Annotated in this window: 37 protein-coding genes; 16 read left to right on the top strand and 21 right to left on the bottom strand. The window is 68.4% G+C overall.

What is annotated here, in order from left to right:
• Positions 1–38 precede the first annotated feature (38 nt).
• Positions 39–1,205, top strand: a complete 1,167-nt coding sequence (locus ACFOWZ_RS32370) for an MFS transporter (RefSeq protein ID WP_382377748.1) — start codon at positions 39–41, stop codon at positions 1,203–1,205.
• Here the strand turns inward: ACFOWZ_RS32370 and ACFOWZ_RS32365 are convergent.
• Positions 1,177–2,019 (bottom strand): glycosyltransferase, encoded by an 843-nt coding sequence (locus tag ACFOWZ_RS32365; RefSeq protein ID WP_382377743.1) that lies wholly within the window; start codon positions 2,017–2,019, stop codon positions 1,177–1,179. The two genes, ACFOWZ_RS32370 and ACFOWZ_RS32365, sit on opposite strands and share 29 nt — an antisense overlap.
• Positions 2,020–2,128: 109 nt before the next feature.
• Here ACFOWZ_RS32365 and ACFOWZ_RS32360 point away from each other — a divergent pair, with 109 nt between their 5' ends.
• The 3 genes from ACFOWZ_RS32360 to ACFOWZ_RS32350 are packed head-to-tail and all read left to right on the top strand — an operon-like array spanning position 2,129 to position 5,831.
• Positions 2,129–3,154, top strand: coding sequence for a glycosyltransferase (locus ACFOWZ_RS32360; protein ID WP_382377742.1), 1,026 nt, complete (start codon positions 2,129–2,131; stop codon positions 3,152–3,154).
• Positions 3,112–4,641 carry a lipopolysaccharide biosynthesis protein gene (locus ACFOWZ_RS32355; protein ID WP_382377741.1) on the top strand — a complete coding sequence of 510 codons (1,530 nt, stop codon included), beginning with the start codon at positions 3,112–3,114 and terminating at the stop codon, positions 4,639–4,641. Before ACFOWZ_RS32360 ends, ACFOWZ_RS32355 begins: the two co-directional genes overlap by 43 nt.
• A complete protein-coding gene (locus tag ACFOWZ_RS32350) occupies positions 4,638–5,831 on the top strand; it encodes a rhamnosyltransferase WsaF family glycosyltransferase (RefSeq protein WP_382377740.1) in 1,194 nt (397 codons plus the stop codon). The genes ACFOWZ_RS32355 and ACFOWZ_RS32350 overlap by 4 nt, the downstream gene beginning before the upstream one ends.
• A gap of 16 nt (positions 5,832–5,847) precedes the next feature.
• On the opposite strand, the gene ACFOWZ_RS32345 is transcribed toward ACFOWZ_RS32350, so the two are convergent.
• Positions 5,848–6,816: a hypothetical protein gene (locus ACFOWZ_RS32345; protein ID WP_382377739.1), complete on the bottom strand. Its 969-nt coding sequence runs from the start codon at positions 6,814–6,816 to the stop codon at positions 5,848–5,850.
• Positions 6,817–6,953: 137 nt separating this feature from the next.
• On the opposite strand from ACFOWZ_RS32345, the gene ACFOWZ_RS32340 reads away from it, so the two are divergent.
• Positions 6,954–7,835, top strand: a complete 882-nt coding sequence (locus ACFOWZ_RS32340; protein ID WP_382377738.1) for a hypothetical protein — start codon at positions 6,954–6,956, stop codon at positions 7,833–7,835.
• Positions 7,814–9,154 (top strand): O-antigen ligase family protein, encoded by a 1,341-nt coding sequence (locus tag ACFOWZ_RS32335; protein WP_382377736.1) that lies wholly within the window; start codon positions 7,814–7,816, stop codon positions 9,152–9,154. The genes ACFOWZ_RS32340 and ACFOWZ_RS32335 overlap by 22 nt, the downstream gene beginning before the upstream one ends.
• Here ACFOWZ_RS32335 and ACFOWZ_RS32330 read toward each other — a convergent pair.
• Both ACFOWZ_RS32330 and ACFOWZ_RS32325 read right to left on the bottom strand, forming a co-directional pair.
• The gene (locus ACFOWZ_RS32330) at positions 9,107–9,289 is read right to left on the bottom strand and encodes a DUF397 domain-containing protein (protein WP_382377734.1); all 183 of its coding nucleotides are present in this window, start codon (positions 9,287–9,289) and stop codon (positions 9,107–9,109) included. The two genes, ACFOWZ_RS32335 and ACFOWZ_RS32330, sit on opposite strands and share 48 nt — an antisense overlap.
• On the bottom strand, positions 9,264–10,115 hold the full coding sequence (locus ACFOWZ_RS32325) for a helix-turn-helix domain-containing protein (protein ID WP_382377732.1): 852 nt from the start codon (positions 10,113–10,115) through the stop codon (positions 9,264–9,266). Before ACFOWZ_RS32325 ends, ACFOWZ_RS32330 begins: the two co-directional genes overlap by 26 nt.
• 118 nt (positions 10,116–10,233) lie before the next feature.
• Between ACFOWZ_RS32325 and ACFOWZ_RS32320 the strand changes: the two genes are divergently transcribed.
• Positions 10,234–11,553 carry an HNH endonuclease signature motif containing protein gene (locus ACFOWZ_RS32320; protein ID WP_382377731.1) on the top strand — a complete coding sequence of 440 codons (1,320 nt, stop codon included), beginning with the start codon at positions 10,234–10,236 and terminating at the stop codon, positions 11,551–11,553.
• An 81-nt stretch (positions 11,554–11,634) separates the two neighbouring features.
• Here the strand turns inward: ACFOWZ_RS32320 and ACFOWZ_RS32315 are convergent, their stop codons facing one another.
• The 10 genes from ACFOWZ_RS32315 to ACFOWZ_RS32270 all read right to left on the bottom strand — a co-directional run bounded on the left by ACFOWZ_RS32315 (position 11,635) and on the right by ACFOWZ_RS32270 (position 25,015).
• Complete coding sequence (locus ACFOWZ_RS32315) at positions 11,635–11,904, bottom strand: winged helix-turn-helix transcriptional regulator (RefSeq protein ID WP_382377729.1); 270 nt, start codon at positions 11,902–11,904, stop codon at positions 11,635–11,637.
• Between the two features lie 447 nt (positions 11,905–12,351).
• Positions 12,352–12,912: an acyltransferase gene (locus ACFOWZ_RS32310; protein ID WP_382377727.1), complete on the bottom strand. Its 561-nt coding sequence runs from the start codon at positions 12,910–12,912 to the stop codon at positions 12,352–12,354.
• Positions 12,909–13,991: a DegT/DnrJ/EryC1/StrS family aminotransferase gene (locus tag ACFOWZ_RS32305; RefSeq protein WP_382377726.1), complete on the bottom strand. Its 1,083-nt coding sequence runs from the start codon at positions 13,989–13,991 to the stop codon at positions 12,909–12,911. Before ACFOWZ_RS32305 ends, ACFOWZ_RS32310 begins: the two co-directional genes overlap by 4 nt.
• Complete coding sequence (locus ACFOWZ_RS32300; RefSeq protein WP_382377724.1) at positions 13,988–14,635, bottom strand: NeuD/PglB/VioB family sugar acetyltransferase; 648 nt, start codon at positions 14,633–14,635, stop codon at positions 13,988–13,990. Before ACFOWZ_RS32300 ends, ACFOWZ_RS32305 begins: the two co-directional genes overlap by 4 nt.
• 7 nt (positions 14,636–14,642) lie before the next feature.
• Positions 14,643–19,424, bottom strand: a complete 4,782-nt coding sequence (locus ACFOWZ_RS32295) for a DUF4082 domain-containing protein (RefSeq protein ID WP_382377723.1) — start codon at positions 19,422–19,424, stop codon at positions 14,643–14,645.
• A gap of 148 nt (positions 19,425–19,572) precedes the next feature.
• Positions 19,573–20,715 (bottom strand): DegT/DnrJ/EryC1/StrS family aminotransferase, encoded by a 1,143-nt coding sequence (locus tag ACFOWZ_RS32290; protein WP_382377722.1) that lies wholly within the window; start codon positions 20,713–20,715, stop codon positions 19,573–19,575.
• A gap of 196 nt (positions 20,716–20,911) precedes the next feature.
• Positions 20,912–21,892 (bottom strand): NAD-dependent epimerase/dehydratase family protein, encoded by a 981-nt coding sequence (locus tag ACFOWZ_RS32285; RefSeq protein WP_382377721.1) that lies wholly within the window; start codon positions 21,890–21,892, stop codon positions 20,912–20,914.
• Positions 21,892–22,914, bottom strand: a complete 1,023-nt coding sequence (locus tag ACFOWZ_RS32280; RefSeq protein WP_382377720.1) for a Gfo/Idh/MocA family protein — start codon at positions 22,912–22,914, stop codon at positions 21,892–21,894. The genes ACFOWZ_RS32285 and ACFOWZ_RS32280 overlap by 1 nt, the downstream gene beginning before the upstream one ends.
• A gap of 14 nt (positions 22,915–22,928) precedes the next feature.
• Positions 22,929–24,422: a sugar transferase gene (locus ACFOWZ_RS32275; RefSeq protein WP_382377719.1), complete on the bottom strand. Its 1,494-nt coding sequence runs from the start codon at positions 24,420–24,422 to the stop codon at positions 22,929–22,931.
• A 377-nt stretch (positions 24,423–24,799) separates the two neighbouring features.
• The gene (locus ACFOWZ_RS32270) at positions 24,800–25,015 is read right to left on the bottom strand and encodes an RNA-binding S4 domain-containing protein (RefSeq protein WP_030472749.1); all 216 of its coding nucleotides are present in this window, start codon (positions 25,013–25,015) and stop codon (positions 24,800–24,802) included.
• A gap of 90 nt (positions 25,016–25,105) precedes the next feature.
• On the opposite strand from ACFOWZ_RS32270, the gene ACFOWZ_RS32265 reads away from it, so the two are divergent.
• Positions 25,106–25,798, top strand: a complete 693-nt coding sequence (locus ACFOWZ_RS32265; protein WP_382377718.1) for a DUF2306 domain-containing protein — start codon at positions 25,106–25,108, stop codon at positions 25,796–25,798.
• Between the two features lie 272 nt (positions 25,799–26,070).
• On the opposite strand, the gene ACFOWZ_RS32260 is transcribed toward ACFOWZ_RS32265, so the two are convergent.
• The 4 genes from ACFOWZ_RS32260 to ACFOWZ_RS32245 are packed head-to-tail and all read right to left on the bottom strand — an operon-like array spanning position 26,071 to position 28,604.
• A complete protein-coding gene (locus ACFOWZ_RS32260) occupies positions 26,071–26,487 on the bottom strand; it encodes an SLATT domain-containing protein (protein WP_030472751.1) in 417 nt (138 codons plus the stop codon).
• Positions 26,484–27,686, bottom strand: a complete 1,203-nt coding sequence (locus ACFOWZ_RS32255) for a hypothetical protein (RefSeq protein ID WP_382377717.1) — start codon at positions 27,684–27,686, stop codon at positions 26,484–26,486. Before ACFOWZ_RS32255 ends, ACFOWZ_RS32260 begins: the two co-directional genes overlap by 4 nt.
• Positions 27,687–27,729: 43 nt before the next feature.
• A complete protein-coding gene (locus ACFOWZ_RS32250) occupies positions 27,730–27,888 on the bottom strand; it encodes a hypothetical protein (RefSeq protein WP_382377716.1) in 159 nt (52 codons plus the stop codon).
• Positions 27,885–28,604: an HAD family hydrolase gene (locus tag ACFOWZ_RS32245; RefSeq protein WP_382377715.1), complete on the bottom strand. Its 720-nt coding sequence runs from the start codon at positions 28,602–28,604 to the stop codon at positions 27,885–27,887. Before ACFOWZ_RS32245 ends, ACFOWZ_RS32250 begins: the two co-directional genes overlap by 4 nt.
• 36 nt (positions 28,605–28,640) lie before the next feature.
• Here ACFOWZ_RS32245 and ACFOWZ_RS32240 point away from each other — a divergent pair, with 36 nt between their 5' ends.
• From ACFOWZ_RS32240 to ACFOWZ_RS32225, 4 genes are all read left to right on the top strand, one after another.
• Positions 28,641–30,026: an SDR family NAD(P)-dependent oxidoreductase gene (locus ACFOWZ_RS32240; RefSeq protein WP_382377714.1), complete on the top strand. Its 1,386-nt coding sequence runs from the start codon at positions 28,641–28,643 to the stop codon at positions 30,024–30,026.
• A gap of 162 nt (positions 30,027–30,188) precedes the next feature.
• Positions 30,189–30,851 carry a non-homologous end joining protein Ku gene (gene ku, locus ACFOWZ_RS32235; RefSeq protein WP_382377713.1) on the top strand — a complete coding sequence of 221 codons (663 nt, stop codon included), beginning with the start codon at positions 30,189–30,191 and terminating at the stop codon, positions 30,849–30,851.
• Positions 30,852–30,956: 105 nt separating this feature from the next.
• Positions 30,957–33,821, top strand: a complete 2,865-nt coding sequence (locus ACFOWZ_RS32230) for a bifunctional RecB family nuclease/DEAD/DEAH box helicase (RefSeq protein WP_382377712.1) — start codon at positions 30,957–30,959, stop codon at positions 33,819–33,821.
• 132 nt (positions 33,822–33,953) lie between these two features.
• The gene (locus ACFOWZ_RS32225; protein WP_382377711.1) at positions 33,954–34,571 is read left to right on the top strand and encodes an LPXTG cell wall anchor domain-containing protein; all 618 of its coding nucleotides are present in this window, start codon (positions 33,954–33,956) and stop codon (positions 34,569–34,571) included.
• A gap of 71 nt (positions 34,572–34,642) precedes the next feature.
• Here ACFOWZ_RS32225 and ACFOWZ_RS32220 read toward each other — a convergent pair whose 3' ends face one another.
• Complete coding sequence (locus tag ACFOWZ_RS32220; protein WP_382377710.1) at positions 34,643–35,392, bottom strand: PIG-L family deacetylase; 750 nt, start codon at positions 35,390–35,392, stop codon at positions 34,643–34,645.
• A gap of 114 nt (positions 35,393–35,506) precedes the next feature.
• Positions 35,507–37,297, bottom strand: a complete 1,791-nt coding sequence (locus ACFOWZ_RS32215; RefSeq protein ID WP_382377709.1) for a S8 family serine peptidase — start codon at positions 37,295–37,297, stop codon at positions 35,507–35,509.
• Positions 37,298–37,482: 185 nt separating this feature from the next.
• Between ACFOWZ_RS32215 and ACFOWZ_RS32210 the strand changes: the two genes are divergently transcribed.
• The 3 genes from ACFOWZ_RS32210 (at position 37,483) to ACFOWZ_RS32200 (ending at position 39,721) form a co-directional block, all read left to right on the top strand.
• Positions 37,483–38,409, top strand: coding sequence for a LuxR C-terminal-related transcriptional regulator (locus tag ACFOWZ_RS32210; RefSeq protein WP_382377708.1), 927 nt, complete (start codon positions 37,483–37,485; stop codon positions 38,407–38,409).
• An 83-nt stretch (positions 38,410–38,492) separates the two neighbouring features.
• A complete protein-coding gene (locus ACFOWZ_RS32205; protein ID WP_382377706.1) occupies positions 38,493–39,068 on the top strand; it encodes a hypothetical protein in 576 nt (191 codons plus the stop codon).
• A gap of 77 nt (positions 39,069–39,145) precedes the next feature.
• Complete coding sequence (locus ACFOWZ_RS32200) at positions 39,146–39,721, top strand: hypothetical protein (protein WP_382377705.1); 576 nt, start codon at positions 39,146–39,148, stop codon at positions 39,719–39,721.
• A 53-nt stretch (positions 39,722–39,774) separates the two neighbouring features.
• Here the strand turns inward: ACFOWZ_RS32200 and ACFOWZ_RS32195 are convergent, their stop codons facing one another.
• Positions 39,775–41,652, bottom strand: a complete 1,878-nt coding sequence (locus ACFOWZ_RS32195) for a S41 family peptidase (RefSeq protein WP_382377704.1) — start codon at positions 41,650–41,652, stop codon at positions 39,775–39,777.
• Positions 41,653–41,771: 119 nt separating this feature from the next.
• Here ACFOWZ_RS32195 and ACFOWZ_RS32190 point away from each other — a divergent pair, with 119 nt between their 5' ends.
• A complete protein-coding gene (locus ACFOWZ_RS32190; RefSeq protein WP_382377703.1) occupies positions 41,772–44,117 on the top strand; it encodes a hypothetical protein in 2,346 nt (781 codons plus the stop codon).
• Positions 44,118–44,211: the final 94 nt, after the last annotated feature.

Genomic DNA, 44,211 nt, shown 5'->3' with positions numbered 1-44,211 from the left:
CAGGCAAGACGGACTTCCGCAAACGGTTGCCGGGCACCGTGTTCGCGCTGGGCACGGTCAGCCTGCTCACCGACATCTCGGCAGAGATGATCACCGCGTTCCTGCCGGTGTACCTGCTCTTCACGCTGCAGCTGGGCTACGCGCAGTTCGGTCTGCTGGACGGCATCTACACGGGCGCCACGGCGGTGCTGCGGCTGGTCGGCGGTGCCGTGTCCGACAAGTTCCGCAGGCCCAAGGCCGTCGCGGCGGCCGGGTACGGTTTGTCGGCCGCCACCAAGGTGTTCTTCCCGCTGGTCGGCGCCTCCCCGTTCGGCATCGGCGCGCTGATGGCCGCCGACCGGGCGGGCAAGGGCATCCGGACCGCGCCGCGCGACGCGATGATCTCGCTCGCCACGCCCGAGGACCGGCTGGGCGCGGCGTTCGGCGTGCACCGGAGCATGGACACGTTCGGCGCGCTGCTCGGCCCGCTGGTGACGTTCCTCCTGCTCGCCCAGATCGGCATGGTGCCGGGGCCGATCTTCGCGGTGTCCGCGGCGTTCGCGGTCATCGGCCTGATCGTGCTGGTCTCCTTCGTGCGCGAGAGGCCTTTGGACAAGAAGGTGGAAGGACCGCGACCGTCGTTCAAGGCGGGACTCGGCCTGCTCACCGACCGGCCGTTCCGCCGGACCACCATCTCCGCCGGCCTGCTGGGGCTCGCGACGATCTCGGACGCGTTCGTCTACGTGCTGGTGCAGAAGGCCACGAACATCTCGCTCGGCTTCCTGCCCCTGCTCCCGCTCGGCACGGCGGTCGTCTTCCTCACGGCCGCCGCGCCGCTCGGGAAGCTGTCGGACCGGATGGGCCGCTGGCGGATGTTCCTCGTCGGCCACGGGCTGCTGCTGGGCGTGTACGCGCTGCTGTTCATCCCGGAGGGCGGGAAGGGCGTCGCGATCGCGGCGCTGCTGCTGCACGGGTTGTTCTACGCGGCCACGGACGGTGTGCTGTCGGCCAAGGTGAGCGAGTCGGCACCGGAGTCGCTGCGGGCGTCGGGACTGTCGGTCGTGCAGACCGGTCAGGCGCTGGGCCGTCTCGTTTCGTCCGTCGCTTTTGGACTGCTGTTGCAGTACTCGAGTCTGGAGACGGGCGTCACGGTGGCGCTCGCAGCACTCACCGTGACGCTCGTCATCAGTTACGGAATCAACCGCGAGCGGCCAGCTTCTGTTTGATGGCCTCGAAGCCACCCTTGCCGAGCACCTTCATGGCCGCGTTCTTCGCCGCCACACGTCCGGAGTCGCGCACGAACCGCACCGGCTGCGACACCAGACGGTCCTGCGCCACCGCTCTGGCACCGGGCGCGGTGACGTCGTCGAGCGAGTTGCCGAACGAAGCCTTGTACGGCTCGGGAGACACCAACCGGCCGCGTGTGCGGTTCGACACGTTGCCACCGTGCACGACCTGCAGCCAGCCCGGCGCGCCACCCAGCTCGACGACCGGGAAGTGCAGGTGCATGTGGTTGTGCCAGTGCGCCCAGCACGTCACCGGCTCGTCCCAGGTCTCGCGGACCGAGACGAACGCGTTGTGCCGGTCCACCCGGTGGTACAACCCGCCCGGCGACTTGATCAGGCCGTTGACCAGGTAGTACGCCGCCGTGGTGGTCGGTCGGGGAGCCGCGCAGAGACGTTCGACGAAGTCCGTGGCGAGGCCGTCGTCGTTGTCGAGGTTCGTGGTGATGAGCTCGTCACCGGTCTCGGAGTACAGCGACCGGATGTCCGACCTCAGCTCTTCGCGCGAGACCTCCGCGCGGAAAACGGGCGTGTACGCGTCACCGTGTTCGGCGATTTTGTCCTTGAGCCAACTCGGTGATTCGGGGTCGAAGTAGATGAGCCACCGCGTCCGTTTGTCCGTCTGGGCAACGACAGATGGCAGGCAGTAGCGCTCGAACAGAGCAACGCGCTCGGTCAGCCATCCTTCCTTTGCCCGGACGTAACTTTCGGCGCCCTTCGACGGCAGGTTGAAGCGCGTCAGGATGACGTGGTCCATGACTCCCCTTACTCCGGTCACCACTACATCGTCCGACGGGCCCAAAACGTTGCGGGGCTAACGAAAGCGGGACAGAAACGATAACCAGGTTGTGCCAACGCTTCCCACAGTGGACGTCGTGATCCCCTGTTACAACTACGCCCACTTCCTGCCCGCCTGTGTCCGCAGCGTCCTAGACCAGCCCGGCGTGGACGTGCGGGTGCTTGTGATCGACGACACGTCCTCGGACAACACACCCGAGGTGATGGCCGAACTGATGGCCGCCGACAAGCGCGTCGAGGGCCGCCGGCACGAGGTGAACAAGGGGCACATCGCCACCTACAACGAGGGTCTGCTGGAATGGGCGAGCGCCGACTACACGGTGCTGCTGTCCGCCGACGACCTGCTGGCGCCCGGAGCGTTGCAGCGCGCGGCCTCGGTGTTCGAGCAGAACCCGGACGTGGGCATGGTGTACGGCCGAGTCGTGTACTACAACGACCACAACGCGTTGCCCCGCGTGTTCGAGCTGCCGACGACATCCCGCGTCTGGCGCGGCGACGAGTGGATCGAGAACCGCTTCCGCAGCAGCCGCAACGTGATCTCCTCGCCGGAGGTCGTCGTGCGCACCAAGATCCAGCAGAAGGTGGGCGGCTACCGGGCCGACCTGCCGCACGCGGGCGACCTGGAGATGTGGCTGCGGATCGCGGCCGTGTCGGACATCGGGTACGTGAGCGGCAAGCCCGGCGCGTACTACCGGGTGCACGAGAACTCCATGATGCGCACGACGTTCAAGTCGGTGTTCGCCGATCTGGAGCAGCGTCGGGACGTGTTCGACCTGGTGCTGGCCGAGAACCCCGGGCTGCCGGCGCGGTTGGGGACGTTGGCGCGCAAGGCGATCGCCGGGGATGCGTTGTGGCGTGCCGTTCGGTTGCACGACCGGGACCAGTTGGACGGCACGGAGAAGGAGCTGCTGGACTTCGCCCGGGAGACTTACTCCGCGTTGGAGGAGCTGCCGGAGTACCGGGCTTTGGTGCGGAGGCAGCGGTTCAGCCCGGCGTTGTTGAACCGGACTCAGTTGTTCTTGGCGCCGCACGCGGTGAAGAGGGCGAAGTTGTGGGTGGGCACGCAGCGCTGGAAGTGGCGGGGCGAGTGGTGACGGCGGGCAGCAGCTCTTCGGACGAGCCCGGCCAGGTGGCAACCGCCCCCGCGCCACCAGGACCAGGCCTGGAAGGCAAGGTCTCCAGCGCCATCCGCTGGAGCGCCATCAACTCCCTCCTCCAACGCCTCGCCGCCGTAGGCATCAGCGTCCTGCTGGCCCGCCTGATCGCCCCCGAGCAGTTCGGCGTCTTCGCGGTGGCCCTGGTCGTCCTCAACATCGTCCTGAGCGTCTCCGAACTCGGTGTCAGCGCCGCCCTGGTCCGCACCAACGACCCGGTCGAGGAGATGGCGCCGACCGTCACGACCCTGTCGCTGGCGTCCGGCACCCTCCTGGCGTTGATCTGCGTCGTCGGCGCGCCTTGGTTCTCCAACGCGATGGACGCCCCGGAAGCCACCGGCGTCATCCAGCTGATGTCCGTCGCCCTCGTCATCGCGGGCGCGACGGCGGTGCCGGGCGCGATGATGCAGCGCAACTTCCGGCAGGACCACAAGTTCTACGCCGACACGGCAGCCTTCCTCGCAGGCACCGCAGTCGCCGTCGTGCTGGCGATCATGGGCTTCGGCGCGTGGAGCCTCGCGTGGCAGCGGATCGCGCAGAACCTCAGTGCGGCCGTCATCATGTTCTGGCTCACCAAGGACAGGTTCCGGCCGGGCTGGAATCAAAAGCAGGCCAAGGAACTCCTCGCCTTCGGCCTGCCGCTCGCCGGGTCGAGCCTGCTGATCTTCGGCGTGATGAACGTCGACTACATCGTGGCCGGCGCGATGCTCGGCACGGTCCAGCTCGGCTTCTACCTGCTGGCGTTCAACCTCGCGAGCTGGCCCGTGGCGGCGTTCTCCGCACCAGTGCGCAGCGTCTCCCTCGCAGCCTTCTCGAAGGTTCGTGAAGATCCCGAGCTGTTCCAGAAGTCGTTCGGGCGCGCACTCGGACTGCTGGCGCTCGTCACGGTGCCCGCGTGCGTGCTGCTGGCCGCGCTGGCCGAGCCGCTGATCCGGGTCGTCTACGGCGAGCGCTGGGCTCCCGCGGCGGCCGCGCTGGCGTTGCTGGTCCTCCTGGGCGCGGTCAGGGTGGCGCTCGAACTCGGGTACGACTTCCTCGCGTCCGCCGGCAGGTCGCGGGCCATCCTGTGGATCCACCTGGTCTGGCTTGCCGCATTGGTGCCGTTGCTGGCGTTGGGCGCGAAACTCGACGGCATCAGAGGGGTCGCGGCGGCGCACGTGATCGTCGCTGTGCTGGTCATCACGCCCGCGTACCTGTTGGCGTTCAAGCCTTACGGCGTCAAGGCGGGCGCTCTGGGCGCGCGGCTGCTCAGGCCGTTCCTCGGGGGCGTGCTGATGGTCGCGGTCGTGCTCGGAATCAGAAACGTGATCGACAGCGAACTCCTCCAGATCCTCGTGGGCGGCACGCTGTCGTGCCTCGCCTACGCGCTCGTGGTGTTCCCGATGAGACACGAAATCCTTGGCGTGCTGCGGAGGAAGGCGTCATGAGGCGGCTCAGACAGGTCACGAAGATCGTCCGCGAGCAAGGGGCGAAGCAGCTCGGCGTGCGGTTGCTCACGGCGGCGACGAGGAGGCTCGGGGCCGAGGGCGAAGAGCTGCCGGTGCGGCTGGAGGACGTGCGCAAGGCCGACGTCGAAAACCACCGACCGGTCGTGATCCCGCCGATCCCCGACACAGGCCGGCTCACGATCAACTGGGTCACCACTCCCCCGTCCAAGGGGTCGGGTGGGCACACCACGATGTTCCGGCTCATCCGTCACCTCGAGTCGCTCGGCCACGAGTGCCGGCTGTACCTGTACGAGACGTTCGGCAACGCCGTCGCCGACCTCGAACCCGGCATCCGGGAAGCGTTCCCGTTCTTCAAGGGCTCGATCCACGACGTCACGGACGGCATGGCGGACGCGCACGCGGTGTTCGCCACGGCGTGGATCACCGCGTACCCGGCGTTCAACGACCCGTGTGCGGGCAAGAGGTTCTACCTCGTGCAGGACTACGAGCCGTGGTTCTACCCGTCCGGCGGGCTCCACGCGCTGGCGGAGAACACGTATCGGATGGGCATGCACGGCTTCACCGCCGGACGGTTCCTCGCCGACAAGGTCCGCGACGAGCACGGCATGCCCGCCGACCACTTCGACTTCGGCTGTGACGCGGACAGGTACAAGCTCGGCGACGAGAAGCGCGACGGCATCGTCTTCTACGCGCGGCGCAAGGCACCGCGCCGGGCGTTCGAGCTCGGCGTGCTCGCGTTGGAGGTGTTCGCCGAGAAGCACCCCGACATCAAGATCCACGTCTACGGCGAGAAGATCGGACAGCTCGGGCCGCAGTTCCACGACCACGGCCTCGTCACGCCCGACGACCTCAACGCCATCTACAACCGGTGCTTCGCCGGGTTGTCGCTGTCGATGACGAACGTTTCTCTGGTGCCGCACGAGATGCTCGCCGCCGGATGCATCCCGGTGGTGAACGACGCGCACTTCAACCGCGTAGTCCTGGACAACGACCACGTCCGGTACGCGGCACCCACCCCGCACTCGCTGGCACGTGCTTTGTCCGAAGTGGTCACTACGCCGGACTTCGACGCGACCGCACGCGCGGCCGCGTCCAGTGTGGAGGGACGTTCCTGGGATGCGGCAGGACACGAGCTGGAGAAGGTGCTCCGCCGCGAGCTCTCCACGTGACTCGCGGGGGCGTTCCTCACGTCACGGGAGAGGGCGAAGTGGCGTCGGGGATCAGGACCTTCGCGGGCTGCGAACCGTCCGAGGGAACGACGTGAACCGCGGGCAGCTTGGCGTCCTTGGGCACCGCGGCGAACGCGAGCTCGGACTCGCCCAGCCACGTCGCCTGGTCGTCGACGCCCGCCGTGCCGGGCAGCCGCTTCTCCTCGTTGGTCGCGAGGTCGAGCACCGCGAGATCCCACGGGCCGAGGCGGCCGATGCGCTTCTTGTAGGCGACCTTCGTGCCGTCCGGCGACAGCGACGGGCACTCGGCGTCGCGGCGCAGCGACGTGACGGTCTTGGCGGCGAGATCGCCCTTCACGAGCCACGTGAAGCCACCGCTCGCGAGGGTCGCGTAGAAGGTGCGGTCGTCCGAACCGACGGTCAGACCCCAGTAGTTGATGTCACGCGCTGTGAGCACGGAACCCTCGACAGTGGCGGTGAAGTGTTCGAGCGACTCGACGGTCTCGCCGGTCCGCACGTCGTAGAAACCCGTCCGGGTGGAGAACCCGCCGGGCACCGAGTACGAGTCGCCCGTGACGAAACTCGTCCACGAGACCACGTTCCCGGACCGGGACACCTTCGCCCTGCTCGGGATGCCGGGCAGCGCCACGGACCTGACCTGCTTGCCGTCCCGGCGGACCTCGGCCGAGTAGGACGGGCCGGGACCGGACAGCCGCAGGCACACGCTCGTGCTCACGGAGGTGAAGAACCGCTGGCAGGCGAGGTCGGTCTGGGTGCGCGCACCGCCCTCGGCGAGCTTCTCGACCCGGTTCTGACCACCGGCGAGATCGACGAACAGAAGATCGCCGGTCTGGGCCTGCGACACCTGCTCGGCGGTGCCCGCCGGCGGGTTCGCGTCGCCGGCCGCCGAGACGACGTAAGCCGCTGTCCCGCCGACGACCACGAGAATGGCCGCGACGGTCACGGTCAGTCGTCCTGCACGCATGCTGCCTCCTGGATTCCCTTCCTTCATCGCCGCATTGCTACCGGCTGTAACAGTTGGCGGCTCACTCCGATTTTCCAGGCAGGCGATACCCTACGAACATTGGGTTCGCAAGACCGAGCCGCAGAGCGGGGATTTTGATGGACTTCTGGGGAACCGTACGAGTGCTGCGGCGGCGGTGGTACATCGCCCTGCCCGCAGTGCTGCTCACCGGTGTCCTCGCCCTGTACGTCTACATCACGGTGCCGACCCGCTACGAGTCGAGCGGCGTGCTGGTCCTCACCTCCCCCGCGGCCGGTGGCAAGTACTCGGAGAAGACCAAGCCGGAGGACGTCGTCAGGGTCAACCCGCTGTTGCAGTTCGACGGCAGCCTCACGACCACGGCGCAGATCCTCACCCAGGTGCTGGGCGACCCGAAGACGGCGGAAGAGCTGGCGGGCAAGAAGTCCACGGCGACCTACACCGCGAACACCGGCCCGGTCGGCGGCCCGCTGCTGTTCATCTCCACGGAGGCGGACTCTCCCGAGGCGGCGGAGGGTCTGGTCGGCAAGGTGCTCGACAAGACGGTGGCCGAGCTCGCGTCGCAGCAGAAGGCGCTGAACGCTCCTGAGCAGACGTTCATCACGGCGCAGATCCTGGTGAAGCCGACCACCGCGTCGGCCAAGATCGGCGGCAAGGTCCGGTACGTCGGCGCGGCCACTGTCGTGTTGCTGCTGTTGACGATCGCCTCGACGTTCGCGGCCGACTCGATCATGCTGAAGGCCAAACGCCGCAAGGACAAGGAGTCCGGCGCGGCACCGTCCGAGAAGGACGCTGCCCCGCCGCCCCCGCCCTCTGCCGCTCCCCCGGCCCGGCCCGGCCCGCAGAGCAACGGCAACGGCGCCCCGCCGCAGCCGGTTCAGCACCCGCAGCACCCGCAACGGCCACCGACGAACCACGGCATCCCCAACGCGCACCAGAAGACCGTCATCATCCAAGCGCCCAAGCCACCGAACCCGGCATGGCCGACCAAGGAAGACTGACCCAGCAGCGTGCCGACGGCGCCACGCTGCTGATCTTCTACATCCTGGCGCTGCTCGTCGTCCCTGCCAGGTTCACGATCGCGTTCGTCCCGATCACGCTGCCGCCCGCGTTGTTCGTGGCGCTGTGCCTCGCGGTGCTGTGGCTCGCCGCGCACCTCGTCGACCACCTGTCGATGGCCAAGGGCCGCAACGCCGTGCGCACCCTGCTCGCGGTCTACGTGATCCTGCACCTGACGACGTACGCCATCGCCACCCGCCGCTACCTGCCCGCCGACGAACTGTCGGTGTCGGACTCGGCGCTGATCCGGATCGTGGCGATGTCCGCGCTCGCCGTGTTCGTGTGCGACGCGGTCCGCAGCGGCGAACGCCTGAGCCGCGTGCTCAAGGTCATGGTGGGCTGCCTGACGTTCGGCGCGTTCATCGGCCTGATCCAGTTCGGTCTGGGCCTCGACCTCGCGTCGTACGTGACGCTGCCGGGCCTGCGCGTGCAGGACAACGGCTACTCGGCGCTGGAGTCGCGGTCGATCTTCTTCCGCCCGGCCGGCACGGTGAACCACCCGATCGAGTTCGGCCTGGTCTGCGTGCTGGGCGTGCCGTTCGCCGCGCACTTCGTGTTCCAGGCGAAGGACCGCGGTGAGCCCGTCGGCCGCTGGTGGACCGCGCTGTCGCTGCTGAGCCTGATGGCGATCCTGTCGTTGTCCCGCACGGCGATCATCGGCCTGGTGGTGACGGGCATCGTGCTCGGCGTGCTGCTCCCCCGCCGCCGCGGCCTGCCGCTGCTGGGTGTGGGCGCGGTGTTCCTGGGCGGTGCGTCGGCCGTCGTGCCCGGGCTTTTCGGCACCGTGACGTCGATGTTCTCCAACATCGAGGACGACCCGTCGTTCCAGGGCCGCACCAAGGACTACGACGGCGCGTGGCTGGAGATCGCCAAACACCCGTGGCTCGGCCGCGGCTTCGGCACGTTCCTGCCGTCCAAGTACACGATCCTCGACAACCAGTACCTGCTGACGATGATCGAGAACGGCTACCTGGGCCTGCTGGCGTACGTGCTGCTGTTCCTCGGCGGCATCTACGCGGCGCTGCGGGCCCGGTCGCTGTCGAAGGACGAGAGCGTTCGCGGCATCGCCGTGTGCCTGGTGGGCGCGATGCTGACGTCCGCGCTGGGCGCCGCGACGTTCGACCAGCTCAGCTTCAGCGTGGCGACCGGGATGTCGTTCCTGCTGATCGGCGTGTCCGGTGCGTTGCTGCGGATCGCCAAGCAGGAGGCCGAATCACGGCGAAACGAGCCAACCGACCAGGTTGCGCCAGGCAGGGGCTGAGAACGCGAGGACGTCGCCGCTCGCGTTCTTCGAGTCCCGGACCAAGGCGTTGTGGGCCAGCGAGACCTCCACGCACTCGCCGTTGCCATCACCGTTGCTGTGGCTGCTCTTACGCCAAGTCCGTTCGCGGGTCATCGTCGTCCTCTCGAAGTCCGCTGACGTACTCCGCCAGCTTCCTCCGAGATTGTTCCTCATCCAACGCGATCGCATCCAAATGCTCGAAGAGCTTCCTGCTTCGCGTGATGGCAGCGGTGTCCTGCGCAAAAACGTTGGCCAGGTCGGACTCGGTGTAGGCGACCGGCGAGACCTTGTCGAACTCGAACAACGTGCACTTCGAGTGGAAAGCGGCACCTTTGGCCTCCGCCGGCACGATCCGCAGGGCGTGGGAGCGGAGGAGCAGGCGCCGACACTGCTCCGCCATGATCCGCGGAGTGCCCAGGCGCATCTGGAGGGCGAGTTCGTGCACGTAGAAGGTGCATTCCGGTGGGTACGGACGCCGCAGGACCGCCTGTCGCTCCATCCTTAGCCTGACGAACTCTTCGATCTCCTCCGCAGCATTGCGCCCGCTCTCCGTGAGCAACGCACGCGCGTAGGACTCCGTCTGCGCGAGGCCGTGCACGGTGAGGATGTCGTACGAGGTGATCTTCGTTGCCGCCGACTCGGCCATGGCGATGGTGCGGAGGTTGTCCGATACCTGCGCGAAGTACGTGTCGAAGGCGTGGCGGTACCGGTTGCCGAAGTCCTGGAGGTAGTCGAGGTCCTTGCCGCACGTCGCCAGGTACTGGGCCAGGTCGACGTCGCTCGCACGGGCTTTGCCGGTCTCGATGTTCGACACCTTGCTCGGGTCCCACCCGAGCTGGGCGGCCATCGCGCGGCCGCCGAAACTGGTGCAGGCCTCTCGTATCCTGCGCAGTTCGTCGCCCAGATCCCGGCTGTACGCGGTGGAGATGATCGCGGTCATGCTCTTGCACGCTAACCGTTGAAGTAACTCCAATGAACGGCTCGTTAGGGTGAAGCCTTCCCGCGTTCCCCCGATCGTGTAATGGCATTCGAACGCGTGTTCACGCCACAGTGGAGACATGCCGGCCCTCGAACTTTCCTCCCCGCTCGAGCTCCTCGACGAGCTCAAGCGGAAAGTCCGTGCGCTGCAACGACTCCAGTTCCAGGTACTGCAGATCGTCGGCGCGCTCGACCAGCAGGGCGCGGCGGTGACGTTGGGATACAAGGACCTCGTCGAGGTCTTCAAACACGCGCTGCGCTGGGATCCCAAGGTCTCCCGCCGCAAACTCGCCCAGGCCAAGGCCTTGTGCCCCACCACCACACCCACCGGTTCCAGGATCGAACCCGCACTACCCGTGACAGCGGCCGCGATGGCCGACGGCGCACTGTCCGAAGACCACGTCGACGTGGTGGTCGCCGCGATGGCCGAACTGCCCGCTGTGGTCGAAGACCACGTCGTCGAGTACGCGCTCCTGCACGAACCCCGCTCGGCGAAGGAGTTCTGCAAGGATCTCGCCTACCGCCTCGACCAGGACGGTCCCGAACCCAAAGATCCGGAACCGGTGGCGCCGCGCAACGTGCTGCGGCGGCAGTGGAAAGGCGGCCGGTACCACCTCTCCGCCGACGTCGACGCGGAAACCGGCGCGAAGCTGGACGCGCTGATCGACCCGCTCGCCAAGCCCGAGCCCGGTGACGTGCGGTTCGCGCCGGAACGGGAAGGCGACGCGTTCTGCGAGGTCGTCAGCCTCGCCCTGCGCGCGGACCACCACCGCGTCCAGGGCGGCGAGCGCGTCCAGCTCACCATCACCGTCGACTACGACAACCTCCGCACCGCCATCGGCACCGGCCGCCTCGACAACGGCGAACACGTCCCGATGAACCAGATCCGCAAAATCGCCTGCGACAGCGGCGTCATTCCGATGGTGCTCGGCAGCCGCTCCCAGATCTACGACGTGGGCCACAAGACCAGAACCATCAATGCCGGCCTGCGCCGCATCCTCATCGCCCGCGACAAGGGCTGCACCTTCCCCGGCTGCACCAGACCACCCTCACACTGCGAAGCCCACCACATCGAACACTGGAGCAACGGCGGCCAAACCAATCTGGGCAACCTCGCCCTGCTCTGTCGCCGCCATCACGACCTCGTCCACCATTCCGACTGGCAGCTCCGCATGACCAACGGCCTGCCGCACTTCCACCCGCCCACCTTCATCGACCCGCAACGCCGACCACGAACCAACCAACTGCACGCCGCCCACACCTCACCGCGGCCGGTCCCAGCACCGCGACCCCTTCTGGTGGAGTTGTCCCGTTCACCGCGTGACCGTCTGCGGCCAGTACGTGGCGCTGCCGTCGCCGGGACCGACAACCAGAGATGTCGCGCCGCCCCTCGCAGGTGACCGCGAGGGCGGCGTAGATCGGCCGGGTGGCGAGCAGCTGCGCGACGAGCTGCTCGTCAGGACGTGCGAGCGTCGTAGTTCTCACGGTGTGCGGAGACCTCGTCCATGTTGGTCTGCGCCCAGCCCCTGATCCCGCGCGTCAGTTCGTGCAGCGAGAGTCCGGGGGTCGGTCAGCTCGTAGGTGACCGTCACCGGAACTGTCGGCGTCACGGTGCGGGCGAGCAGGCCGTCGCGTTCCAGCGACCGCAGCGTCTGGGTGAGCATCTTCTGGCTGACCCCGGCCAGCAGGCGGGCAAGCTCGGAGTACCGCATCGCCTTCGGCGGGCCGTCGTCACCGCCCAGCGCGCACAAGATCAGGACGACCCAACGGCACCTGGGCCCTCGGCGACCTGACGGTCACCCGGTTCGGCTACGGCACCGTGCAGCTGGCCGGGCCCTGGGTCATGGGTCCGCCGGCCGACCGCGACGGCGCTCAGGCCGTTCTGCGGGAGGTCGTTGCACCCCCTATCCCGAGTCGCTGCACATCGCGACCAAGGTCGGCGCGACCCGGGACAACCCGGGCGGCTGGCCTCTCGCCCGCCGCCCGGAAGATCTGCGCCGCCAGGTCCACGACAACCCATCCTGCTCATTCCCAGCACGTCGTCAACGACGCACCTGCGCGAGTACCTCGCGGGCGCTGGGCTTTCCCTGTCCCAGGAGGATTTGGACGCGTTGGACGACATGAGCCGCTGAAGCGCGAAGGCCGCCGGAGCCACGAACCGGGCTCCGGCGGCCGCAAGCCAAAAAGGCCAAAGCGCGTTACAGCGCCTTCAGGCCGTCCGGGGTCTCCTCGTGCCGCGTACCGCACTCCTGGCACGCCAGGTCGCCGGCGAGCCGGGCGCCGCACGCACAGACCCAGCCCTTCACCACGGCCGGGTTGCCCGCCACGAACGCGTGCGCAGGCACCGACTTCGTGATCACCGAACCGGCCGCGGCGAACGCGTGCTCGCCGATCTCCGTGCCGCACACCACGACCGTGCCGGCGCCCAAGGTCGCCCCGCGCCGGACCAGCGTGGTCTCCAGGGCGTCGCCGGTCTTCTTGACGTGCGCGCGGGGGCGCAGGTCGTTGGTGAACAACACGTTCGGGCCGAGGAACACGTCGTCCTCGCACGTCACGCCGTCGAAGACCAATGTGCTGTTCTTGACCGTCACGTTGTTGCCCAGCACCGCGCGTGACTCGACGAACGCGCCGTCGCAGATGTTGCAGTCACGACCGATGCGCGCGCCTGGCAGCACGTGCGCGAACGCCCACACGCGCGTGCCCTCGCCTACGTCGTCGGACTCGCACAGTCCCTGGGGGTGCACCCGCACGCCGCTCATCGCAATGCCTCCGTCAGCGCTTCGACGACCCGAGCCTGCTGCGACTCGGTGATCTCCGGGAACAACGGTAGCGACAACAGCTCCGCGGCCGACGACTCGGCGACCGGGAACGAGCCGTCCAACGACGCGAACGCGCCGGTCTTGTGCAGGGGCGTCGGGTAGTGGATGCCCGCGCCGATCCCGGCGGCGTGCAACGACGACAGCACGCGGTCGCGGTCCGGCACGCGCACGACGTACAGGTGCCACACCGGGAGGTTGCCGTCCAGCACGACCGGAACCCGCACGCGCTCGACGTCGGCGAGCATCTCGCTGTAGCGCTGGGCGGCGGCGCGGCGGGCCTGGTTCCAGCCCTCCAGCCGGCGCAGCTTCGCGGACAGCACCACGGCCTGGAGCGTGTCGAGGCGGCTGTTGAACCCGAGCACCGGGTGCTCGTACTTGCGCGGCGAACCGTGCTCGCGCAGCAGCTTCACCGACTCGGCGATCGCGTCCGACGTGGTGAGCACCGCGCCGCCGTCGCCGTACGCGCCGAGGTTCTTGCCGGGGTAGAACGAGGTGGCGGCGGCGACGCCGAGGCCGCCGACGGCGACACCGTTGCGGCGCGCGCCCTGGGCCTGGGCGGCGTCCTCGACGACCGGGAGGCCGGTGGGCAGCAGCTCGACCGGCGCGGCCTGGCCGTACAGGTGCACGGGCACAACGGCCTTCGTGCGGGAAGTGACCACAGAGGACACTTGCGAGTGGTCGATCAGCAGCGTGTCGTCGACGCAGTCCACGAGCACCGGCGTCGCGCCGCAGCGGGCGACGGCCTCGGCCGTCGCGATGAACGTGTTGGCGGGCAGGACGACCTCGTCACCGTGGCCGACGCCCAGCGCACGCAGCGCGAGCTCGATCGCGTCGGTGCCGTTGCCGACACCGATGGCGTGCGGAACTTCCTGGTAGGCAGCGAATTCCGACTCGAAGCGGGCGACCTGCGGGCCGTTGATGAAGGCTGTCGTCTTGAGCACCTCTGCCCAGCCGTCGGCCACCTCGTCGGCCACCTGTTCGTGCTGGGCACGCAGGTCCACCAGCGGAATCTCGATCACGCGCTCTCCCCACGCAACGGGCGGGCCGGTACACCGGCCCACGTCTCTCCTGCCGGAACGTCCTGCAGGACAACGGCTCCCATGCCAACCACCGCACCGGAGCCGATCTTCACACCCTCGCGCACCATGGCTCCCTGTCCCAGGTACGCGGATTCCCCGACGTGCACCGAACCCCCGAGCGAGGCACGGCCGGCGAAAGTAACGCCGTCGGAGACGACGTCGTCGTGAGTGATCAGCACGTGGGGCATGGCCACCACGTGCCGTCCAACGGAAAGCGGGGTCGTGATCACGACACCCGCGAGAAGAACCGTGCCGCAGCCCAGGGTCGCGCCGGAGGTCACGGCCGCCGGGTGCACGATCGTCGCCCACCGAGAGTCCGGCAGGCCGAGTCGTGACACCAGCGAGAGGCGGGACAACGGCCGCCGCGCGTTGGCGATGCACGCCACGACGGCCGCGTCCGGATGATCATTCAAGGAGGCGAGCCCGCCCAGCACGGGCACCCCGTCGATCAGGGTGCCGTGCAGGGCGGTGGAGTCGTCCAGAGCCCCGACGGGGTTCCAGAGCTCCGGGAGGAGGCGGACCGCCGCGATCACCTCGCGAGCGAGTCCACCTGCCCCGATGAACAGCAGTGGTCGTGCCGTCACTGACGTGTCACTGGAACACCACGTCCACCCAGTAGTTGCCACCGTTGTAGGTCGAGGTCGGGAACCCGGACCCGCCGGTGAACACACCGGCCGACGGCGAGGCGGCGAGCGGCGGCGAGGTCACCGAACCGAAGTAGCCGGCGTTCACCGCGTAGCGACCCGTGGTGGTCGTGTACGAGGCCACGTAAGTGGTTCCCGCCGTGATCGACACCGGCGACGAGAACGTCAGCGTCTGCCAGCCCGACTCGGTCTCGTTCGAGAACGTGCCGGTCGCCAGACGGGTGCCGTCCGCGGACCAGAGCGATCCGGTGTGGGTGCCGGTGTTGCCGGCGCCCTTGTAGAACTTCACACCGGTGATCTGGCCGTTGGCCGTGGACGTGAACTTCACGCCCAGCTCGTACGCGCCGGTGTCGTCAGCGGAGGTGACGGAAGGCACCGTCGCCGCGCTGAACAACGAACACGGACAGGTCTGCGTCGTCGCCGAGGTGAACGACCACGTGACCGGGTTCGCCATCATGTTGCCGAACGTGTCCGCGATCTTCGCGCTCACCGAGTACACAGTGGACGCCGCGAACCTGGCGGCAGGTGTGAACGTGACCATCCTGCCGTCCGGCGAGAGCGCCAGCGTGCCGCCGATCTTCGCGCCACCGGGGTCCGTGACCGAGAACTGCGCCGTGCTCAGGTCGACCGCTTCGTCGAACGACACCGTGATCGGCGACGTCAGGTCCACCTGGGACGCACCGGACAGCGGCGTGTGCGACTGCGCGACCGGTGCCGTGTTGTCCGCGTTCGGCTGGTAGACGACGTCGACCCAGTAGTTGCCGGAGCCGTACGTCATCGTCGGGAACCCGGAACCCGGCACGAAGACACCGTTCTGGTCCTGCGGTGCCGTCAGCGGCGGCGAGTTCACCCCACCGGTCGAGAAGTACCCGCCGTTCACCGCGTAGTGGCCGGTGGTGGTCGTGTACGACGCGGTGTAGGTCTGCCCGGCGCTGACGATCACCGGCTGCGAGAACGTCAGCGTCTGCCAACCGGTCGCGGTCTCGTTGCCGAACGTGCCGGTCGCGAGACGCTGACCGGAAGCGCTCCACAGCGAGCCCGTGTGCGTGCCGGTGTTGCCCGCGCCCTTGTAGAAGCGGACACCGGTGATCTGGCCGGACTGCGACGGGCTGAACCGCACGCCGAGCTCGTACGCCCCGGCGTCGTCAGCCGAAGTCACCGCCGGCACCGTCGCCGTGCTGAACAGCGAGCACGGGCAGGTCGGCGTGGTCGTGGTGGTGAAGCCCCACTCCGCGGGCGTCGGCATGGCGATGCCGTTGACGTCCGCGATGCCCACGCGCGCCTGGTACCGCGTGCCGGCGACGAGCTTGCCGGACGGTGTCCACGTGACCGTCTTCTGGTCACCGGACAGCGAGATCGAGCCGGAGAGCTTGCCACCCTTGGGATCGGTCAGCCAGATCTGTGCCGACGCCGGGTCGACCGGTTCGTTGAACGTCGCCGTCAGGGTGGTCTGCAGGCCCACGTTCGTCGCGTCGACGGCCGGCGTGCGGTTCGTCAGCGACGGCGGCGTGGTGTCGCCGTTGAGACCGTTGCGGTAGATGACGTCGACCCAGTAGTTCGTGGCGTTGTACGACGAGTTCGGGAACCCGCCTCCGCTGCCGTAGCGGTAGACGCCGTTGCCGCCGTCCTGGCCGTTCTGCAGCGCGTGCAGCGACTGGTAGTCCGCGCCCTGACCGTTGAAGTAGCCGGAGCTGACGGAGTACCGGCCGTTCGGGGCGTAGTACGACACGACGTAGGTCGTGTTCGCCTGCACCGCCACCGGCGAGTTGAACATCAGCTTCTGCCAGCCGGACGTGGTCTCACCGGTGAACGTGCCCTGGGCCAGCAGCTGACCGGAGGAGGTCCACAGCGAGCCGGTGTGCGTGCCGGTGTTGCCGGTGCCCTTGTAGAAGCGGACGCCGAGCACCTCGCCCTTGCCGTCGAAGCGGACCTTGGTGCCGACCTCGACCTGGTTCGTGTCACCGGCGTCGATCACCGCCGGTGCCGCGAAGTCGTCCCAGATCGTGCACGGGCAGGCCGCAGGGCGCGGCGAGCCGGTCGTGAACGTCCAGTTCGACTGCGACGACATGTTGTTCGACGCGTCCGCGGCCTTCATCGTGACCGTGTAGGACGTGGCGGCCGCCAGCGGTGCCGACGGCGTGAACGTCACCGTGCGAGCGTCGGCCGACAGCGACTTCGTGCCGGTGACCGCACCGGACGGGCCGGTCACCGTGACGACGGCCGAGTTCAGCGTGACGTTCTCGTCGAACGTGCCGGACACCGTGGTGTTGAGCGCGACCGAACCGGCGTTGGACACCGGGGACATCGCGGTCTGGATCGGCGCGCGGGTGTCGGGACCGGGGTCCGGCGCCCACACCACGTCTACCCAGTAGTTGGTGTTGTCGAACGTGCTGTTCGGGAAGCCGGCGCCGAAGCGGAACACGCCGTTCGGTCCGTCCACACCGGACTTCAGGCCGGTGACGGGTTCCATGTACGCCTGCTGGTTGTAGAACCCGCCGGAGTCGTACGCGAAGTGCCCTGTCGGCGTGAAGTACGACACGATGTAGGTCGTGTTGCCGGTCACCGCGATCGGCGACGGGAAGAGCAGCGTCTGCCAGCCCGTCGGCGACTCGTTGGTGAACGTGCCGGTGGCGAGCAGGTCACCGTTGGCGGACCAGAGCGAACCGGTGTGCGTGCCGGTGTTGCCCGTGCCCTTGTAGAACTTCACACCGCGGACGTAGCCGTTGCTCGCGGCGCGGAACTTCACGCCGAGCTCCAGCTGCGAGGCGTCGTCGGCGGAGGTGACCTTCGGGACCTCCTGGCCGGAGAACATGCCGCACGGACAGGTGCGGGCGGCCACGTTCGGCGAGGCCTGCACCGGGGTGGACAGGTTCAGCGAGTCGTCCACCGCGCGGACCCTCAGCCCCGCGGCACCGGACTGCGACGGCGTGTAGGTGTAGCTCCACGTCGTCTGGCCGGCCTGCCAGTTGGCGTAGTGCCAGCGGTTGCCGCCGTCGGTCGAGACCTCGACGCCCGCCACGCGGCCGGACGCGTCGATCACCGTGCCGCTGAACGTGTAGGGCTGACCGACCGTCGACTGCGACGGCAGGTCCGTGATCTGCACGCCGGGCGCGGCGTTGTCGTTGATGGCACCGGAGATGACGAGCTGGTCCGCTCCCCACAGCTGGTAGGGCTGCACGCCCATGTCCGCGAGGAAGTTGACCGTCGCCTGCTTGATCCGCTTGTCCGAGGTCGGCGTGTTGGTGAGGAACGCGTGTTCGTCGTCCACGCCCCACGCCCACTGCACCGTGCCGGCGCCGAACACCAGCGCACCGGAAGGCGCGCGGTAGTAGGTGATCGCGTGCGTCTCGCTGCTCGAACCGTACTCGTCGCCGTAGTTCTTCAGCGCGTAGTAGCCGTCGAGCTGCACGGTCGTGCGGGACATCTGAGCCACACCGGCGGGCTGGAAGCCGTTGTCGTACACGGTGTTCCACTCGTATCCCAGCGTGCCGGGCTGGAACGTGTACGTCGTGCCGGAGGTCATGTTCTGCAGGTCGGTGTTGCGCCAGAGCCGCATCTTGCCGTACGCCGCCGGCACCTGCAGCGAGTCGTCACGACGGCCGTTGACGGTGAACATGTTGCCCAGCAACGCGTTCTCCGGCCTGCCGCCGTCCTGTGGCGGGCTGTAGCGCGGGTCGCGCCACGTGCCGGTCCAGTCGTTCAGGCCGTCGTTCTGGGTGCCCTTGGTCTCCTTGAAGCAGGCGATGGTGCGCCAGTCCGTCTGCGAGGAGTCGATGCTCTTCTCGTAGCGGGTCTTCCAGAAGATCTCGTTGCCGGTCAGGAACGCCATGTGCACGCCCGCGTCACGGGCGGCCATCACGTTGTTCCACTGCTCGTTCGACCAGTACTCGTCGTGGCCGACCGCCATGAACACCTTGTGGTTCTTGATCAGGTGCCCGCGCCGCGCGGAGTCCACATCGGTCGTGTAGCTCATGTCGTACCCGTTGCGCTCCAGGAACCTCAGCATCGGGTACTCGGCGTTGAAGATGAAGTTCTCGTCGCCGTCGCCGCCGGTGTACGGGCGGTTGTAGCTGACCTTGTACGAGCTGCCGCCCTGGCCGGGGCCGTCACCGAAGTAGAGGCTGTTGCCGCCGTAGCGGTTGTAGGCGACCCAGGTGGCGTCGGAGGTCTGGAAGAAGATCTTCGACTGGGAGCTGTCGTCACGGACGACGAACGCCATCTCGTTCTGCGCGCCGGTGTCGTTGCGCGTCATGCGCACGTAGTAGATGCCGGAGACCGCATTGGACGGGATGTTCCAGGTGAGCGACACGGCCCAGTTGCCGCAGTCGATGAGCGCGGTCGGCCCGTCCCGCAGACATGGTGGCTGGTTCTGCGGGGTGTTCCGGCTGACCGTGCCCATGTACCGGGCGCCCTTGCCGTTGTACCAACCCATCCGGTAGATGTCGAGCTTGTACGACGACGCGGACGTCAGCATCTTGAAGCTGACGGTCTGGCCGACGTTGTAGCTGATGTCCGTCGTGTACCCGAGGATCGCGTCGTCCCGGTACTGCGCCTGCCAGTTGTCCGCGCCGGGCTGCGTGTTCTCACACGCGACCTTGTTCGTGACCGGGAAGTCACACGGAGCGGCGTGGGCGTTCGGGGCGTTGAAGACGCCCAGGACGAACATCGTGGATGCGACTAACGCTGTGATCACAAGCACCCGCACGAGACGCGACTGCTGAGCCACCATTGGTTTTCACCTCTCGGACGGAGTTACCGTGTGTGATCCGCGCACTACGCTGGACAGCACAGGGCTGCTACTCCGAACGTCGGCGATCTCTCGAAAACTGTTACGTGTCAACACAAAAATGTTCCGGTACAACCCGAATCTTTATCTTTCAACCACGCACGGTCAGATGAGGTGTGTGGAGAGTTTCCGACAACGCTGACACGACCTGGTCCTGTTCGGACTCCGTCATGTCGTGGAACAGCGGGAGAATCAGCGTCCGGGCCGTGAAGGCCTCCGTCACCGGCAGTGCAGCGCTGGGGTGACCCTCGTAGGCGGGTTCGAGGTGTGACGCCATGATTCCGCGCCGTGCCGAGACTCCGCGTTCGGCAAGGCCCGCAAGGACTTCCTGACGATCCGGCGCGTCTTCCGGCAGCCAGACCCAGAACGACTGGTAGTTGGTCGTGCCGTACTCCGGGTCACGGACGGCGGTGACGCCCGTGCCTTCCAGCAACTCGTGGTAACGCGCGGCCAACTCACGGCGACGAGCGATGATCGCGTCCAGTTTGGACAGCTGCACCAGGCCGACGGCGGCCTGGATGTCGGTCATCCGGTAGTTGAACGCGGTCTCGAGGTACTGCTCGATGACCGCTGCGCCGCCGTGGTGACGGTCGGCCGCGGACACGCTCATCCCGTGTTCCCGCAACCGCTTGAGCCGAACGGCCCAGTCGGGGTCGTCCGTTGTGACCATGCCGCCCTCACCGGTGGTGAGGAGCTTGCGCGGGTGGAACGACCAGGCGGCGAGGAGTGCGTTGGTGCCGACGGGCTTGCCCTTGTAGGTGGAGCCGGCCGCGCAGGCCGCGTCCTCGATCACCGCGATGCCCTTGGGCTCGCAGAGGGCCTTGAGCTCGTCGACGTCAGCGGGCACGCCGGCCTGGTGCACGACCATGACCGCACGGGTCCTGTCGGTGAGGACCGGTTCCACAGTGGACGCGCTGAGGTTGCCGGTGGTGGCGTCGACGTCGGCGAACACCGGCGTCGCACCGGTGTAGCGCACGGCGTTGGCGGTCGCGATGAACGACAGCGACGGCACGACGACCTCGTCGCCGGGACCGACGCCGAGCAGGTGCACGGCGAGGTGCAGGCCCGTGGTGCAGGAGGAGACGGCGACACCGTGCTGCGCGCCGACCGACGCGGCGAAGGCTTCCTCGAACTCGCGGACCCGCGGGCCCTGCGCCACCCACCCGGACCGCACGGCCTCGGCGGCGGCGAGCGCCTCTTCCTCACCGAGCAACGGCCGCATAACCGGAATCACTGCTACTGCCCTTCTCTGTTCGGCGCGAAAAGCACGTTCGGGCCATCTAGCGGCCCGAACGTGCTTTTCGCGCCAAAGGAAACTGGGGTGCGGCCGCGGCGCCGTCCGGCCTGGGGGTGTCCGGCGGCGCCGCAGCCGCGGCTTCTGGGAGCGATGAACGGAACCTTCATCCACCTGAGGTGGATGAAGGTTCCGTTCATCCTGAAACGGCGTTCTTCTCGGCGCGCCACCACGCGACCAGGTCGCGCAGCCCGCCGTCCATCTCGATCTCGGGCTTCCACCCGAGGTCCTTGGCCGCAGCGCTGATGTCGGCGAGCCGGCGCGTCACGCCGTTCACCTTGCGCTCGGGGCCGTGCTCCAGCGGCAGGTCGGAGTCCATCGCGGCAAGCAGCGCGAGGGCGAGCTCCTTGAGCGAGGTCTCCTTCGAGGACGCGATGTTGTACACCGTGTCCGTGACCGGCGACTGAGCCGCCAGGATGTTCGCGCGGGCGATGTCGTGCACGTGCACGAAGTCCATCGTCTGCGCCCCGTCACCGAAGATCAGCGGCGACTTGCCGTCGACGATGCGTTCCATCCAGCGGATGAGCACCTCGGTGTACAGGCCGTGGACGTCCATCCGCGGGCCGTACACGTTGAAGTAGCGCAGTGCCACGTAGTCGAGGTCGTACATGGCCTTGAAGCTGCGCAGCATTCCCTCGTTGAACGCCTTCGCGGCGCCGTAGAAGGTGTCGTTGTTGTACGGGTGGTGCCGTTCGTTGGTCGGGAACGACTCCGCGAGGCCGTAGACCGAGGCCGACGACGACGCGATGACCTTCTTCACGCCGGCGGCCGCGGCGGCCTCCAGGATCGTGAACGTGCCGTCGACCAGACACTCCAGCGCGAGGCGCGGTTCCTCCGCGCACTGGGTGATGCGGATGGCGGCGAGGTGGAAGACGAGGTCCATGCCCTCGGTCAGTGACGCGACCAGGGCCTTGTCGTTGATGTCGCCTTCGACGATGCGCACGACACCGGACTTCAGGGCAGAAGCCAGGTTCTCGCGGCGGCCACGCACGAAGTTGTCCAGCACGACGACCTCGGCCGCACCGGCCTCGACGAGCTGGTCCACCACCGACGACCCGATCGTGCCCGCGCCACCCGTGACGAGTGCGCGCTGCCCCGAAATGGGCTGTGCCGACATCAAGACACCTTGCTTTCCACTTGTTGAACGGGAACGAACACTCCGCCGGAGCGCAGCGACTCCGACGCCGCCTCCAGCACCGCGAGGACGCGCAGGCCCGCGCGGCCGTCGGTCAGGGGCGGGCGCTTCTCGGTGATGGACGCCGCGAACTCGGCCATCATCGTGCGCAGCGCCTCGCGTTCCACCAGTGCCGGCGCGACCATGTCGCCGGTGCGGTAGGAGATCTTCTGCTGTTCCTCGGAACGGTCGACGCCGCGGTCGTAGATCGACAGCCGCTGCGCCGGGTTGTTGTCGTCCCACACGACCGTGCGCTGCGAACCGCCGATGACCATCGTGCGGATCTTGGTCGGCGACAGCCAGTTCACGTGCACGTGCGTGATTGCCTCGTTGGACAGTCGCACCGTCAGGTGGCCGACGCACGCGACGCCCGCACCGATCGGGTCCGAGCCGTGCGCCGCGACCTCCACCGGGTGGACGTCGTCGGGCAGGATCGCCTCGAAGATCGACAGGTCGTGCGGGGCGAGGTCCCACAGCACGTCCACGTCCGGCTGCACCAGACCGAGGTTGATGCGCACCGAGTCGATGTACTGGATGTCGCCGATCTCGCCGCCGCGAATGATCTTGCGCAGGTGCTGCACGGCGGAGGTGTAGGCGAACGTGTGGTCCAGCATCAGGGTCAGGCCGCGCTGTTCGGCGGTCTCGACGAGCTTGCGGCCGTCTTCGAAGTTCGCCGCGAGCGGCTTCTCGACCAGAACGTGCTTGCCGGCTTCCAGTGCCGCCAGAGCGACGGGCAGGTGCGTGGCGGCCGGGGTGGCGATCGCGACCGCCTGCACCTCGGGGTCGGCGAGCACCTCGTCGAGCGACGCCGTGGCGCGCACCGTCGAGTACTCCCCCAGCACGCGCTGAGCCTTCTCCACGTCGAGGTCGCACAGGTGACGCAGGCGCAACGAGGGCGTGGCCTGCGCGTTGCGGACGAGGTTCGGGCCCCAGTACCCGGCGCCGATGACAGCAATGCCAATCACAGGAGACTTCTCCATCAGTAGGCCCCCTGACCGCCGAAGACGGCGCGGAAGGTCTTCCACAAGATCACGGCGTCGAGCGCGAGCGACCAGTCCTCGACGTAGCGCAGGTCGAGGCGGATCGACTCCTCCCACGACAGGTCGCTGCGTCCGCTCACCTGCCAGAGACCGGTCAGACCGGGCTTCACGAGCAGGCGGCGCCGCACGTCCGAGGAGTACTTCGCGGTCTCCTCCGGCAGCGGCGGGCGTGGACCGACGAGCGACATGCTGCCCGCGAGGACGTTGAACAGCTGGGGCAGCTCGTCGATCGAGTACCGGCGCAGGAACGTGCCGACCCTGGTGATGCGCGGGTCCTTCTTCATCTTGAACAGCAGACCGTGCCCCTCGTTCGCGGCGGCCAGCCTGGTGCGCAAGGCGTCGGCGTTGGTGACCATGGTGCGGAACTTGATGATCGTGAACGGCACCCCGCCCTTGCCGACCCGCTTCTGGCGGTAGAACACGGGTCCACGGCTGTCGATCATCACGAACGCGGCGACGGCGAACATCAGCGGCGCCAGCAGGATCAGCAGGAAGAACGCTCCGACGCGGTCGACGACGTCCTTGACCAGGCGGCGGAACCCGCTCAACGCGGGCTCGCTGACCCGCAGCAGCGGCATGCCGAGGACTGCGCTCATGTGCAACCGAGGGCCCGCGACCTCCATCAGGCCGGGCGAGACGACCATCTCGGCACCGGAACCCTCCAGGGCCCAGGCGAGCTGCTGGAGCCGGCGGGGCGTCCAGTAGGCGTCGGGAGTGACGGCGACGATGCGGTAACCGCCGCGGCGGACGTGGTCGGCGAGCTCGCGCAGCTGACCGACGACGGGCACGCCGTCGACCTCCGTGCCGGAGCGGCCGCGACCGTCGATCGTGCAGATCGCGTCGACGCGCCAGCCCAGGTGGGCGACTCGCTTGGTGCGGTGGATCAGGTCCTCGACGGTGTCCAGGTTGCCGGCGGCGAGGACGGAGAGCAGGAAACGGCCTTCACTGCGGCCGCGGTGCAGCGGGCGGCGCAGCAGATAACGCATGGGGAACGCGACCAGGGCGATCGCGGGTACCACGACGAAGACCCACAGGCGTGCGCCGGGGATGTCGACGGCGAGCGCTCCGAGGCCGAGCGCTACGACGGCACCGAACAAACCCCGGCCCAGTCTTCGGAACTCCTCGGCCCCCTGACCGAGAACGGTCGGCGTCCACACCCGGTTGATCGCGAGCGATCCGGCGACGACGACCACTGTGAGTATGTCCAGCAGGGCAAGAGAAAGCGGCCCGAAGGCCGTGTGACGGATGCTCATGACGGCGCCGGTGGCGATGACGACCAGGGCAACGGTCAGCACATCGGCCGTGATCACGGCGTAGCGGTAGCGACTTTCCCACCGGGCGACAGGTGGGTGAGTCTGTCTGTGTTCGGACAGCGGATTGAGCGTGGAGCGCAGCCCGTCGACATCACGGGCGGCGCGGACCTGCTCACTCATCGTTTCTGACTCCCCGGCTCAGCGGCGATTCCGGACGTGCACGTACGCAGGTCACCCCGAGGACCTTGGAACCTGGATCTGTCGCGATCTCCGGCAACGCCTCTTTCAGGCTCGGCGCCCGAAGCTCGCAACCGGTGATTCGCGCGTCCCGGCATCCGCGTTACAGGCCGCGGAAAAATCTTTCCCGGATGGCCCGAATATGGGAGTGACGCGCGTCTCACCGTCTCGAAACCCTGCCCGCGCAAGACGATTCCTCGTGTCCACATGAGACATAAAGGTTACGTATGCCAAGCGGGAATGGTTCAGAACAAGGTCTTCGGACCCTAGTCGGATCGACTGCGATTGTGCATGTTCTTACCGCTGAACGGAGTAATGTCTTACCTCCGAACGGAAATGCGAACCTCGTCGCCCTCGACGACCACCACGTCGCCGTCGCGCAGCTGGGCACCGCGCCGCAGCTCCACAGAGCCGTTGACGTGGACTTCCCCGTCCTCGATGAGCTCCTTCGCGTGCCCGCCGTCCTCGGCGAGCTGAGCCAGCTTGAGGAACTGTCCTAGCCTGATCGGCTCTTCGGAGATCTCCACCGTCCGCATGAGCCCATCATCCCAGTAGGGCGCACCCCAGTGCTTGCTCGGGGGCACACACCAGCGCGTTCGGGTGAAGTCGTTGACAGGCTTGAACGCATGAAAACTTCGAGGGGACACATCGCCTGGTTGGCGGTGTCCGGAGTGGTCTGCGTCGCGATAACGATCTTCGCCGCGAGCGCGTACGTCACTCTGGACATGGCTCAGGCGCGGCCCGCGTTGCGCGGCCCGGTCCATTACGGCCTGCTCGTCACCCACATCTTCACCGGAACGGTCGCCGTCCTGGCGGGTGTCTCGCAGTTCTGGCCAGGTCTGCGCGCGAAGCATCCGCGCGTGCACCGGGTGCTGGGACGCGTGTACTTCGCCGGCGTGCTGCCGTCGTCGGTGCTCGGTGTCGTCGTCGCTCAGCTCTCGCTGTACGGCCTTGCCACGTCAGGACCGCTGACGGTGCTGTCGGTGCTCTGGTTCGCCAGTGCGGTCCAGGGCCTGCGGACGGCCCGGCGGCGCCAGTTCGGCGAACACCGCATCTGGATGATCCGCGGTTTCGCACTGACCACCGCCGCCGTGACCGGCCGGCTGTGGGGACTGCTGCTCGGCGCACTGCTCAACCCTGCCGACGACGCTGCCGGGCTGATGGTCTTCGCCACCGCGAACTGGCTGTCGTTCGTGGTGAACCTGCTGGTCGCCGAGTGGTGGATCCAGTCGCGGGGTTACACCCGCGCCTTGCCCTCCTCGGCGCTCAGGCCGAGCATCTCGAGCAGGTCAGCGCAGTCGAGCGCGTCCGTGGCGTGACAGGCCACGGTCCGTGCCGCCTTGCTGTTCTGAATCGTGCTGTGCTCCTTCTCCAGAGCTTTGGCCTCGGCGAAGGTGCCGGTTTCGGGCTCGGCGATCGCGGGACGCGCCCAAGTCATGTCGTGCCTGCTTCCGCATCGGGGGATGCGGTCATCATGACAACGGGATCACCGAAACACCAGAACTTGTGCTTTCCGTAATCGATCACCCACGCTGCGTGCCACCGGTGGGAGCGCTTTCTTCGTTCGCATTTCAAACGATTTTCGCCTGTTTTATCGGCCGTACCTCAGCACCGACTCCACTTCGGTCACAAATGCAACCAGCCGTTCGTCGTCGACGTCGTCCGGCGTGGGGCCGTCCACCGCGAGCCGTTGCAGCGCAACGGAAGTGGTGGCGCTCTCCCGCGCCAGGCGGCGGAACCCGAACGTCGCCTCGTAGAGCGACACCGCGGTGGCCAGTGCGGCCAAAGTCGTTGCGGCGAAACCCCACACGGCCCTGCGCGGCCCGTCGGCCATCCCCACCGCGGCGGCGGCAGCGGCGGCGATGAAGAGGGCGGCCGCGATCGCGACAGTCCACGTCCGCGCGCTGGAGTACCGCTTGCGCGCGCGTTCGAAGTGGTCGAGGCGGTCCTGGAAACGGTGCCGCAGATAGGCTTCGACGAACTGGGCCTGGCGTTGCTTGTCGCTCATGTCCTGACCACCTCGTGCTTGCGGTCGCTGACCGCGGCCTCCAGGTCCGCCACCTTGTCCTGGCGGGCTTCCTCCGTGCCCGGCGCGGGCGACGCGAGGTGCGCGAAGTACAGCGCTCGCAGGCGTTCCGCGCGCGAACGGGCGGTGAGGTACTTGTCGAGCGACTCGCGCTTGCGGGCCACGATCGTGATGGTCGCGGCGAACGCACCGCCCGCAACGACGAGCACACCGGGCCACGGCGTGTCCTTGAGCCACGTCTGCAACGCGGCGAACACCGTCGTCGTCAGGCCGCCCGCGATCGCGAGCACGGCCGTGAGACGGTACCGGTTCTGCTCGACCTCGGCCTGCGCGTCGAGCTCCTGGAACGCCGGCGCGACGACCTGGTTGGCGTCGTGGATGGCGTCCGCGAGCATCGGGTACGCGACGACGAAACCGGGGTCGACCAACGGCCGCGCTTCCGGTGCACGGTAACGGACCTCTGGCCAGATCCTCGGCGGCTTGACGGGCTTCTCCTTGCCCAGCAACCGGTCCAGCGCGGTGACGACCTTGCCGGCACCTTCGTCGACGTGGACGATGAAGATCTTCCCGCTGCGCACCAGGACCGCGAGGTCGCCGGAGAGGTCACCGGTCGCGATGCGGTCGGCGAGGCCACCTGTGCCCGCGATCACCAGCAGCGGCCTGTCCGCGCTGAGGTGGTCGACGACCTCCTTCTCGTTCTCGCCTCCGACGACGAGAGCGATCACCGGCTTCTTGTGCCGGACGGCGTCGATCGTGCGGAACAGCACCGGTGTCGCGTCCGTCCACTCCGAACCCGGGACGATGACGGCGACGCTGTGGTTGGGTTCCAGCGCGATCTGACCGTTGGTGGAGGTTTCGGTGAGGTCGTGGACCTTGCTGCTCGGTGCGACACCGACGACGACGGGCCAGCGCTGCTCGCAGGCCTGCAAAGCCATGCCCAGCAAGTGGACAACGCCTCTGTCGGTGCCTTCGGTGACGAACACGGCACTGTTGCGCGCCGCGGTCACGACGACGGATCTGAGCACCGGCAACAACTTCGCGGCGAGATCCGTCTCGATGTCTTCGGTGGAGCCGAAGACCGAGATCACCGTCCGCCCTCGGGGCAAGCCGAGGGCCTTGGGTTTGATGTCGGCGTCCGGCTGGGACAGCCGTTTGACTGTCGGGCCGCCTGCTGTGGGCATGCCGCGCACGATAACGCCGTGATCGATGCCAGACCAGAGCCCGTTAGATCTCATCCTCCTCGTCCACGGGCACTTCCTGCTGCTGCTCGTAGGCGTCGGCCTCGTTCGCCTCCAGCGGCGGCTCCGGCGTCTCGACCGGCTCCCGCGGGACGACCTCCCGCTGCTGCTCCTGCACGTCGGCGTCGGGTGCTTCGGGGTTCATGCCGTGCGGTTTCCCTGGGAGGAGGTCTTCCACACCTGCCTGATCAGCTCGTCGAGGTCGCTCAGATCGTTGACGACGACCTCGGCACCAGCCGCCCGGAGCTCGTCCTCGGTGTTGCGCCCCGTGGCCACAGCCACCAGCCGCACTCCCGCAGTCAGCGCGGCGTGGACGTCGTGCGGGGTGTCACCGATGAGCACGACCTCGTCGGGGGTGAACGGCCGGAGGTGCCGCGCGCGTTCACGGGCGAAGGTCACGAGTTCGGCGCGGTCGAGATGATCATCGCCGAACGCGCTCACGTCCCAGTCGACGAGGTGCGCCAGCCCGAACACCTCCATCTTGAGGAGCGCGACGCTGCGCAGGTTCCCGGTCAGCACGCCCTGGTGCACGCGCGGCTCGTTCGCGAAGTGCTCGAGCGCCTGGAGGGCACCGGGCAGCACCTCGGCGTGCACCGGGTAGTCCTCGCGACGGGCGTGGAACGCGTTCGCCAGCGCGGTGGCGAGGAGCTGGGACGCCTCGTCCGTGTGTTCGATGTCGTGCTGGCGCAGGACCTCGGCGATGACGTCCAGCTCGGTGCGTCCGCCGAAGTCGACCGGGCCGTTCAGCGCCCTGCCGAACGCGCCGAGGAACGCCTCGTCGTACATCAGTTTGCCGAAGCCGCGCGCCGTGATCAGCGTGTTGTCGATGTCCCACAGCACCAGCAGTTCGGGCCCGGTCACCGGACCACCACCCCTCCACCCGTAAAATGCCTGCTCATGACCTCGATCGACCCCGCAGAGCTGGAAGTCTGCCTGCGCGTGCTTGCCCAGGTCGAGGACCTGCCCGCGGAGCACGAGGACGCGGTGCGCGTCCGCCGGGCCACCGCGAAGATCTTCAAGGCCGCGAAGAAGTTCCGGAAGTCCGAGCGCAAGGCTGCCATCACGGCCAACGACCGGGCTGTGACGGCGCTCACCGCCACAGGGTCGCCGGACCGCATCGACGACGAGACGCAGGGCCTGCCCCTGGTGTCGAACGCTGTCGGAGCTTCCGCCGGCACGTTGATGCGCGCCCGGTCCTGCTACACGTGCCGCAAGCGGTTCGTCGAGGTAGACGCCTTCTACCACAACCTGTGTCCGTCGTGTGCCGCGTTCAACCACAGCAAGCGCGACGCCCGCACGGACCTGACCGGCCGCAACGCGCTGCTGACCGGTGGCCGCGCGAAGATCGGCATGTACATCGCGCTGCGGCTGCTGCGTGACGGCGCGCACACCACGATCACGACCCGGTTCCCGAAGGACGCCGCGCGCCGGTTCGCCTCGATGCCGGACTCCCCCGAGTGGATCGACCGGCTCAAGATCGTGGGCATCGACCTGCGCGACCCGGCCCAGGTGCTGGCGCTCGCGGACGAGGTGGCCGCGCACGGCCCGTTGGACGTGCTCATCAACAACGCCGCACAGACGGTCCGCCGCTCTGCCGGTGCCTACGCGCCCCTGGCGTCCGCCGAGCACGAGGCGCTGACCGGTGACGCGCGGCGTCCCGAGCTGATCTCGTTCGGCGGCCACGGCCAGCTTGCACTGCCCGGCACCGCGGTTCCCGAAGCGCACTCGGTGACGACGCTCGCGTTGATGGCGGGCTCGAAGGACATCGACGCGGGCGGCCTGGTGCCGGACACCGCCGCGGTCAACTCGTGGATCCAGAACGTCGACGAGGTGGACCCGGTGGAGCTGCTCGAGGTGCAGCTGTGCAACTCGACCGCGCCGTTCCTGCTGATCTCGCGCCTGCGTTCGGCGATGGCCAAGTCGTCGTTCCGGCGCAAGTACGTGGTGAACGTGTCCGCAATGGAGGGTCAGTTCTCCCGCGCCTACAAGGGTTCCGGGCACCCGCACACGAACATGGCCAAGGCCGCGCTGAACATGTTGACGCGCACGAGCGCCGAGGAGATGCTGCAGACCGACGGCATCCTGATGACGGCCGTCGACACGGGCTGGATCACCGACGAGCGCCCGCACCCGTTGAAGATGCGGCTCGCCGACGAGGGCTTCCACGCCCCGTTGGACCTGGTGGACGGCGCGGCGCGGGTGTACGACCCGATCGTGCGCGGTGAGGCGGGCGAGGACCTGTACGGCTGCTTCCTGAAGGACTACGCGCCAGCCGCCTGGTAGGCCCCCCGCGCGGGATGAACGGCGCATTTGTGCACCTGAGGTGGACAAATGCGCCGTTCATCCGTTGACGCACGTGTCCGAGGTACCCGTCGGACGCACCCGAACGAGCCCTTTCGTCACCGGTCAGGCCTATTCGACCACCTGTTCGAGTACTCATTTGTCATGAGGACTGTGTGGCGGGGAGCACTCCGGTTCGGGATGACGACGATGACGGTGCGGCTGGTGTCGGCGGCCACCGAGCACCGCAGCAGGGTGCACCTGGTGCACCGCGAGGACAGCGGGCGCGTCCGCCATCAGCAGGTGTGCGGCGAGTGCTCGTTGCGGCTGACGCCGGAGGACATCGGGCGGGGCTACGAGCTCGACGACGGGCGCATCGTGCAGATCGACCCCGGCGACCTGCCGGCGCCCGAGGACGGCGTGATCGACGTGCAGCAGTTCGCGCCGCAGGTCGACCTCGACCCGGTGGCGCTGCACCGCCCGTACTACGTCGAACCGGACGACCTGTCGGTGCGGTCGTACGTGCTGCTACGGGAGACGCTGGAGCGCACCAAGACGGCGGCGATCGTGAAGTTCGGGTTGCGGGGCAAGGACACGCTGGCCGCGCTGAGGCCGCAGCACGGGGTGATCGTGCTGCACACGTTGCTGTGGCCGGACGAGGTGCGGGAGCCGCACTTCGCGTTCCTGCACCGCGACACGGAGGTGCGGACCGGGGAACTGGCGGCCGCGGCGGCGCTGGTGCGGGCGCAGACCCGTCCGTTCAAGCCGCACGACTACCCGAACACGCACCAGGAGGCGTTGCTGCACCTGGTGGAGGCGAACGTCTAGCTGCGTCGCGCCACCAGCTCCTGAGGGTGCGGGCGGACGACGCGCGTACCGGGGATGAACGCGGGTCGTCCGCCCGTGCTCCCAGGGGCACTACTATCGGCGACCATGCTCGCCGGCCCGTCCGACCTCGTCGACCTGCTCGAATGCGAGCACCGCAGCTACCTCGGCCGAGCCGACCGGCAAGGCGACCCGGACGCGCTGCACGCCGAGGCCGAGCGCACGGCCGCCGAGATGCGGGCCGGCAAGGACCTCGTCGAGAACGCCGTGTTCTTCGACGGCGTCTTCCACTGCACGGCGCAAACCCTCGTGCTCACCCCGGACGGCTACGAGCCGTGCGACGAAGCACAGGAGGCCACTCCCCTGGCCGTCCTGTCGCTGACCGCCGCGGCGCAGGCATGCGGGGCCGCTCGCGCACACCTGATCGTCGACGGTCGGCGCACGACGTTCCGCATCGCCGACTTCACGCCGTTGCTGAGTCGGCTGAAAACCCGGCTCGCGAAGCCCCCACCTGCACCGAAGCGGTCGTGGGGCGATGTCAGGGCCGCGTGCAACGGCTGCCGTTTCGCTCGTCACTGCGCCGCCGGACGTGAGGAGGCGCGTGACCTCTCGCTCGTGGCGGGCCTGCGGGCCGACCAGCGACGGAAGCTGGTTTCAGCCGGCATTGACACGATCGACGCCCTTGCGGCCACCGAGGAACGGCCGACCACCCTGTCCCCCGCGAGCTTCACCGCGCTGACCGCGCAGGCCCGACTCCAGGTGCAGCAGGAACGCACCGGCGTGACCAGCTACGAGGTCGTCGCCCCGGAAGCGCTGCAGAACCTGCCCGACCCGGCCGACCACGACGTCTTCCTCGAAGTCGACGGCGACACGTTCCGGACGCCGGGCTGGGAGGGCACGTTCGCGGAGTTCGTCGAGCGCACGCCGTCCGGCACGGTCTACCACTTCACGCCGCACGACCTCGCCGGCCGCGCCGCGCGGTCCGCGACCATGGAGTCCGAAGTGGACGAACTGGTGCGGAGGTGCGTCGACCTCGGCGCGTTGACGCGGCGGGTGCTGCGGGTGTCCACGCGGGAGTACACGCTCCAGGCGCTGAAACCGTTGCTGGACGACGAGAATCCGACCCGAGGTGTTCGCGATCTGCTGGAGCGGATCAAGCGCGAGCACGAAATCGAGACCGCGCCGCCGCAGGAGCAGGACGAGGCGGCGCGTGAGAAGGCCGCCGAGCGGGCACGGCGGATGGCCGCGCTGACCGAGCCGTTGATCGCCGAGGGGCACGCGTTGTTCGCGGCGACGGTCGGCTACCACCGGCGTGAGGCGAGTCCGGCGTGGGGTGACTTCTTCCGCCAGGCCAGCGCACCCATCTCCGATCTCGAGACCGACTCCAACTGCGCGGTGCCGATCACGTTGCGCGCCGAGGACTGGGTGCCGCCGAGCGGGCGGGTGCGCACGCACAAACGTCAGGTACACGCGCGGATCGACCCGGAGCGGCCGCACCCGTTCGGCGCGGGCGAGCAGGTCCGGCTGCTCTACCCCGGCAACGTCACGCGCAACGCCGTGGTGGCGGACGACAACCCGTACGAGCTCGTGCTGACCGAGAGCAACGCGCAGGAGCACTCCGAACTGCCCGTCGCCGTGCTGCCGGGCAGCCCGGTGCCCGCCGCGCCCAAGGACGAGGCCGTCGCGGAACTGGCCGAGCAGGCGATCCACCTGCTGCCGCTGCTCCCCCGCAACCCCGGCATCGACCTGCTGCTGCGCACCCCGCCGGGGGCGTTGCCGCAGCACGACGACGTGGTGCAGGCCGTGATCAAGGCCGTCGACCAGCTCGACGGCGGCACGCTGGCCGTGCAGGGACCGCCCGGCGCCGGCAAGACCTACCTCGCGACCAAGCTCGTGAAGCACCTGATCGACCAGGGCAAGACCGTCGCGGTGACGTCCACGTCGCACAAGGCCGTCGAGAACGTGCTGTCCAGTGCGGACCCGAGCATCCCGATGGCCAAGCGCCCCAAGGGAAAGCCCGAGGAGGGCCTGCCCTGGGACCAGCCCAGGGACAACGGCGCGCTGGCACGGTGGCGCGAGGAACACCCGCAGGGGCACCTGGTCGGCGGCACCGCGTGGACGTTCTCCAACGCCGTGATCAAGGCGCAGCCGTTCGACGTGATGATCATCGACGAGGCCGGCCAGTTCGCACTGGCCGACGCGGTCGCGGTCGCCACGGCCGCCAAGAACCTCGTGCTGCTGGGAGATCCGCAGCAGCTGCCGCAGGTCGTGCAGGGCGTGCACCCGCCCGGCTCGGACGCCTCCGCGCTCGGCCACCTGCTCGGCGACGCGGACGTGATCCCCGAGCACCTCGGCTACTTCCTCGCCGAGACGCGCCGGATGCACCCGGCCGTGTGCCGGCCGGTGTCCGACCTCTCCTACGCCGGACTGCTCCATTCGCACGAAACCGCCGCCCACCGGTGGATCGACGGCATCGAGCCCGGCATCTACCTGCGCGAGGTCGATCACCGCCACAACATCACGTCGTCGACCGAGGAGGCGGACGCGGTGGTGGACACCGTCCGCGCGCTCGTCGGTCGTACGTGGACGGACAACGGCAAAACGCGCGAACTGACCGATGGGGACATCCTCGTCGTGGCGCCGTACAACCTGCAGGTCAGAGTGATCAGGCGCAGGCTCGCCGATGCGGGCTTCGACGAGACGCGGGTGGGCACAGTGGACCGCTTCCAGGGCCAGGAGGCACCCGCGGTCATCATGTCGATGACGTCGTCGTCCACCGTGGACCTACCCCGTGGCCTGGACTTTCTTTTGTCACGTAACAGATTGAACGTGGCACTGTCCCGTGCCCAGGCGCTCGCCGTGATGATCTGCTCGCCTCGGCTGCTGGACGCCGACGTCCGCGGCGTGGACCAGATGCGGCTGGTGGCCGGGATGCTCGGCCTGCTCGAAAAGATGAAGAAATTCCCCATTTGACGATGCAAGTGTTGTCGGACAGTGACCTTTCCACCTCTCTGTGTTGCTAGCGTGGCGCGGTTCACCCGGTCGGGTGATCAAGAAAGTGAATGCGCTCGTCCCCCCGTGCACAACCAGAGCAGGAGACATCCGTTGGCAAGTAGAGTTCTCGGCGCGTTCGTGGTGGCTGGCACCGCGGTTCTGACCTCGCTGGCGCTCGCCACCCCGGCGTTCGCACACACCCCGACGGTGAACGTCGACTGTGACGAGGCGGCCAAGCAGTCCGTGCTGAGCGTGGAACTCAGGGACTACAACACCCGCAAGGGCCAGAACACCCTGACCGTCGAGATCGACGGGAAGCAGGTCGAGCAGATCAAGTTCGACAACGGCCTGCCGACCAAGAAGTGGCCGACCACCAGCACGGAGGACCACACCTACAAGGTGACGGTCCGGGCCTCTGACGACCCCGACATCGAGAACCAGAACCCGTACTGGAGCAGGGTCTTCACCCTCGACAACAAGAAGTGCGTGAAGACGCCGCCGGCCACGACGACGAAGCCGGTCAAGCAGGTCACCACGACCACGGAGGCGCCCTCGACCTCCGCGCCGTCGTCGACGACGCCGACTGCGCCGGCTCCCGGTGGCAGCACGCCGGAACCGCCGCTCGCCGCGACCGGTGCGTCCCCGATGTGGCTGCTGCTCTCGGGTCTGGGCCTCGTCGGTGCCGGTGCCGGCACCCTGCTGTTCCTGCGCCGCCGCCGCAGCGCGTGATGCTGTTTTGAAGTCACGCGGGAGTCCTGCGTTACCTTCAGAGGAACGCGGGGCCCCCGCGTGCGGTCAGATCAGAGGGGCAGGGTGGTTTCCGGGGCGTGGCCCTCGCGGATGAACCACTCGGTGCCGAACGCGAAGGCGAACGTCTCGTCGTCCATCGCCAGGAAGAACGACTGCTCCGGGATCTGCGAGGCGTGCGCGCGCATCGCGGCCCGCTTCACGTCCAGGTACTTCGTCACGTCGACCCGTGCGGTGATCGCCGCTTCCGGCGTGCCCGCCTCTTCCGGCGACTCGAGGTTCTCGACACCGACGCGCCGGAACGCTTCTCGCATGTTCTCGCGGCTCATCGTCGCCTGGTAGACGGCCGGGGTGCCCGCGATCTCCGCGGCCCGCTTGCCCACCCGGTGGACCTGGATGTGGTCCGGGTGGCCGTAGCCGCCGAAGCTGTCGTAGATCGTGAGGACCTGCGCGTCCTCGTCGGCGAGGATCGCCGCCAGTTTCTGGGCCGCCTCCTCGACGTCCGCGGTCCAGAACGACCCCGGCTGGTCGTTGAGCTCGTCCCCCATCATCCCGGAATCCCTGTACCCCAGGAACTCCACGCGTGCGACGCCCAGCAGGTCGGCCGACGCGTGCGTCTCCACCACTCGCCGCTGCCAGAGTTCCTCGTTCTCCTCCAGGAAGTCCGGGATCTCTCCTGCCTCGCCACGGGTCGCCACGACGAGCACGACCCGGTGCCCCTCCTCGAACGCCTTCCGCATCACGCCACCCGTCACGATGCACTCGTCGTCGGGATGCGCGTGGAACGTCACCAGTGTGGCCATGCCGACGACGTTACCCGCCAAGGGACTTCGGCAATCCCCAACGCATGTGAAAGGGCGGCGCCTCCCCCAGAACACCAGGTCTGGAAGGCGCCGCCCCTCGGCGAACAGGTGGAGCTATCGCAGGGTCAGGTTCCAGGCGTTGATGTACCCGGTGTCACCGGAGTACACGTCCTGGACCCGCAGCTTCCACGTGCCCGCCGCGACCTCGGACGAGGCGTTGACCGTGTAGGTCGCCACCACGTTGTCGGCACTGTCCGAAGAGGACGAGTTCTTCAGCCGGTAGGCGGTGCCGTCCGGCGCGATGAGGTCGATCACCAGGTCACCGCGGTAGGTGTGGACGATGTCCACGCCGACCTTGGTGGTGGAGGAGGCGTTGCCCGTCACCGTGGAGGTGATCGACGACGTGACCGTGCCCATGTCCGTGATCGCGACGTCGGTCGTGTTCTCCAGGCCACCGCTGGGCGGCGGCGTGGTGTCCACGGCGTTGACGGCCTTGGTCGCGTCCGCGAGACCGGCGCCGCAGCCGCCCGAGCAGGTGCCGGGAAGCGGACGGGCGTTGGTCTTGATCAGGTCCTTGACCTGGGCCGGGGTGAGCGACGGCTTCTTGGCCACCAGCAGTGCCGCGAGGCCCGCGATGTGCGGAGCGGCCATCGACGTGCCCTGGTAGGGCTTGTAGTTCTCGGCACCGGGGGTGGTGGTGCCCGCGTTCAGCGTCGACCAGATGCCGTTCTCCGGCGTGGTGATCGTGCCGGGGGTGTCGGTGCCGCGACGGGTCTCGCCGCCGGGCGCCGCGATGTCGATGCGGGTGCCGAAGTTCGAGTAGAACGCCTTGTTGCCCTCACGACCGGTGGCCGCGACGGTGATGACACCGGAGCAGTTGGCCGGGGTGAAGTTCGCGACGTTCATGTTCGAGTTGCCGGCTGCGACGACGACCGTGGTGCCGCGGTTGATGGCACCGTTGATCGCGTTCTGGTAGGTCGTCGAGCAGGACGACTGACCGCCCAGCGACATGTTGATGACCTTGGCGGGCGTGGCGTTCGCGGGAACACCGCTCACCGTGCCGCCGGACGCCCAGGTGATCGCGTCGGCGATGTCCGAGGTCGCGCCACCGCACTTGGCGAGCACGCGCAACGGCTGGATCTTGGCGTCGTAGGCGATGCCCGCGATGCCCTTGCTGTTGTTCGTGGACGCGGCGATGGTGCCGGCCACGTGGGTGCCGTGCCAGGACGAGCCCTGGTCGGCGGCGGGCACCGGGTTGCCGCTGGCATCGGTGCCGCACTCACCGCGGGCGACCCAGTCGCCCTCGTCGGCCGGGTTGGCGTCACGGCCGTTGTTGTCACGGGCGCGCGCGGCGTCCGACACGAAGTCGTAGCCCGCGACGACCCTGGCCGACAGGTCGCTGTGCGCGACGTAGCCGGTGTCGATCACGGCGACGGTCACGCCGGCGCCGGTGGTGCTGGACCACGCACCGGGCACGTTCATGCCCGCGGTGGCTTCGAACAGGTCCCACTGCCGGGAGTACTCGGTGTCGTTCGGGTCGGCGAACGGCTGCATCAGCAGGTCCGGCTCGACGTAGGCGACATCGGGGTCGTTCTTGAACGCCTGGATCGTGTTGTCCGCGTTCGCGGTCTTCGAGCCGAGGTCGACGACGACGGCACCGCTCGACATGCGGCGGTGCACGGACTTGCCCTTGCTCTTCACGTCGTCCGAGGCAGCGGAGTCGGACGAGGCTTCAGCGGTGCCGGGCTTGTAGCCGACGATCAGCCGCTCGAAGGGACGGTTCACCTGGGTCGAGTCCGGCTGGGACTGAACCGGGGCGGGGGCCGCGTTGACTGGTGAGACAACGCTGAGCACAGCGGCGGAGACTGCCGCGGCGCACAGGCTCGTGCGTCGCAATCCGTTCACGAGACGGGTCCTTCCACACAGGGCCTTCGCGTGCCGTTGAGGGCGTCAGGGATCTGAACCGGCTGCGGAGGTGACGAGGACCGTAAGTCGCGGCAAACCTGCGAAAACAGGTCTAGCGGAGTCCGAATAACGACACTGGCGTGTTCACGACACGGCCACTGCTCTGAATGGCGCACAATATGGCCGTGTTCGGACACTTGGGCGTCTCATCGGAGCTGTCGGCCGTCTACGAGCTCCTGGTAACGGGCGGCAGCCGCACCACCGAGGAGATCGGCGTCGCGCGCGAGCTGCTGGAGCAGATGGTGGAGCTGGGCATGGTCCGCCACCTGCCGGGAGACGTGTGGCAGGCGGTCGCGCCGGACCTCGCCGTCGAGGCGCTCATCGCCACCCGCGAGGAGCAGAACCGCAGGGCGCGCGCGGACGTCGGCCCGTTGATGGAGCTGTACCTGCGCAACCGCGACGAGGAGCTCGCGGACAACGCGTTCGTCGACGTGGTCTCCGGCGCCGGCGCGGTGCGCGAGCTGTGGCACACCCTGCTGCGCGGCGCCCGCGAGGAGGTCTGCGTGCTGGACCAGCCGCCGTACGTGACGCCGCTGGGCGAACACGTGGCGCTGGAAGACGAAACGCGCGAACGGGACGTGCAGTGGCGCGTGGTCTACGACCGGTCCGCTGTGGACATCCCCGGCCGCGTCACCGAGATCATCGAACTGGTCGCGGCCGGCGAACGGGCCCGCGTCACCCCGACGCTGCCGTTCAAGCTCGCCGTGATCGACACGCACGCGGCCGTCCTGCCCGTGGCGAACGGCGACGTGGTGGACAAGGTCCTGCTGATCCGGCCGTCGGCGTTGCTGGACGTGCTGCGCTCGACGTTCGAACTGTACTGGGACAAGGGAATCCCGTTCAGTCCAGGCGGGATCTACGCGGCGGCCGCGGACGTGGACCCGAACCTGCTCGGGCTGCTCGCCGCCGGGTTGACGGACGAGTCCATCGCACGGCAGCTGGGGCTCGCGCCGCGGACTGTGCAGCGGCGGGTGCGGCAGCTGATGGACCGGTGCGGGGCGCAGACGCGGTTCCAGGCCGGGGTGCAGGCGATGCGGCGAGGCTGGTTGTAAGACACCGAAAGACTCGTGCAACCTCACGTGATCTTCGTGGCGTCTCCCCTTGTGCAAGCAAAAAACCACTGCATGGGGGAAACATGCGCAAAGCATTGGCCGCTGTCCTGACGGGCGCGGCACTCGTCGGTCTCGCGAGCACGGCCTCCGCCGCTGACCAGACCGACTTCCCGTGGCCGCCGAAGGACATCACGCCGGTCCACAAGACCAAGGCGGAACTGCAGAAGCAGGCCGAGGAGTTCTCCGCACACCAGCGGCAGAGCTTCCCCGCGATCTTCCCCGGCGCCCAGTACGTCACGCCGGGCCTCTGGGGCGGCGAGCGCGGCGGACAGTTCGAAGAAGGCATGCAGTACATGGCCAACCAGGTCTTCTTCAGGCAGCACGGCGAGAAGACCAGTGTGATCATGCAGGTCAACGCTCCCGGCCTCTTCTCCCGCTCGCCGAAGGAGTTCTGCGAGCAGACGACCTGCGTCGGCACGGTCAGCGACGGCCAGGGCGGCGTGATCGTCTTCTCCGAGGACGAGCGCTACCACAACGACAGGGACGCGCACAACTTCCGCCCGAACGGCGAGGTGGTCTGGATCCAGGGTGACAAGAGCGACGATCTGGCTGTGCTGGGAGCGGTGGCCTCCGACCGCGCCTACACGTTCACGCGTTAGCGAAAACTCGTGTGCAACCTCTGGTGATCTTGAAGCGTCTCCTCCTGTGCAAGCAAGAACTCGCCATTGGGGGATCAATGCGCAAGGTAATGGCGGCTGCCCTGACGGGCCTCGCACTCGTCGCTCTCGCGGGCACCGCGTCGGCACAGTCCACAACGGCTGACTACCCGTGGCCGCCGAAGGACGTCACGCCGGTCCACAAGACCAAGGCGGAGCTGCAGAAGCAGGCCGACGGCTTCTCCGCACGTCAGAAGCAGACCTACCCGCGGGCCTTCCGGGGCGCGCAGAACGTCGAGCCGGGCCCGTGGGGCGGCGAGGCGGCGGGCGTGTTCGACGACATGCAGTACATGGGCAACACCGTGACGTTCGACTACAAGGGACAGAACGTCATGACGTACACGCAGGTCAACGCGCCTGGCTTCCACCAGTGGTCGCCGAAGGAGTACTGCGAGAAGTACGCCAAGTGCACCGGCAGCACGAGCGACCACCGCGGTGGTCTGACCGTGTTCAGCAAGGACGAGCAGTTCGGCATCACGTCGGCCCGCAACTGGCGGCCGAACGGTGAGGTCGTCTGGGTCCAGAGCTGGACGCCGGGCACCGAGGCGCAGCTGGCGGTTCTGGCCGCCGACCGCGCCTTCACGTTCACCAGGTAGGGCAACAGGAGCGGGCGCTTCCGGTCGTGGAGTCACCGGAAGCGCCCGTTCTGTCAACTGGCGACCTTGCGCGCGGCCACCAGCTGTCCGTCCGCGAACCCCTCGACGCGCACCTCGCGTCCGGTCGCGGTCAACGTGGCGGTGTGCGCGCCGTCGGTCACGTCCAGAGAGGTGGCCGGGCGGCCGTCCACGTAGATGTCCACCCGGTCGAGGTTCACGGTGTCCAGCGAGACGGTCGTTCCCGCGACCGCCACTCCGAGCCGGCGCACCGGCAGCGCGGCGAGCAGCGAGCCCGCCCGCGCGAGCAGATCCACGTTGCCCTGCAACAGATCCGCGCGCGTCACCTGGTGCTGGTGCGTCGGGCGCACGCCGAGGTCCTCCACCGGAGTGCCGGCGAGCTTGCCGACGCGCAACGTGCGGCGGATCGACACGCGCATGTTCGCCTTGTTGGGCAACGGCTTGTACGGCGACTCGGGGTCGAGCGGCGCCGGGATCTTCAGCAGCGTCGCCAGCAACCCGTGCGTCCACACGTTCGCACCACCGGCACCGGTGTTGTCGTCCACGCCGAGGATCGGGCCCAGCTCGTGGTCGGCCCAGCCCGCGGCGAAGATGTCGGTGGCGGAGTAGCACCGCGCGTCGGTGATCAGCACGACCGGGCCGTGGTAGGTCTGGCCCACGGCGTTCGCGCCGTCGGCCGGTGTGATCGTGTGCGCGCAGGAGAACGCCTGGCCGGTCTCGGTCGAGGAGTCGAGCGACGGGAACCACGGGCCGAGGTCGATCTGCCCGGTCGGGTCGTCCGCGTGACGCCGGCAGATCCGCAGGTTCAGCGGCGTGCTGAGGAACTGCACGGGTTCCGGGTCGATGCGGCGCGGCGTCATGGTCTGCAGCAGGAACTCCGACGCGAAGATGTGACCGCCGCCGTTGTCGCGGACGTCGACGATGAGTCCGTTCTGCGGCAACAAGGCTGCGAGCCGGACGAACTCGGCGAGGAACGCCTCCGGGTCTTCCACGCTGAACGTGAAGATCCGCAGGTGTCCGAACTCGCCGGACGGCGTGGTGACCGGACGCGCGCGGAACACACCGGGCATGGTCGTCGGCACGTCCTGCGCCGCCATCGCGACGGCGCCACCGGCCGCTTCCGCCTGGACGACCTTGGGCGCGTGCAACAACTTCTTGGCGCGGGACTTCTCGTCCGAGTCCAGGTCGACGCCCTGCGCGGCCGCGGCCGGGCTCAGTGAGTCGACGTCGGTCATCGGCGGCAGGTTGTCGGTGACCTGCCAGTCGACCCGGATCTCCTCCTGGGCGCCGTTTTCGTTGCGGTAGCTGACGATCACCCAGTCCTCGTCGGGCGGGAGCTGGATCACCAAGGGGCGCAACGTGAGCGACTCGAGGCCGCGGGCGAGGTTCGCGGCGGTGTTGCTGCCCGCGAAGATCGCGCCGTTGAGCGCCACGGCCCGCGCGATCGGGGTGCCGTTCCAGTGCGTCACCTCGGCGCCGACCGAAAGACCGTTGAAGTTCGCGACCGTGCGAGCCACGAGGTAGTGCTCGGTGCCGTCGTCGGCGAAGCAGCGCTCCAGCTGGAACGGCAGGAAGGCGATCTTGCCCGCGAACGGCGCGGGCAGCAGGTAGTTCGTGTGCAGGTCGCGCACCGAGTGGAACGTGCTCGACAGCTCGCGGTGGAACTGCCACTCCGGCTCGGCGGTGGCGTCGGTCTGCCGTTCGAGTCTGGCTCTGAGCACCCTGAGTCTCTGCACGGGGTTCACCGCGTGCATCGCGACCTTCAGAGGCAGGTGCGCGTAGTTCTGCTCGAGCAACACCAATGCCTGATCGACGATCAGCTTGCGCTGCGCCAGGGTGAGCGTGCCCGCCGTGGCGAGGAACTCGGCGAGTCCGACCGAGTTCACGACATTCGGGTGAGCGGTTGCGGTCATGGTGGGGCCTCCTTGCCAAGTAGAGGCTTTCCAGGGCCGCTGGATACACCTTTTTCACCCGTTCGGCCGCTAACCGGAGCAGTTTCGAGGACGACAACTGGAGTAAAGGGAGGGCGGCGATGAGTCCACGGACCCTGGAACTGCGCATCCACGGTGTCAACAACACGCCGCCGTACGCGATGCTGGCCCTCCCCGACCACGCGGTCGAACAGTTCCGCGGCGATCGTTTCGGCAGTTTCTGGCGCCCGAAGCCGGACAAGCTCGCCGAACTGCCGGCCGACCACGCCGGGCAGGTGGCGCAGGACGTGCGGCGCGAGGCGTACTCGTGGGGCGGCATGGCGCGCAGCAGCCCAGGCGTGCCGGGCAGCGGGGTGCCGTCGGTGCTCGCGAACGTGCTGGGGCGCATCGGCTGGGCGTTGCTGCTCCCGTTCGGCCTGGCGAACGTCGCCTACTGGTCGCGCAGGCTGCCCGACGACTCGATTCCTACGACCAAGCGCATGGTGTGGTGGAACGCGGGGCGTGGCGCCGCCTCGACCCGGCTGTTCGGGCTGGGGCTCACGGTGTTGCTGGTGCTCGCGGTGTGCGAGGTGGCGATCGACGTCTACGCGATCCAGTGCTCGTTGCCCGGCGTCACGTGCAAGCAGCTCCCGGAGTTCATGGACCTGCTCGGCGATCCGCCGCGGCACGTCCGGGTGCTCGCCGCGTCCGCCGTGCCGGTGCTGCTGTTGCTCGGGCTGCTGGCGCTGACCTCGTTGTCGCGCAGCAGGTACGAGATGACGACGATGCGCCGCGCTCCCGTGCGGCGGCCGGGGGTGATGCTCAGCCGGTCGTCGATGTGGGAGGGCAGTCCGCGGATCCGCCGGCTCACCCGCCTGCACATCGCGGCGGGGTGCTGCGTGGTGGTGCTGGCGACGAGCACCCAGTTGTGGCAGCACGGGTTCTTCCTGGTGCTCACCGCGTTGGCGGGCGGAGTTCTGGCGTTCGTGACGGCACGCGTGGTGGTGACCGCGACCGACTGCCCGGACGTGCCGTCGACCGAGAAGGGCGGCCTGTGGTCGTGGCTGCTGATGATCTCGGCGGTGATCGTGCTGGTGGCGCACGGGTTCGCGCTGTACGCGATCGCGCCGGCCTTCGACGGGCCGCTGTGGCTGACGTCGTGGGGACCGCCGGTGGTCACCGTGGCGCTGGTCGGGTCGGTGCTGGCGGCGTGGTCGTGGCGACGCAACGACGCCAAGGGGCCGCTCGTTCTGCTGGTGCTGTTCGTGGCGTTCATGGTTGCCACGTACTGGATCCCGCTCACCTGGGTGGGCGCTCTCGTGTTCGGCGGTGCGCTGGCGTGGCGGGCCAGGCCGCGTGCCGGTGACGAGTGGCAGGCCTGGCGTGGCGCGGGACCCGGTGTGCTGCTGGGGTTGTCGCTGACGTCGTCGGTGATGCTGTCGGCGGTGCTGGTGCTGACGTTCCGCGGCTGGGTCGGCACGGGTCTGCGGGTGCCGTCGTTCTACTCGTGGTTCAGCGCGGCCTTCGCGTGCGCGCTGGTTCCGCTGGTGCTGCTGGTGATCGCGCAGGCCTTCGTGCTGCTCTCCAGGGTTGCGCGGCCTTCTGTGCTGGATGACGAGGCCGCGGTGCTCGTGGTGCGGGTGCGGCACGTCGTCGCCGTGACGCATCGCGCGGAGAACGTCGCCGGTGTGCTGTCGACGCTCGGTGTGCTCGCGCTGGTGCTGACGTGCTACCTGACGTTCGCGTCGCCGGCGTGGACTGCCTCGTGGGGCGTGACGTGGGTGGTGGACAAGGGCGACTGGGTGACCGGGCTCGCCGGGGTGGCGGTGATCGGGTCGTTCGTGGGCGCGGGGATGCTGACCAACCGCAGGCCGCTCGGGCTGCTGTGGGACCTGATGTGCTTCCTGCCGCGCACGGCCCACCCGTTCGCACCGCCGTGCTACGCCGAGCGCGCGGTGCCGGAGATCGCCGACCGCGCCCGCGAGTTCCTCGACTCCGGGCGTGATCACCGTGTCGTGCTGTCCGCGCACAGCCTCGGCGCGGTGCTGGCGGTGGCGGCGCTGTTCGCGTTGCCGGAGGGGTATTTGGGGCGCGTTCAGCTGCTGACGTACGGCGTGCAGCTGCGGCCGTACTTCGGGCGGATCTTCCCCGAACTGCTCGGTCCCGCCGTCCTGGGCACGCCGGAGGTGCGGGCGGGTGCGATGTTCTCGTGTGACCCGTGGCGCCGGGAGCCCGGCGCGACACCGGATCGCGGCCTGTCGGTGCTGCTCGGCGCGAACTGGATCAACCTGTGGCGCCGCACCGACTACCTGGGCTTTCCGGTGCACGGCTGGGAACCGAACTCCGTCGACCGCCGCGCGTCCGAGACCGACGGGTCTCCGGACAAGGTGGAGACCCACGGCGACTACCACTGCAGCGCGGCATATCGGCAGGCGTTCACCGACCTGGTTGCGCGTGACCTGGGCTAACCCCTGCACCAAGTCAAGCATTTCACTCAAACCAGACATACTTTTTTGGCGCGAAAAGCACGTTCGGGCCATCTATCGGCCCGAACGTGCTTTT

It is taken from the genome of Lentzea rhizosphaerae (assembly GCF_042649515.1).
Taxonomy (GTDB): Bacteria; Actinomycetota; Actinomycetes; order Mycobacteriales; family Pseudonocardiaceae; genus Lentzea; species Lentzea aerocolonigenes.
Note: the sequence above shows the minus strand (reverse complement) of the source record. Positions and strands in the feature narration are given on the sequence as shown.

Coding starts and splice junctions, on each gene's coding strand:
- ACFOWZ_RS32365 (WP_382377743.1), bottom strand. CDS start 2,019: ATGGACCACGTCATCCTGACGCGCTTCAACCTGCCGTCGAAGGGCGCC.
- ACFOWZ_RS32350 (WP_382377740.1), top strand. CDS start 4,638: ATGAGGCGGCTCAGACAGGTCACGAAGATCGTCCGCGAGCAAGGGGCG.
- ACFOWZ_RS32345 (WP_382377739.1), bottom strand. CDS start 6,816: ATGCGTGCAGGACGACTGACCGTGACCGTCGCGGCCATTCTCGTGGTC.
- ACFOWZ_RS32340 (WP_382377738.1), top strand. CDS start 6,954: ATGGACTTCTGGGGAACCGTACGAGTGCTGCGGCGGCGGTGGTACATC.
- ACFOWZ_RS32335 (WP_382377736.1), top strand. CDS start 7,814: ATGGCCGACCAAGGAAGACTGACCCAGCAGCGTGCCGACGGCGCCACG.
- ACFOWZ_RS32330 (WP_382377734.1), bottom strand. CDS start 9,289: ATGACCCGCGAACGGACTTGGCGTAAGAGCAGCCACAGCAACGGTGAT.
- ACFOWZ_RS32325 (WP_382377732.1), bottom strand. CDS start 10,115: ATGACCGCGATCATCTCCACCGCGTACAGCCGGGATCTGGGCGACGAA.
- ACFOWZ_RS32320 (WP_382377731.1), top strand. CDS start 10,234: ATGCCGGCCCTCGAACTTTCCTCCCCGCTCGAGCTCCTCGACGAGCTC.
- ACFOWZ_RS32310 (WP_382377727.1), bottom strand. CDS start 12,912: ATGAGCGGCGTGCGGGTGCACCCCCAGGGACTGTGCGAGTCCGACGAC.
- ACFOWZ_RS32295 (WP_382377723.1), bottom strand. CDS start 19,424: ATGGTGGCTCAGCAGTCGCGTCTCGTGCGGGTGCTTGTGATCACAGCG.
- ACFOWZ_RS32285 (WP_382377721.1), bottom strand. CDS start 21,892: ATGTCGGCACAGCCCATTTCGGGGCAGCGCGCACTCGTCACGGGTGGC.
- ACFOWZ_RS32275 (WP_382377719.1), bottom strand. CDS start 24,422: ATGAGTGAGCAGGTCCGCGCCGCCCGTGATGTCGACGGGCTGCGCTCC.
- ACFOWZ_RS32270 (WP_030472749.1), bottom strand. CDS start 25,015: ATGCGGACGGTGGAGATCTCCGAAGAGCCGATCAGGCTAGGACAGTTC.
- ACFOWZ_RS32265 (WP_382377718.1), top strand. CDS start 25,106: ATGAAAACTTCGAGGGGACACATCGCCTGGTTGGCGGTGTCCGGAGTG.
- ACFOWZ_RS32260 (WP_030472751.1), bottom strand. CDS start 26,487: ATGAGCGACAAGCAACGCCAGGCCCAGTTCGTCGAAGCCTATCTGCGG.
- ACFOWZ_RS32255 (WP_382377717.1), bottom strand. CDS start 27,686: ATGCCCACAGCAGGCGGCCCGACAGTCAAACGGCTGTCCCAGCCGGAC.
- ACFOWZ_RS32250 (WP_382377716.1), bottom strand. CDS start 27,888: ATGAACCCCGAAGCACCCGACGCCGACGTGCAGGAGCAGCAGCGGGAG.
- ACFOWZ_RS32240 (WP_382377714.1), top strand. CDS start 28,641: ATGACCTCGATCGACCCCGCAGAGCTGGAAGTCTGCCTGCGCGTGCTT.
- ku (WP_382377713.1), top strand. CDS start 30,189: ATGAGGACTGTGTGGCGGGGAGCACTCCGGTTCGGGATGACGACGATG.
- ACFOWZ_RS32230 (WP_382377712.1), top strand. CDS start 30,957: ATGCTCGCCGGCCCGTCCGACCTCGTCGACCTGCTCGAATGCGAGCAC.
- ACFOWZ_RS32220 (WP_382377710.1), bottom strand. CDS start 35,392: ATGGCCACACTGGTGACGTTCCACGCGCATCCCGACGACGAGTGCATC.
- ACFOWZ_RS32205 (WP_382377706.1), top strand. CDS start 38,493: ATGCGCAAAGCATTGGCCGCTGTCCTGACGGGCGCGGCACTCGTCGGT.
- ACFOWZ_RS32200 (WP_382377705.1), top strand. CDS start 39,146: ATGCGCAAGGTAATGGCGGCTGCCCTGACGGGCCTCGCACTCGTCGCT.
- ACFOWZ_RS32195 (WP_382377704.1), bottom strand. CDS start 41,652: ATGACCGCAACCGCTCACCCGAATGTCGTGAACTCGGTCGGACTCGCC.
- ACFOWZ_RS32190 (WP_382377703.1), top strand. CDS start 41,772: ATGAGTCCACGGACCCTGGAACTGCGCATCCACGGTGTCAACAACACG.